This is a genomic window from Coriobacteriia bacterium, from assembly GCA_018368455.1.
Taxonomy (GTDB): Bacteria; Actinomycetota; Coriobacteriia; order Coriobacteriales; family UMGS124; genus JAGZEG01.
Genome location: JAGZEG010000001.1, coordinates 173,015 through 230,685, shown reverse-complemented (window position 1 = coordinate 230,685; position 57,671 = coordinate 173,015). Strand labels below are relative to the sequence as shown.

43 protein-coding genes and 1 tRNA gene (1 of these 44 cut by a window edge) are annotated in these 57,671 nt (G+C 65.8%); 35 read left to right on the top strand and 9 right to left on the bottom strand.

Translation table 11 applies throughout. The annotated features are described in order from the left end of the window. On the top strand, window positions 1-1,054 hold the 3' end of the coding sequence (locus tag KHZ24_00995) for a ComEC/Rec2 family competence protein (GenBank protein ID MBS5449782.1). Its footprint begins 1,667 nt before the window's first position; only the last 1,054 of its 2,721 coding nucleotides appear in the window; the start codon falls outside the window, past its left edge; it ends in the stop codon at window positions 1,052-1,054. Window positions 1,055-1,721: 667 nt separating this feature from the next. Here KHZ24_00995 and KHZ24_00990 read toward each other — a convergent pair. After that, window positions 1,722-2,690, bottom strand: coding sequence for a metallophosphoesterase (locus KHZ24_00990; protein ID MBS5449781.1), 969 nt, complete (start codon window positions 2,688-2,690; stop codon window positions 1,722-1,724). A gap of 107 nt (window positions 2,691-2,797) precedes the next feature. Further along, the gene (gene rpsT / locus KHZ24_00985) at window positions 2,798-3,064 is read right to left on the bottom strand and encodes a 30S ribosomal protein S20 (GenBank protein MBS5449780.1); all 267 of its coding nucleotides are present in this window, start codon (window positions 3,062-3,064) and stop codon (window positions 2,798-2,800) included. A 516-nt stretch (window positions 3,065-3,580) separates the two neighbouring features. On the opposite strand from rpsT, the gene KHZ24_00980 reads away from it, so the two are divergent. Then, the gene (locus KHZ24_00980) at window positions 3,581-4,297 is read left to right on the top strand and encodes a rubrerythrin family protein (protein MBS5449779.1); all 717 of its coding nucleotides are present in this window, start codon (window positions 3,581-3,583) and stop codon (window positions 4,295-4,297) included. A 237-nt stretch (window positions 4,298-4,534) separates the two neighbouring features. Here the strand turns inward: KHZ24_00980 and KHZ24_00975 are convergent, their stop codons facing one another. After that, complete coding sequence (locus KHZ24_00975; protein ID MBS5449778.1) at window positions 4,535-6,148, bottom strand: FAD-binding protein; 1,614 nt, start codon at window positions 6,146-6,148, stop codon at window positions 4,535-4,537. A gap of 138 nt (window positions 6,149-6,286) precedes the next feature. Between KHZ24_00975 and KHZ24_00970 the strand changes: the two genes are divergently transcribed. From KHZ24_00970 to KHZ24_00955, 4 genes are all read left to right on the top strand, one after another. Continuing rightward, window positions 6,287-7,243: a LysR family transcriptional regulator gene (locus tag KHZ24_00970; protein ID MBS5449777.1), complete on the top strand. Its 957-nt coding sequence runs from the start codon at window positions 6,287-6,289 to the stop codon at window positions 7,241-7,243. A gap of 191 nt (window positions 7,244-7,434) precedes the next feature. Further along, window positions 7,435-9,243, top strand: a complete 1,809-nt coding sequence (gene lepA / locus KHZ24_00965; GenBank protein MBS5449776.1) for a translation elongation factor 4 — start codon at window positions 7,435-7,437, stop codon at window positions 9,241-9,243. Between the two features lie 54 nt (window positions 9,244-9,297). Next, window positions 9,298-10,248 (top strand): tRNA-dihydrouridine synthase, encoded by a 951-nt coding sequence (locus KHZ24_00960; protein ID MBS5449775.1) that lies wholly within the window; start codon window positions 9,298-9,300, stop codon window positions 10,246-10,248. A 133-nt stretch (window positions 10,249-10,381) separates the two neighbouring features. Continuing rightward, window positions 10,382-11,851 (top strand): coproporphyrinogen III oxidase family protein, encoded by a 1,470-nt coding sequence (locus tag KHZ24_00955; GenBank protein ID MBS5449774.1) that lies wholly within the window; start codon window positions 10,382-10,384, stop codon window positions 11,849-11,851. A gap of 377 nt (window positions 11,852-12,228) precedes the next feature. On the opposite strand, the gene KHZ24_00950 is transcribed toward KHZ24_00955, so the two are convergent. Further along, the gene (locus tag KHZ24_00950; GenBank protein MBS5449773.1) at window positions 12,229-13,911 is read right to left on the bottom strand and encodes an FAD-binding protein; all 1,683 of its coding nucleotides are present in this window, start codon (window positions 13,909-13,911) and stop codon (window positions 12,229-12,231) included. A gap of 767 nt (window positions 13,912-14,678) precedes the next feature. Between KHZ24_00950 and KHZ24_00945 the strand changes: the two genes are divergently transcribed. The 3 genes from KHZ24_00945 (at window position 14,679) to KHZ24_00935 (ending at window position 18,561) form a co-directional block, all read left to right on the top strand. After that, on the top strand, window positions 14,679-15,779 hold the full coding sequence (locus KHZ24_00945) for a DnaJ domain-containing protein (GenBank protein ID MBS5449772.1): 1,101 nt from the start codon (window positions 14,679-14,681) through the stop codon (window positions 15,777-15,779). Between the two features lie 209 nt (window positions 15,780-15,988). After that, entirely contained in the window at window positions 15,989-17,128 is a 1,140-nt protein-coding gene (gene dnaJ / locus KHZ24_00940; GenBank protein ID MBS5449771.1) for a molecular chaperone DnaJ, read from the top strand. Between the two features lie 17 nt (window positions 17,129-17,145). Continuing rightward, window positions 17,146-18,561: a MiaB/RimO family radical SAM methylthiotransferase gene (locus KHZ24_00935; protein ID MBS5449770.1), complete on the top strand. Its 1,416-nt coding sequence runs from the start codon at window positions 17,146-17,148 to the stop codon at window positions 18,559-18,561. 48 nt (window positions 18,562-18,609) lie between these two features. On the opposite strand, the gene KHZ24_00930 is transcribed toward KHZ24_00935, so the two are convergent. Further along, the gene (locus KHZ24_00930; protein MBS5449769.1) at window positions 18,610-18,975 is read right to left on the bottom strand and encodes an ACT domain-containing protein; all 366 of its coding nucleotides are present in this window, start codon (window positions 18,973-18,975) and stop codon (window positions 18,610-18,612) included. 332 nt (window positions 18,976-19,307) lie between these two features. On the opposite strand from KHZ24_00930, the gene rpsO reads away from it, so the two are divergent. After that, window positions 19,308-19,583: a 30S ribosomal protein S15 gene (gene rpsO / locus KHZ24_00925; protein ID MBS5449768.1), complete on the top strand. Its 276-nt coding sequence runs from the start codon at window positions 19,308-19,310 to the stop codon at window positions 19,581-19,583. Window positions 19,584-19,733: 150 nt separating this feature from the next. Next, on the top strand, window positions 19,734-22,007 hold the full coding sequence (locus KHZ24_00920) for a polyribonucleotide nucleotidyltransferase (protein ID MBS5449767.1): 2,274 nt from the start codon (window positions 19,734-19,736) through the stop codon (window positions 22,005-22,007). Between the two features lie 445 nt (window positions 22,008-22,452). Here the strand turns inward: KHZ24_00920 and KHZ24_00915 are convergent, their stop codons facing one another. Next, on the bottom strand, window positions 22,453-23,208 hold the full coding sequence (locus tag KHZ24_00915; GenBank protein MBS5449766.1) for a hypothetical protein: 756 nt from the start codon (window positions 23,206-23,208) through the stop codon (window positions 22,453-22,455). 561 nt (window positions 23,209-23,769) lie between these two features. Between KHZ24_00915 and KHZ24_00910 the strand changes: the two genes are divergently transcribed. The 11 genes from KHZ24_00910 to nagA all read left to right on the top strand — a co-directional run bounded on the left by KHZ24_00910 (window position 23,770) and on the right by nagA (window position 38,254). Continuing rightward, window positions 23,770-24,498: a helix-turn-helix transcriptional regulator gene (locus tag KHZ24_00910; protein ID MBS5449765.1), complete on the top strand. Its 729-nt coding sequence runs from the start codon at window positions 23,770-23,772 to the stop codon at window positions 24,496-24,498. Window positions 24,499-24,882: 384 nt separating this feature from the next. Beyond that, entirely contained in the window at window positions 24,883-26,871 is a 1,989-nt protein-coding gene (locus KHZ24_00905) for an FAD-binding protein (GenBank protein ID MBS5449764.1), read from the top strand. 290 nt (window positions 26,872-27,161) lie between these two features. Continuing rightward, window positions 27,162-28,724 carry an ABC transporter substrate-binding protein gene (locus KHZ24_00900; GenBank protein MBS5449763.1) on the top strand — a complete coding sequence of 521 codons (1,563 nt, stop codon included), beginning with the start codon at window positions 27,162-27,164 and terminating at the stop codon, window positions 28,722-28,724. A gap of 107 nt (window positions 28,725-28,831) precedes the next feature. Beyond that, window positions 28,832-29,803 carry an SGNH/GDSL hydrolase family protein gene (locus tag KHZ24_00895; GenBank protein ID MBS5449762.1) on the top strand — a complete coding sequence of 324 codons (972 nt, stop codon included), beginning with the start codon at window positions 28,832-28,834 and terminating at the stop codon, window positions 29,801-29,803. Between the two features lie 226 nt (window positions 29,804-30,029). Beyond that, window positions 30,030-30,986, top strand: coding sequence for an ABC transporter permease (locus KHZ24_00890; GenBank protein ID MBS5449761.1), 957 nt, complete (start codon window positions 30,030-30,032; stop codon window positions 30,984-30,986). 4 nt (window positions 30,987-30,990) lie between these two features. After that, window positions 30,991-33,021: a dipeptide/oligopeptide/nickel ABC transporter permease/ATP-binding protein gene (locus KHZ24_00885; GenBank protein ID MBS5449760.1), complete on the top strand. Its 2,031-nt coding sequence runs from the start codon at window positions 30,991-30,993 to the stop codon at window positions 33,019-33,021. A gap of 24 nt (window positions 33,022-33,045) precedes the next feature. Continuing rightward, on the top strand, window positions 33,046-33,861 hold the full coding sequence (locus tag KHZ24_00880; GenBank protein ID MBS5449759.1) for an ABC transporter ATP-binding protein: 816 nt from the start codon (window positions 33,046-33,048) through the stop codon (window positions 33,859-33,861). A 43-nt stretch (window positions 33,862-33,904) separates the two neighbouring features. After that, window positions 33,905-34,849, top strand: coding sequence for a dihydrodipicolinate synthase family protein (locus KHZ24_00875; GenBank protein MBS5449758.1), 945 nt, complete (start codon window positions 33,905-33,907; stop codon window positions 34,847-34,849). 133 nt (window positions 34,850-34,982) lie between these two features. After that, window positions 34,983-36,035, top strand: a complete 1,053-nt coding sequence (locus KHZ24_00870; GenBank protein ID MBS5449757.1) for an ROK family protein — start codon at window positions 34,983-34,985, stop codon at window positions 36,033-36,035. A gap of 81 nt (window positions 36,036-36,116) precedes the next feature. Then, entirely contained in the window at window positions 36,117-36,797 is a 681-nt protein-coding gene (locus tag KHZ24_00865; protein MBS5449756.1) for an N-acetylmannosamine-6-phosphate 2-epimerase, read from the top strand. Between the two features lie 407 nt (window positions 36,798-37,204). Then, window positions 37,205-38,254 (top strand): N-acetylglucosamine-6-phosphate deacetylase, encoded by a 1,050-nt coding sequence (gene nagA, locus KHZ24_00860; protein ID MBS5449755.1) that lies wholly within the window; start codon window positions 37,205-37,207, stop codon window positions 38,252-38,254. A 411-nt stretch (window positions 38,255-38,665) separates the two neighbouring features. Here the strand turns inward: nagA and nagB are convergent, their stop codons facing one another. Beyond that, window positions 38,666-39,391, bottom strand: coding sequence for a glucosamine-6-phosphate deaminase (gene nagB / locus KHZ24_00855; GenBank protein ID MBS5449754.1), 726 nt, complete (start codon window positions 39,389-39,391; stop codon window positions 38,666-38,668). 427 nt (window positions 39,392-39,818) lie between these two features. After that, a complete protein-coding gene (locus KHZ24_00850; GenBank protein ID MBS5449753.1) occupies window positions 39,819-40,334 on the bottom strand; it encodes a CPBP family intramembrane metalloprotease in 516 nt (171 codons plus the stop codon). Window positions 40,335-40,914: 580 nt separating this feature from the next. On the opposite strand from KHZ24_00850, the gene KHZ24_00845 reads away from it, so the two are divergent. Then, entirely contained in the window at window positions 40,915-41,712 is a 798-nt protein-coding gene (locus KHZ24_00845) for a 4-hydroxy-tetrahydrodipicolinate reductase (GenBank protein ID MBS5449752.1), read from the top strand. 209 nt (window positions 41,713-41,921) lie between these two features. Here the strand turns inward: KHZ24_00845 and KHZ24_00840 are convergent, their stop codons facing one another. Next, window positions 41,922-42,362, bottom strand: coding sequence for a YbaN family protein (locus KHZ24_00840; GenBank protein ID MBS5449751.1), 441 nt, complete (start codon window positions 42,360-42,362; stop codon window positions 41,922-41,924). Between the two features lie 244 nt (window positions 42,363-42,606). On the opposite strand from KHZ24_00840, the gene dapA reads away from it, so the two are divergent. From dapA to KHZ24_00780, 12 genes are all read left to right on the top strand, one after another. Next, a complete protein-coding gene (gene dapA / locus KHZ24_00835; GenBank protein MBS5449750.1) occupies window positions 42,607-43,503 on the top strand; it encodes a 4-hydroxy-tetrahydrodipicolinate synthase in 897 nt (298 codons plus the stop codon). Window positions 43,504-43,615: 112 nt separating this feature from the next. Then, window positions 43,616-45,283 carry a ribonuclease J gene (locus tag KHZ24_00830; protein ID MBS5449749.1) on the top strand — a complete coding sequence of 556 codons (1,668 nt, stop codon included), beginning with the start codon at window positions 43,616-43,618 and terminating at the stop codon, window positions 45,281-45,283. A gap of 203 nt (window positions 45,284-45,486) precedes the next feature. After that, a complete protein-coding gene (locus KHZ24_00825; protein ID MBS5449748.1) occupies window positions 45,487-48,477 on the top strand; it encodes a DNA translocase FtsK 4TM domain-containing protein in 2,991 nt (996 codons plus the stop codon). Continuing rightward, on the top strand, window positions 48,477-50,060 hold the full coding sequence (locus KHZ24_00820) for a DUF4115 domain-containing protein (protein ID MBS5449747.1): 1,584 nt from the start codon (window positions 48,477-48,479) through the stop codon (window positions 50,058-50,060). Before KHZ24_00825 ends, KHZ24_00820 begins: the two co-directional genes overlap by 1 nt. A 48-nt stretch (window positions 50,061-50,108) precedes the next feature. Further along, window positions 50,109-50,606: a YajQ family cyclic di-GMP-binding protein gene (locus tag KHZ24_00815; GenBank protein MBS5449746.1), complete on the top strand. Its 498-nt coding sequence runs from the start codon at window positions 50,109-50,111 to the stop codon at window positions 50,604-50,606. A 37-nt stretch (window positions 50,607-50,643) separates the two neighbouring features. After that, window positions 50,644-52,065 carry a 30S ribosomal protein S12 methylthiotransferase RimO gene (gene rimO / locus KHZ24_00810; protein MBS5449745.1) on the top strand — a complete coding sequence of 474 codons (1,422 nt, stop codon included), beginning with the start codon at window positions 50,644-50,646 and terminating at the stop codon, window positions 52,063-52,065. A gap of 5 nt (window positions 52,066-52,070) precedes the next feature. After that, on the top strand, window positions 52,071-53,270 hold the full coding sequence (gene pgsA / locus KHZ24_00805) for a CDP-diacylglycerol--glycerol-3-phosphate 3-phosphatidyltransferase (protein MBS5449744.1): 1,200 nt from the start codon (window positions 52,071-52,073) through the stop codon (window positions 53,268-53,270). Window positions 53,271-53,518: 248 nt separating this feature from the next. Beyond that, window positions 53,519-54,625, top strand: coding sequence for a recombinase RecA (recA, locus tag KHZ24_00800; protein ID MBS5449743.1), 1,107 nt, complete (start codon window positions 53,519-53,521; stop codon window positions 54,623-54,625). 80 nt (window positions 54,626-54,705) lie between these two features. Beyond that, window positions 54,706-55,656 carry a RecX family transcriptional regulator gene (locus KHZ24_00795; protein ID MBS5449742.1) on the top strand — a complete coding sequence of 317 codons (951 nt, stop codon included), beginning with the start codon at window positions 54,706-54,708 and terminating at the stop codon, window positions 55,654-55,656. 96 nt (window positions 55,657-55,752) lie between these two features. After that, window positions 55,753-55,829 (top strand) — tRNA-Pro (locus KHZ24_00790). A gap of 89 nt (window positions 55,830-55,918) precedes the next feature. Next, a complete protein-coding gene (locus tag KHZ24_00785; GenBank protein MBS5449741.1) occupies window positions 55,919-56,836 on the top strand; it encodes a patatin family protein in 918 nt (305 codons plus the stop codon). Window positions 56,837-56,987: 151 nt separating this feature from the next. Beyond that, window positions 56,988-57,671 (top strand): CDP-alcohol phosphatidyltransferase family protein, encoded by a 684-nt coding sequence (locus KHZ24_00780; protein MBS5449740.1) that lies wholly within the window; start codon window positions 56,988-56,990, stop codon window positions 57,669-57,671.

The window sequence follows — 57,671 nt, the reverse complement described above, 5'->3', positions numbered from 1 at the left end:
CGCGGTCCTGCTCACGCACACCGACACCGACCACACCGGCGGCCTTGCCAACCTGCGCGGCCTCGTCGGCGTTGGACGGGTCATCGTCGCCCGGGGCGTCGGCGACCATATCCGCGCGTCTGACCCCACGCTTCAGCACGCAATAAACGATGCTTCGGGAGGGCGGGTGCAGGAGGTGCAAGCGGGCGATACCCTGCGCTTCGGGGACTTTATGCTCGACATCGCCTCGCCACAGGACGCCGTTTCTGGCGACGAGAACCCCGACTCCATTGTCGCAGTCGCCCGTTACAGCCCCGCGGGCCCTCTTTCTGAGGGTCGCTCGCTAAACGTCCTGCTCACGGGCGATGCTGAACAGGACCTGACGGGTCCCCTCGCGCGCAAGGGGTTGTTCGGTGACGTAGACGTGCTCAAAGTCGGCCATCACGGCTCCGCAGTCTCCACTTCGCCAGAGTTGCTGGCTGGATGCCTACCCGAGCTCGCCGTCGTCAGCGCTGGCGAGCACAACCGCTACGGACACCCGACACAGGCATGCAAGGACGTGCTTTCGGACGCCGACATACCCCTGCTTTGCACGATCGAGGCGGGTGATATCGAGCTTCGTCCCGGCACAGGCGGCGTTGCCGTGCGCTGCCAGCATAGGGACGCCCTGCAAGCTGTGCTTCTTCGGGCATCGTCCACGCGCACAGCCACGATGGCGAGACGTACGCTATGCTGGAGCCCGACGCGCGCCAGGCGAAAGACGCGACGAGCGGCAACCGGATGGAGGGTCACGTGGCGTCAGCGACGTTCAAAGCGAAAGGTGCGGCCTTGCTGCCCGCCTACCTCATGGTGGGGGAGGACGAGCTCAAGCAGCGCACCGCTCTCGAGCGTCTTGAGAAGCGCCTTGCTGCGAGCGGAGAGGCGGAGTTCAACCAAGACGTGCTCGATGGCGCATCGCTCAGCGACGCCGCCCTGCTGCGCTCTTCGCTCGATACGCTGCCGTTCGCGAGCGACTTCCGTCTCGTCATCATCAAGGGCGTCGACAAGGCGCCCAAGGCAACGCGTGACATGCTAGCCGACTACCTGGCGTCTCCCAACCCCACGACCGTCCTCGCCATGACGTGTGCCAAGATGCCCAAGAGCACACGGCTGTACAAAGCCGTCGCCAAGCTCGACGAGAAGGCGGTCATGGACTGCGCGCCCAAGAAGCGCTGGGAGCTTCCTCCGCAGGTCGTGGGTATGGCGCGCACGCATGGCAAGCAGATGGATCCAGAGGCCGCCGAGTTGCTTGTCCGCCTCGTCGGCGAGTCGACGACCATGCTCGACACTGAGGTGCGCAAGCTCGCGTCCACGATCGGCGACCGGACGAACATCACGGCCGCCGATGTCGAGGCCAACGTCACGCGCATCGCAGAAGTGAAGCCGTGGGACTTTCTCGACGCCGTGTGCCAGCGCGACCCCACCCTTGCGATGCGCATGCTCGACGAGATGCCCTCTCAGAGCCCCATCGGACTGTTCACACTTGCCGTCAGTCGCTTGCGCGAGCTCATCGCGGCAAAGGCGCTTGCAGAGCGTGGAACGCCCGGTATGCTCGCTCAGGCGCTCGGCATGCAGTCCTGGCAGGTGAAAAACCACGCCACATGGGCGCGCAACTACACGATGGCCGAGCTCTTGGCTGCGTTGCGCGGTGCTGCGGCCTGCGACGAGGCCCTCAAATCAACGCCGGACAAGACGCGTGCCATTCAGCGCTGGGTGCTGTCGTTCTGCACTCCCGCTCCGCAGCGCAGCCGCACGACAACGAGCTCGGGCGGACAGAGCACGCGCAGACGATAGCCCGTCGTACCCACGCCAGAGCTCACGACGAGCTGCGTCGCGCCCACGCGATAGAGGCCGCGACTATAACGTGGGAACAAGCCCTGGTTTGGCGCGATGAGAGCGCCGATGCCTGGCACGCGCACCTGGCCGCCGTGTGCATGGCCAGCGAGCGCGACGTTAACGCCCGCCCGCTCATAGTCTTCGACGCGCTCGGGGCGATGCGTCAACAGCACGGTTGCCCCACGTGAACCGGAAAGATCCCGCGCACGCTGGGCAACGTCACCAAGAAGCGACTCCCAGGCGCCGGGGTTCGTCACCGTGAGGGGCCACGGATCGCGCACGCCGCACAGCACGAGACCTGCCGGTGCAGCACCCTCCCGAGGCGAGAGCTCAACCGTCTTCCCCTCAAGCACGTGGATACCCGCCGTCTCAAAAGCGTCCCGGTTGCGCGTGAAGAGGTCATCAAAGCGCGGTAAGACCCCCTCATCTACGCGACCCTCCCCACCTTGTGCCGTGGGCACATAGAGAGACGCGGCCCGCTCCGGCGTCACGCGTCGATAAGGCAGGGGCAGTCCGTCGCTTCCCAGCGGCGTGCGCTCGTGATTGCCCGTGACGTAGTACACCGGAGCAATAGCGGAGAGTCCACGAATGAGCGCGCAGGCAGACGTGACGTCGGGGGAGTGACGATCAAGGAGATCCCCCGTAATCGCGATGACGTGAGGACGGGCGAGGCGCGCAGCGTCGAGAAGCGCATTGAGACCGCCGACAATCTCCTGCAGCGCGTTGTGGACGTCAGAAACCTGGAGTATGCGATAACCGTCATATGCGGTGTCAAGCTGGGGGAGAGCCACGTCGTAGTGGCGCGTTACCAGATGATAGTTGCCCGTCAGCCCCATTGCTACGCCTCTCAGCCGTCTCGCCGTCGCTCACACGTGCAAAAGAAAACGGGCGCCCGATCCGAAGATCGAACGCCCGCTGCGCACATACAAAAGAAAGGGAAGCCTTACGCGGCAACCTTGTTGGCGAGCTTGCGCACACCCGACTTGCGATTGGCAGCCTGGTTCTTGTGGATAACGCCCTTGGCCACAGCCTTGTCGAGAAGCTTGTAGGCATGCTGGACGGCAGCGTCGGCGGCAGCGACGTCGCCAGCCTGCACGGCAGCCTCGACCTTCTTGACAGCCGTCTTGAGCTCAGAACGGACGGCCTTGTTGCGCATACGAGCCTTCTCGTTCGTCTTGATGCGCTTCATCTGAGACTTGATGTTCGCCACTGAAGTTGTTCCCTTCGTATCTCTCAAAACATCGCAGGCCAATGCCCGCGCACATAAGCCTTAGCATTGTAGCACGTCACAACCTGCTGGGAAGACCCACAGAATCCGCCAATAACTCTGCGCAATTATCCCGCATATCCACCCCTCAAAGGGGGCTCAAAGGGCACTTAGGGTCCAGCGCTACGCAGTTTTGGCCAATGTCTAACACTCAACTCAAACAATAGAGATATACATTGAACGGTAGACTTAAGACTAAGGATTTGTAGATAGCAGCGAGATGTTTTGCCTGTTCAATGGCGCTAAGTCAGCGAAATGCATCCTGTAGATGACTTCATCCATAAAGGCTTCCCAGGTTTGTGCTCGCGACGTGACGAGAATAGTTTACCTACGCTACCTAATTGAGATTGATTCCTAATAGTGCTATCTTACGCCTAGCATGCGAGAGCAAGGGATAGTCCAGCGCATGCGGGGAGCGGGACCGCAGGGGCGGCCCCGAGGAGACGAAAGGGAACAAGCATGGATCAGCTCAATCGCAGGAGCTTTGTGAAGGCCGCAGTTGCTGCCGCCGCCGGCCTGGCCGTGCCCGCCGCAGCCTTCGCCAGTGAGGGCAAGGACGCCAAGGCCGCGTCCGCCCCGGCCGCTCTGCCCACGTATGACACCGCCACCAACTTCAACGTCGTCGCCGAGTCCACGACGAAGGTCGGCACGACGCTCGAGAACCTCAAGACGGCCATCACCGGCGAGACGGGCGCGACGACGAAGTACGCCGCTTTCGCCAAGGTTGCCGAGGAGGCCGGCTACAGCCAGATCGCCCGCCTGTTCACCTGCACCTCTGACGCCGAGAAGATCCACATCGAGCTCGAGTATGGCCTGATCACGGCCGAGGAGCCCGACTTCGAGCGTCCGACGGCTGACGCCCCCGCCGAGGCCCCGACGGACCTTAACCTGATCTCCGGCGCCAACGGCGAGATCTACGAGACCTCCGACATGTATCCCGCGTTCATCGCGAAGGCTGTCGAGGAGGGCAAGGACGACGCCGTGAACGTGTTCACGCGCGCCAAGCTCGCCGAGGGTTATCACGCCGCCCTGTACCTCCAGGCCTACAACTACATCGACAACCCCGATGAGGACAAGTTCTACCTGTGCCCCATCTGCGGCTACATCCATAAGGGCGACGACTTCGAGACCTGCCCCATCTGCGGCGCCCCGAAGAGCGCCTTCCAGGCCTACTAAGCTACAGGCACTTACCAGGGCATGCCGCCCCGTTACTGTCTTGAACTGCGCCCAAAACTTGAGCGTTGAAATGAGGGCGTCCCAAGCGGTCTCCTTGAGGGCCTGAACCCGGAAGCCAACCGGGGTCAGGCCCTTTAGTTTTGGTGCGTGGGACGAGATGCGATTATCACGTGCAGGACGGGCGGAAGCGACGGCCCTTCTTCATGCGCACGGGACGAGACCCCCGAGACGCCCTTCCTACGCGCCGAGCACGTCCACCGCGGCCGTCTCGCCTGCCAGCAGACCCGAGGCATAACTGAAGCCTTGGGCGGTACCGGCCTGGTAGTACGGCACGCTCCAGAGGTCCGCGTCCATGCCGGCCACGTACAGGCCGCTTACGGGCTCGCCCTCGGCGTTCAGGGCGCGGCAGTGGGCGTCCGTGCGGATGCCGCCGATGGTGCACCAGGAGCCCGGGTTGTACTGGATGGCGTAGAACGGGCCCTCCTCGACGGTGCGCACGTACTCGGGCTCCAGGAACAGGAAGCCGTCGCCCTCGTCCGGGATGGCGTTGTAGCTCTCCACCGTCTGCGCCAGGTTGGTCAGGCCGAAGTGCTCGGCGAGCTCCTCGACGGAATCGGCCTTGAACGCCCAGCCCTCGTCCTGTGCCGTGGCGAGGTCGTCGGCCAGAGCGTCGCACGTGAAGCCCTGGAAGCCCATGGTCAGGATGGGCGCCAGGCCCTTGACGCCGACCTCGTCGAACAGCTGCAGCAGGGGCTCGGACGAGACCTTGTCGATCGTGGCCTGGTCCATGATGACGTAGTAGACGCCCTCGCGCACGAGCGGCTCGCCCGTGAACATCATGTTCGTGACGAGGCGGCTCTCGCGCACGAAGCGCTCGCCGGCGCGGTTCACGAGCAGGCCGCCGAGCAGGAACAGGTACATGGCCTGGTTCGTGCCCGTGCCCGGGATCCAGGAGAACTGGGGCGTGGCGTTGAAGCTGCAGCCGCCCATCTCGTTCACCGACACGGTGAAGTTCTTGCCGATCTGGGCGCCCGCGTCCATGCACATCTGGATGCCCGAACCGTTCACCGTGGGGAAGCCCATGCTCACGAACGTGGAGCCGCCGTAGTACTTGTGCTTCATCTCGTCGTTGGCGATGAAGCCGCCGCCGCAGCTGATGACGGCGCCGGCGTCGACGCGCACGGTCTTGCCGCCCGCGTCCACATACGTGACGCCGCAGACGCGGCCGTCCTCGACGACGGCGGACTTCACCGTGCAGCCCCACTTCGCCGTGATGCCCGGGTGGGCGGCGAGGAGCGCCTCGAACTGGGCGGCGCGCTCGTCAGGCTGCGTCATGAACGTGTAGCCCGTGGACGTGGCGACGGGGGAGTCGGCCGTGGCGCCCTCGAACTGGTGCGTGAACACGACGCCGCCATCCTCCATGAGGTCGACGGCGCGACCGCTCACCTCAATCATGTTGCGGACGAGCGGGCTATTCTCCGAGTAGTGCGTGCCCTCCATCATGTAGTCGTAGGCGTCCTGCTTCGTGAGGTGCCACGGCTCGGCGAGCTGCGCGGATCCCTCGACGAAGAAGGAGCCCGTCGTCTTCGTGTTCGTGGTGGACGTGAAGCCGGCTGCCGCGTCGAGCGCGATGACGCTCGCGCCGGCGTCGGCGGCGCCGATCGCGGCCAGCATGCCCGAGGCGCCGAGGCCGACGACCACGACGTCGCAGGTCTCCACGGCATCGGCGGCGGCGGGGGCGGCCGGCTCGGCGGCGTGCGCGACGCCCGACCCGAGAACTGCGGCGGCGCATGCGACGCCCGCCGCGCCAACCGCTTGCCTGCGCGTGACGTTCGCTTCGATGATTCCCATGACATCCTCCTCAATACAAGGCCAGTGGCGGGCACACCCATGTGGGCGAGCCCCGGACATGATTTTGGAGGGCGCCCGGCCGCAAGTGAAACAAACGTCTCTAGGGCGAGGACAGCTATAATTTGTGCCATGGCGCCGATGGCTGGGGGAATCATGGAGTTGCGGCAGCTGCGATACTTTTGCAAGACGTGCGAGACGGGAAACGTCACGGCCGCCGCCAGCGCGCTGTACGTGACGGAGCAGACCATCTCGAGCGCCGTGCGCAAGCTCGAGGAGGAGCTCGGCTGCAGGCTCCTCGAACGCGGCAGCAGGGGAGTGGCCCCCACGCCGCAGGGCCGGCTGCTCGCCGACCGGGGAACGCTCATCCTGCGCGAGGTCGACGCGCTGCCCGGGCAGATACGGCGCATGGGGGCAGGCGTGGCCAGCGTCACGCTCGCCGCGACGACGGACAGCCTCACGGACGTGGACTTCTCCGACTTCGAGCGCGCATGCCCCGACGTGCGCGCCGGGATGGTCGAGGGGTCGCGGGCGCGCTGCCTGTCGCTCGTCGCAGACGGGCAGGCAGACGTGGCGTTCGTGCCCGGCCCCCCGCAGATGCCCGGCCTCGACGGCCAGCTCGTGCGGCGCGGCGAGACCGTCGCGGTGCTCGCAGGGGACAGTCCCCTGGCGTCCCTCGGCGAGCTCTCGTTCGACGACCTGCGCAACGTCACGCTGCTCACGCCGCCCGACCGGGAGTACACGGTGGAGCTTATACGCCAGCGATGCGTGCCCTACGGCTTCTCGCCCACGTTTCGCACCGTTCCGATGCGATTCTACTTTCAGGCGGCGCAGGGTGGCGAGGGGGTGGCGTTCGTGCCGCGCGGCCATCCTATGATTGCCGTCACCCCGGGCCTAGCCGTTGTCCCGCTCGTGGAGCGAGACTCCCTCGACGTCCCTCTCTATCTCGTGACGCGCGAGGGGGTGCCTCGCGACAGCACCGCGGCAAGCTTCGCATCGTGGCTCGGGCAACGCCTGAGAGAGCCATCGCGCCCGGTAGCACGGGCCTCCCGAGGCACGAACGACGGCGCGGCCCAGAACGGCTGTCAACCACAATAGGCATGAGCCCCGGCAGTCGGAAGGTCGCAGGCCACTATGCCTACAAGATGGTCCGCACAGGCCAGAAGGAGGCGGACACCCACACGCCCGCGATGCCATAAGGCCCGGCCGCCCGTGCCGCCTTGTTGTTCTTGCGGCCCGCCATCGCGCTCCGTGCGCGGCGGCGGGCCGTCTGCTATCATCTTGTCACTATGCCTACAGACACGCCTTCACACATCAGGAACTTCTCCATCATCGCCCACATCGACCACGGCAAGTCGACGATCGCGGATCGCATCCTCGAGCAGACACACACCGTGGCCGAGCGCGACATGGAGGCCCAGCTGCTCGACTCCATGGACATCGAGCGCGAACGAGGCATCACGATCAAGAGCCAGGCCGTTCGCGTCATGTACGAGGCAGACGACGGCCAGACCTACCAGTTCAACCTCATCGACACGCCCGGACACGTCGACTTTGCCTACGAGGTCTCGCGCTCCCTTGCCGCGTGCGAGGGCGCCGTTCTTGTCGTGGACTCCACACAGGGCGTCGAGGCACAGACCGTCTCCAACGCCCTGCTCGCCATGAACGCCGGCCTGGAGATCGTGCCGGCCATCAACAAGGTCGACCTGCCTTCCTCAGATGTCGAGCGCACGAAGGCCGAGATCGAGGAAGGCCTCGCCATCCCGTGCGACGACGCCTGCGCTGTCTCGGGCAAGACGGGCCTGGGCATCCACGACCTGCTCGAGACCGTCGTGCGCGACATCCCCGAGCCGGTTGGTGACCCCGATGCCCCGCTCAAGGCGCTCATCTTCGACTCGCACTTCGACGCGTACCGCGGCGTCGTCGCGCTCATCCGCGTCGTTGACGGCTCTATCCGCGCGCGCCAGAAGGTGCGTCTCATGAGCACGGGCCTGGAACTCGAGGTCGAGGAGGTCGGCTGCCGCCGTCCGGCCAACACACCTTTGCCCGATCTGGGCGTCGGGGAGGTCGGCTACCTCATCACCGGCCTCAAGGACCCGCTGCTCGTGCGCGTCGGCGACACGGTCACGGACGCTCGCAAGCCCGCCGCCGAGCCGCTGCCGGGCTATCGCGAGGTCAAGCCGATGGTGTACACGGGCATCTTCCCGATCGACACCGAGGACTTCGAGAACCTGCGCGACGCTCTCGACAAGCTGTCGCTCAACGACCCCGCTATCGTCTACACGCCCGAGACGAGCGTCGCGCTCGGCTTTGGCTTCCGTGTCGGCTTCCTCGGCCTGCTGCACCTCGAGGTCGTCAAGGAGCGCCTTGAGCGCGAATTCAACCTTGACCTCATCGCGACAGCCCCGTCGGTCGAGTACCACGCTTACCTGCGCAATCACGAGATGATCGAGGTCGACTCTCCCCAGGAGATGTCCGATCCCTCCGGCCTCGACCGCATCGAGGAGCCCTATCTCACCGTGAAGGTGCTCGTACCACCGGACTACGTGGGCGCCGTCATGGACCTGACGATCGACCACCGCGGCACGTTCAACAACATGGTGTACCTCTCGCCGACAACGGTCGAGATGCACTGGGAGATGCCGCTGTCCGAGCTCATCATGGACTACTTCGACCAGCTCAAGAGCCGCACGCGTGGGTACGCCTCGCTTGACTACGAGTACTGCGGCTACCGGGCAAGCGAGCTCGTCCGTCTCGACATCCTGCTGGCCGGCGAGAAGGTGGACGCCCTGTCGTTCATCGTGCATCGCGACAAGGCTCAGGCCCGCGGCCGCGTGCTGTGCGAAAAGCTCAAGGAGATCATCCCGCGCCAGCAGTTCGAGGTCGCCATCCAGGCGGCTATCGGTGGACGCGTCATTGCACGCGAGACCGTGCGCGCCGTTCGCAAGGACGTGCTGGCCAAGTGCTACGGCGGCGACATCTCGCGTAAGCGCAAACTGCTCGAGAAGCAGAAGGAAGGCAAGAAGCGCATGAAGGCCATCGGCGCCGTCGATGTGCCGCAGGAGGCGTTCATGGCCATCCTCAAGGTGGACGAATAAGTGGCGAACGACCAGGTCAAAGCGCTTCGCGAGCGCCTGGCGGCCCACCCGTTCATGCTTGCGCCCATGGCCGGCGTGACGGACGCGACGTACCGCTCAATAGCCCGCGACCACGGATGTCCTCTCGCGTACACCGAGATGGTCTCCGTCGCGGGCCTCGCCTTCGATTCCGAGCGTACCTGGGAGCTCGTGGAGCCCGCGCCCGACGAGGACCAGGTTGCCGTGCAGCTGTTTGGCAACAAGCCCGAGCAGTTCGAGGCGGGCGCGGCACAGGTGTGCGAGCGCCTCGGCCATCGTCTCGCACTTGTCGACATCAACATGGCGTGTCCCGTGCCCAAGGTGTTCAAGAAAGGCGAGGGTTGCGCCCTCATGGGCACGCCCGACGTCGCCGCTGCGTGCCTTGAGGCCACGGTGCGCGGCGTTGCGGGGCGCGTGCCCGTCACGGTGAAGATCCGCGCCGGTATCCGCTCCGACGAGGTTCTTGCGCCCGAGTTCGCCCAACGCATGGAGGCGAGCGGGGCTTGCGGCGTCGCCGTGCACGGGCGCAGCGCCGGACAGCTCTATCGTGGACATGCTGACTGGCGCGTCATCGACGATGTTGCTCGCAGCGTCGACGTGCCCGTTATCGGCTCGGGCGACGTATTCGAGCCGGTCGACGCTGTGGCGCTGCTCCAGACGACGGCGTGCTCCGGCGTGTTTGTGGCACGTGGCAGCTACGGTAACCCTTGGTTCTTCGCACGTGCGGAAGCCCTGCTACGCACGGGATCCCTTCCTCCTGAGCCGACGATAACCCAGCGCCTCGACGCCCTGCGCACGCACGTGCGGCGCTTTGCCGAGCGGGGCAGTCACATGGCTCGGCTGCGCCCAATGGTCGGCTGGTACGTGAAGGGCCTGCCAGCCGCGAGCACGTGGCGCGCCCGCTCCATGGAATGCTGTGACGAGCACGACTACGAGGTGCTGATAGACGAGATGGAGGCGGCCTGCCGCGCGCACGGGATGCTGTAATGCTGTTTCCGCTTGGTCGGGATGGCGCGGCAGGTAATCCGGCGCTCAGACAGTCCTCGTATCGCCCGGCATAAAGCGCCGGGCACTGCGGAACTCGCGGCGGACCACCTGCCGCGCCGTCCCTTGTGCGCAGGTGCTCCACAGCCGTGGTTGCGGCAGAGGAGCCGCAGATAGAGAAGAGAGACCGACGGGGGCGATCCGGGTGGCAAGCACATGTGATACAGGTGTTTCAGCCCTCTACCTGCACGTGCCCTTTTGTGTCGCGCGGTGTCGGTATTGCGACTTTTCCACTTCAGCTGTGCCGCATGAGGATCCGCTCATTGGGGCGTATGTGGGTGCGCTGCGCTCGCTGGTTCGCAGGGCGGGGAAGAGTGGGCTTCTCGCAAGCATCAAAACTGCCTATGTGGGGGGAGGGACACCCACTATGGCAGGAGCCGACCTTGCGGAGCTCGTTCGCGAGGCTTCTGCTGCCTGTCGACAAGCCGGAAGCCCCCTAGGAGAGTTCTCCTCCGAGGCAAACCCCGAGTCGCTTGATGTTGATCTCGTCCGCTCCCTGGCTGAGTCAGGACTCACCCGCATATCCCTCGGCGTGCAATCACTCAATGACGCCGAACTCGCGCGTCTCGGCCGCGTTCACGACCGCACCCGCGCGTTGCAGGCGACATCTGCCGTGCGCGACGCAGGGCTCGACCTCTCGTGCGATCTCATGTGCGCCACACCCCTGCAGACGGCCGAAAGCCTCGAAGCCTCCCTGCACGGCGTACTCGACGCCGGCGCCTCTCATGTGAGCTGTTACCCCCTCATGGTCGAGGAGGGCACTCCGCTGTGGCGCGCATGCGAGTCAGGGGAGGAGGTGTGGCCCGAGGACGACGCGGAGGCAGACCTTATGCTCGTGGCCGAACGCGTCCTGTCGAGAGCGGGCCTGACGCGCTACGAAGTCGCAAGTTACGCGCGGCCTGGCCATGTCTGCCAGCACAACATCGCCTACTGGACAGGCCGAAGCTACCTAGGGTTGGGAACATCGGCCGCCAGCATGCTGACGCCGCAGGAGTTCGCCGCGCTGGCAGAAGCCCTGCCACTGCTGTGCGCCCCCGAGGATCCAGCGGCCGCCGACCCCGAGCTGTGGGGAGACGCCGAGTCGACAGTAGCGGCACGCGATGTCCGAGCAAGTTCCGGTGCCTCGGACAAGCCATGCGATCTGGGCGACCGGCTCTTCGCTATACCGGGAGTCATCCTTGCCAAGCGCGCTTTAGCTGCGAGTGAGGATCACATCGCCCGGGTCCGCATCCGCTTGACCGACAACGCCAGAAGGCTCACGGATGCTGTGCGCGAGAACGCCCCGCTCCACATAGCCGTCGAAACGCTCTCAAAGCGCGAGGCCCTAGCAGAGGACCTTATGCTCGGCATGCGCATGAGCGCGGGGGTGGGGACTGATCTACTCGCACGCGCCCGCGGCGTCATGGGTACCGCCCTCGACGCCGCTCTCGCAGACGTCGAAGCACGCGACCTTGCAATTCGTACACCCGAAGGCCGCCTCGCTCCCACCGAGCAAGGCTGGCTCCTCGGCAACGAGCTCTACGAGGCGTTCTGGGATCTCGCATAGCTTCGCAAAGCCTGCTCGCGCCTACTTCCCTCGGCCAGATTTGACGACTCTGCAAGCTTTTGCAAACCGGCCTCCCAAAATCGGGCGCGTTTTACGGCTATGCTAGCTTTGCGCCAAGGAATCGGGCTTCGAATGAGAGCAAGCAAACCATTCCCGCAGGTCAAGCCCCACCACCCGAGCAGCGCCCCGCGCAGAGGTCTCTGCAAACCTTGCAGACCCGCAATCTGCGCCCAAATTCAGAGCCTCAAAATACAAAACCCAGCACATCCGAATATTCTGACCAGCAGAAGCGAAGCCAAGCGACCCCTCAAGACAAACGCGACCCCGGAGCATCCCACGCCTCCGGGGTCGTGCATACTCGTTATGTCTAGCAAACACTACTTCTGTGCCACTGCGTTCTTTCCTGCGACGTACCCGTAGTACATGCAGAGACCGTGACTCACGCCCTTGAAGCCAATAGGATATTGCACGGCAAAGCGGTTACCCTGGATGTTACCGCACGCATACAGGCCAGGAATGACCGTACGATCGGAGCTGTACACGTGGCACTCCTCGTCGCTCTCCAGGCCGCCTATGCACACGAGCATCGGGGAAAGGCCCATCGGCTGAATGTAGTAGGGCGGCGTGTCCAGAGCAAACAGACGTGACGCCTTCTTGCCAAAGTCTTCGTCCTTGCCCTTCGCTGCAAGCTCGTTGTAGCGCTCAACCGAAGCGAGCGCCGCTTCGGCATCAATGTCAACAAGGCCAAACAGCTCCTCAAGTGTGTCGGCCTTATAAACCTGGCCCGCCTCGACGGCCGCATCGATCGTCTCCTGCGTGGCGTCGTACTTCAGGCCGTGGGCAGCAGGGAAGCTCTTGATTTGTTCCTGCCAGTTGGCATCCCAGATCATATAGGCAGTGTGGTCCTGCTGATTCTCCATCTGATTCTCAGTCTGCTGCCCGGGGCAGTCCTCGTTCATGAAGCGCTGGCCAGCCTTGTTGAGGCGCAGGTAGGGATCGATGCCAAGCGGGCCCTGAGCACCGTCAGGCGTGTTGCCCATATGGTGGATCATCGGCGCGTGATGCTGCTGGATTGCCGCACCTGCCCACGCACCGAGCTTTAGGCCGTCACCCGTGTTCGTCGGATTGCCCTCGACGTCCTGGTTCATCCAGAGTTCCGTGATGCCATTGGCAATGACCTCGGGGCAGTAGTATTGGATGATGTCAGGATTGCTGCCGTAGTCTCCCGTAGCCAGAATGACGCCCTTGGACGCCGTTGCCTTGACGTACTTTCCCGTCTCGGCATTGCGCGCATAGCAGCCCGTGCAGCGGCCGTCCTCCATGATAAGTTTCTCGACGAAGTGACCGTAGAACGTCTGGGCACCTGCCTCGATGGCTTTGTTCATGTTTGCCTGAATGACCGGCACGTGGCTCGGCTCAATGATGAGCGAACTCGGGAAACAGGGATGCTGCTCGGTCGTCCAATCGTAGTCGTTGATCATTGGCACAAAGAATGGGCGCACGACAGCCTCGGCGTCAGCCGGTGCCTCTTGGTCAGACGTGTCGAGGATGACGATGTCTTCCTTCGCCCCGATATACCAGTCAAACACCTCGGCGCCATGTTCGAAGTACTTTCGCCAGATCGTGCGCTTCGGGAAGTAGGAGCACTCGTCCATCTCGTGCTCGACGAGCATATCGATGTCGAACTCCTCGCGTCCCCATCGCCCGGCGAGGGTACCACCAACAATGGCGTACTCGCCGCTTCGAGCCTGAACGCCATCGCCCTTCTCGAACGCCGCTACCGTCGCGCCCTCTTCTGCGGCCGAACGCACAGCAAGCGTGCCTGCCAGTCCGCATCCGATGACAACCACATCAACACTAACTTCCTGCTCGACATCGGCATCGGAGATCTCAGGCTCGGCACCGAGCCAGGGCAGCTCGCCCGTCGGCGCCTGGCCGTTGGGATCGGAAGCTGCCCCTGCCGCCAAAGCATCGTGCGCCGCCATAGAGGCAAGCACAACACCAGTAGAACCAGCAACACCGGCAACGAACGAACGACGCGTGAGATTGGTTTGCTCCATCAGATACGTCCCCCTTTACCTTGTGTTTCGTGGTCGAGTGCAATGCCACGCTTCGCCTCGCGATCCCTATATCGCACTGCGAACCGGACAACGCACATCATGCATCAATGTGAAAACTATGTGAAGCACCTTTTTCGATACAGTCGCTGAGCGCTTCGTAATGTGCCGGTGAATGTCGACAGCTGATCACACGCCACCAATCGCTTTGCTCGCCTCGCAAGAAAGCATCGACGCGCAACTACGGCGACCACCACGTCCCCCGCTAAGCTCTTCACCTGCACGACGTGCCGCTTCCCTGCTTCCGTGCACCCCAGCAGCCTGGCAAGATCCACGCTTCAGCAATGTTATGCAAAACCAGCCCATCATTTTGGGCGCGCATTTCTTTTGTGCCAGGTTTGCGCGAACCGAAAGGAGCAGCTGTCCACGGGGCGCACGCGAAACACGCAGGCTAGAACGGCATACCTCCAAAAGCCACCAGAAGCCGCGCAGATTTCTAGCAGGCAAACCCAGCACAGCCGCGTTTCACGCCCAAATTCGCGCCCCCGTTTTGCAAAACCCTGCAGAACCGCAATCCGAGCCCGCCTGCATGGCACCTCCGGAAGCGCGCGTTAAACCCTGGCCCGCTTTCCTGAAAACACCTCGGCATTCTGGGCGTTTCGTGTTGCCGCCCTGCGCTGGGTAGAATATCCCCAGCACGTTTTCGCGGGTGCTCACCCGGCCCTCAACCGGCTTGCCCCGCTTCGTACCGAGGGATAGGCCGGCCACACGTGGCAGACACCAAAGACTTCTACGACATCCTCGGCGTCCCCAAAGACGCCTCCACAGACGACATCAAGAAGGCCTTCCGCAAGAAGGCCGCGACGATGCACCCCGACGTCAACAAGGCTCCCGACGCCGAGGAGCGCTTCAAGGAGCTCTCTGAGGCGTACGAGACGCTGTCCGACCCGGGTAAGCGCCAGCGCTACGACGTCATTCGCGCCGGGGGCTTCACGACGCAGAATCCCTACGCGGGCGGCGCTGGAGGCTCCACGGGCGGCTCCCCCTTCGGTGGCATGCCGTTCGACCCGTTTGGTCCGTTCTGGGGCCCGTTTGCCGGCGCTGCAGGCCAGGCCTCCGCAAGCCGGCGCCGCTCAAACACGGCGCCCTTCTCCACCGAACCCGGCGGATCCCGTCGCATCTCATTGACGCTCGAGGCGGACGAGGCACGACACGGCACCACGAAGACGATCTCGTTCGAGCGCTTCGAGGCGTGCACGAGCTGCGGGGGCCGGGGCACCCAGTCCTCCGACGGCATCGTCACGTGCCCGACGTGCCACGGCAAGGGATCCGTCAACGCGCGCCTCACGACGTTCATGGGTGACGTGCAGCAGACGATGCGCTGCCCCGAGTGCAACGGCAGCGGCAAGGTCATCAAGGACCTGTGCCCCGAGTGCTCCGGCTCGGGCACTCGTCTGCGCCGCGCTACAGTCGCCATCCACATCCCCGCCGGCTCGCACGACGGCGCCGTGCTGCGCGTCAAGGGCGCCGGCGACGCCGGTCGCTGCGGCGGCGCGCAGGGGGATCTCGAGGCGGAGCTCACCGTTCCCTCCGAGCACCTCACAAGCTCCCAGGAGTTTGGATTCACGGTGCTCGGCGTCGTTCTCGCCCTCGTTCTGTGCTCGCTGTTCGCCGGGACCATCCTGCGCCTGCTCTCGTTCTTCGCCCTGCCGCTGTTCTTCATCTTCTTCATGTTCCCGATGGGTGGGCGCAAGAAGGGCGGCAGCTTCTGGAACCGCGCGGCACGACGCATCGGCTTCGGCCTCGTCATCGGCCTGTTCATGTTCATTTTGCTCATGCCGCTCATGTCGTGCTCGCGCCTCTTCATCTAGCGCGCAGGCACGCAGGCCCCGGGACAGCCGTGCGGTCGTCCCGGGGCCTGTTCATATAGTGAAGGCCCGTTTCATCCGATGTCCCCGCGATAGTATTCAAAGGCTGAAAACGTCTAAGGAAACGGCGCGCCTCGACTCAGGTCCGCAGGTGCGCCCTCCCGCACGTTGCCTCGCCAGGGGCCGCGGGAGCACGCAAGAGAAGGTTGGCCATGCCCGGTTCCGCATCCCCTAAGGACTACTACGCCATTCTCGGCCTCGACCGCAACGCAAGCGAGTCCGACATCCAGAAGGCGTTCCGCCAGAAGGCGCGCACGCTACACCCCGACATCAACAAGGCCCCCGACGCCGAGGAGCGCTTCAAGGAGGTCAACGAGGCGTACGCCGTGCTGTCCGATCCGCAAAAGCGCGAGTACTACGATCGCTACGGGAGCGTCGACGGCTATGGCCAGGGCGGCCCGGACATCGGCGACATTTTCGGCGGCTTTGACATGAGCGATCTGTTCAGCTCGTTCTTCTCCGGCTCAGCCGGCGGGGCGGGCGGGCGCGCCGTGCGCATGGACGGCCGAGACATGGGTGCGACCGTGCGCATCACGCTGCAGGAGGCCGCGACGGGCTGCACGAAGGAGATCGCCTACAACCGCATGGCCCCGTGCAAGACGTGCGAGGGGTCGGGCTGCGCCGAGGGCAGCAAGAACGTGACGTGCCCCACGTGCCACGGCACCGGCCAGGTCGTCACGACGCAGCGCACGTTCCTCGGCCAGATGCAGACGCGCTCCGTGTGCCCGGACTGCAACGGCACAGGCCAGAAAATCGACAAGCCCTGCCCCGACTGTGACGGCGAGGGTCGCGCACCTGACCGCGAGCGCGTGAGCGTCGAGGTTCCCGCCGGCATTCGCGACGGCCAGCAGGTGCGCATCTCCGGCGCAGGCGAGGCTGGCGTGCGCGGCGCCCACACGGGCGACCTCATCGTCACCGTGGCGGTCTCAGGCGACAAGAACTTCCAGCGCGACGGGGATGACTTGCACATGCGCGTCGAGGCGTCCATCACGCAAGCGACGCTGGGAACGACGCTCGAGGTCGAGGGCATCCTGCCCGACGAGACGGTCACGGTCGACATCCCAGCCGGCTGCCAGTTTGACGACGTCGTGCGCGTCAAGGGCATGGGCATGCCGCGCGTCGGCCGCTCGGGCCGCGGCGACTTGCTGGCCCACGTCGACGTCGTCGTGCCGAAGAAGCTGACGGAGTACCAGCGTAAGCTCATGAAGGAGCTGGCCGAGCAGCTCGACGGCAAAGACGGCTGCAAGCCAAGCCGCAAGCCGTGGCAGCGCCTGCGCGACGCACTGTCGTAGCGAGAGCGCGGTCTGCCGTGAGCACCCGCCGCGTGAAGGCGTGCGTCGTCAACCTTGGCTGCAAGGTCAACCGCATCGAAAGCGACTGGATGGAACGCTCCCTCTCTGAGCTCGGCTGCGAACCGGCAGGGGAGGGAAGCGCCGACATTGTCGTGATCAACACGTGCGCCGTCACGGGCGAGGCCGAGGCCAAGACGCGCAAGGCCATCCGACACGCGGTGAGCCTGCCCCAGCGCCCGCTCGTGTGCGTGACGGGATGCGTCGCCAACCTGTTCCCCGAAGAGGCGCGCGCCCTGGGCGAGCGCGTGCACGTCGTCGCTGACAAGGCAAACGTGGCTCGCGAGGCGCTGCGGCTGTTTGACGAGCAGGCGCGTGTCGGTGCAGAAAGCGCGGAACACGGCTGCCTCGCGCCTGATAGCACAGCGGCCGCCAATCCCACAGAGAGCGTCTCGGTCGCCGCGGCGCCAACCACCCCCGCCGTCTCCCACGGCCACGAGGCATCGACTTACGAGACGCGCCTACGCCGCGGCGTCAAGGTGCAGGACGGCTGTGACAACCGCTGCACGTATTGCATCGTGTGGCGCGCCCGCGGCCCGGTGCGCTCGTCGCCGCTTCCCGAAGTCGAGCGCCAGGTGGGCACCGTGCTAGCCGAAGGCGCCGGCGAGGTCGTGCTCTCGGGCATCAACCTGGGCCGCTATCGGGACACCGCCCCCGACGGGGCGCCCATCGCCCTCGACGGCCTGTTGCGCAGGGTGTCCGACCTGGCGAGGGAGCGCGCCATCGTGCGCGCCTCGAGCATCGAGCCGCCCGACGTGACGCCCGAGCTCGCGCACGCCATGGCGGAGCTGCGCGGCGTCGTCTGTCCCCACCTGCACCTGCCGCTGCAGTCCGGCTGCGACGCGACGCTCGCGCGCATGGGACGCGCCTACGACACGAAGACCTTCGCCGACGTTGTCGAGATGGTACGCAGCGAGCTGCCCGAGCTCTCGCTGTCGACGGACGTCATCGTCGGGTTCCCCGGCGAGACGGACGAGGAGTTCGAGCAGACGCTCGCGTTCTGCCGCGAGATGCGCTTTTCGAAGATGCACGTCTTTCGCTTCTCAGCACGGCCCGACACGCCGGCCGCGTCCATGCCCAACCAGGTGGATCCCCGCGTGGCGCAGGTCCGCTCCGAACGCCTGCGCACCTTGGCCGATGAGCTGCGCGCCACAGACGCCGCAGCACGCGTGGGTACGGTCGAGCCCGTTCTCGTCGAACGCATCGCCGCAGACGGCTCTGCCCGTGGTACGACGGCCAGTTACCATCGCGCCGTCGTCGAGGCCCCACAGGGCATGGTCGAACCCGTCACGCCCGGCCTTGTCCGCGCCTGCATCGAGTCGTACGACCCTCGTACGCGACTGCTCCACGCGCGCGTTGTGCCTACCGGCGCTTAGCAGACGCCCTGCACAAGCGGCCCCGATGCGCACCCGCCGCGTACGACTCTAGCTCACCGCATAGCCAGCCTGGTCAAGCAGCGCGAGCGCGCGCTCGAAACTCTCCTGCTTCACAAGCACGTAGTCTGTGTTGAACGTCGAGACGGCTGACAGGCTTATGCCGTTGTCCGCCAGCAGCGTCGCGATCGGTGCCAGGATACCAACGAGTGAGAAGTCGAGCACGCCCTTGACGCGAAACGCGCGCCATCCGTCCTCGCGCGCGATCGCGTTGGCCGGCACCAACTCGGTACGGCAGACGAGAGAGCGCTCCTCATCGGTATGTCCCGTGAAGCAGAACTCATCCTCTACGTCCACGAGCGAGTAGTCCGCAACCTTGCACACCGACAGCGCGCAGTCTAGCTTCTCGATCTCAATCGTCTCGCCCACGATGGCCCTCCTGCCGTTGGCGCCCGGCCCAGACCTCCGGAGCGCGCCAGCCAGCCGAAGGTGCGGCCTGTATACTGCGATGGCCTTACCCACTAGACATACTTCCGATAATGGACGCTTAGTGCAGGCCAGCGCATGCGCGGCGTCTCGCAGAAAGGCACAACGCCGCGTGCTATCATTTTCTTGTTTGTGACCTCGGCCTTGGTGGCGATCCAACCACAGGTTCCCACCCAGATCGAGGCGACTGCCGCCTGAGCCAATCGGAACAGGCGAGGCGCGGGCCCATCGCTGGCTCGCACGTTACGTGGAGGAGTTGCTACATGGTCACCAAGGAACAGCGCGCGGCTATCGTCAAGGAGTTCGGCAAGGACGAGCACGACACGGGCAGCGCCCGCGTTCAGGTCGCCCTTCTCACGGCTCGCATTAAGGAGCTGACCGAGCACATGAAGTCCCACCACAAGGACTTCCACAGCCGCCGTGGCCTGCTGATGCTCGTCGGCCAGCGTCGTCGTCTGCTCGTGTACATCCGCGACAACGACATCAACGAGTACCGCGAGCTCATCGCGAAGCTCGGTATCCGCGACAACATCAAGTAGCAAGCCTAAGGGGGCGGGCGACCGCCCCCTTTTGCTATCGGGCCTGCGAGCATCCGCATCGGAGGCCTGCGCGGGCACACGAACGTGCCATCGCGCGAAGTCGGCCCGCTCGCAATGGGGCGAGCGGAGATGAAAGAGAGCACAGCACACATGAAGGTTACGCACGAGTTCGACCTCTACGGCAAGCACTACACCCTCGAGACCGGCGAGCTGGCCAAGCAGGCCACGGGCGCCTGCCTCGTCAAGCAGGGCGACACGACCATCCTCGTCACGGCCGTCGTGTCCAAGGAGCGCAAGAACTACGACTTCTTCCCGCTGACGGTCGACTTCATCGAGAAGATGTACTCGGTGGGTCGCCTGCCCGGCGGCTACCTCAAGCGCGAGACGCGCCCGACAGACAAGGCCACGCTCACGGCCCGCATGATCGACCGCCCGCTGCGCCCGAGCTTCCCGTCCGGTTTCCGCAATGAGGTTCAGGTCGTCGCCACGTCGTTCGTGTGCGACCAGGAGAACCCGTTCGACGTCATCTGCACGATGGGCGCCTCTGCGGCCCTCACCGTCGGCGGCGTGCCGTTCGAGGGCCCGCTGGCCTGCGTCCGCATCGGCCGTGACCGCGACACCGGCGAGTTCCTCGTCAACCCCACGTACGAGGAGCGCGACAACTCTGACCTCGACCTCGAGCTCGCCGGCACCGGCGACTTCATCTCCATGCTCGAGGCTGGCGCCGAGGAGATCTCCGAAGAGGACATGCTGGCCGCCATGCAGTTCGGCCAGGAGGCCATCGGCGCGTTCTGCGAGCAGCAGAAGGTGTTCTTCCAGAAGGTCGAGGAAGCAAACGGCCCCATCCAGCTCAAGGAGTACCCGCTCGACGAGCCGAACGCCTACGTCCACGACAAAGTGTTCGCTCACTACGACGAGATGAGCGCCGCGCTCAAGGACGCCGACAAGCTGTCGCGCATGGGCAAGGTCGCCGAGCTCAAGGCCGCCATCATCGCCGAGTTTACCGACGAGGAGCAGGCCCAGTACGAGCGCGAGCTGCCCGTCGAGCTCAAGAGCCTCGAGAAGCACGCCATGCGCTGCATGGTCGTCGAGACGGGTGAGCGCGTTGACGGCCGCCGCGCCGACGAGATCCGCCCCATCATGGTCAAGCCTGGCTACCTGCCGCTCGTCCACGGCTCCGGCCTGTTCCAGCGCGGCCAGACCCAGGTGCTCTCCGTGCTGACGCTCGGTATGCTCAACGACTGGCAGCGCCTCGACACCATCGAGCCCGTCGACGGCAAGCGTTACATTCATCAGTACAACTTCCCGCCGTACTGCACCGGCGAGACGGGCCGCATGGGCAGCCCCAAGCGCCGCGAGATCGGCCACGGCGCCCTGGCCGAGCGCGCCCTGCTGCCGGTCATCCCCTCCGAGGAGGAGTTCCCCTACACGATCCGCGTCGTGTCCGAGGTGCTCGAGTCCAACGGCTCCTCGTCCATGGCGTCGACGTGCGGCAGCTGTCTCGCGCTCATGGACGGCGGCGTGCCGATCAAGCGCCCCGTGTCCGGCATCGCCATGGGCCTCATCCAGGAAGAGGGCAAGACGGTCGTTCTCTCCGACATTCAGGGCCTCGAGGACTTCCTCGGTGACATGGACTTCAAGGTGACGGGCACGCCTGAGGGCATCACCGCCATGCAGATGGACAACAAGGCCACGGGCCTGACGTTCGACATCCTGCGCACCGCGCTGCAGCAGGCCAAGGAGGGCCGCGCGTTCATCCTCGGCAAGATGCTCGAGCAGATCGCTGAGCCTCGTCCTGACGTCCGCGACAACGCGCCGCACATCATCACGATCAAGATCCCGACGGACAAGATCCGCGATGTCATCGGCTCCGGCGGCAAGACGATCCGCGGCATCCAGGAGGACACGGGCGCCCAGATCGACATCCAGGAAGACGGCACCGTCTTCATCGGCGCGTCCGACAACGGCGCCGAGGAGGCGCGCGCCCGCATCGAGGCGCTCGTCAAGGAGCCCGAGGTGGGCGAGGAGTACTTCGGCCGCGTCGTGGGCATCCAGCCGTTTGGCGCCTTCGTTGAGCTGCTGCCCGGCAAGGACGGCCTGCTCCACATCAGCCGCGTCGCGAAGGGCCGCGTAGAGAAGGTCGAGGACGTGCTCAACGTCGGTGACGAGGTGCACGTCAAGGTGCTCGAGGTCGACGAGAAGGGCAAGGTCTCGCTCGATCGCATCGACAAGCCCGAGGCTCCCGCTGGCTCCGGCAACGGCGAGCGTCACGAGCGTCACGGCGGGCACGATCGTGAGGGCGGCGAGCGTCCCGAGCGCCGCACGCCCCGTCGCCCCGGCGACCGCGGCGCCAACGGTGGCCGTTCCGAGGGCGGCAACGGCGGCGGCATGGGCCGTCAGCCGCGCCGTCACCACGAGGCGTAAGGCGAATTCAGCCGGCATAGGCCGTCTCACCTAGCATTGCAAGCAACCGGGCGGGTCGTCTCCACAGCGAGGCGGCCCGCCTTTTGCGTATATGCTCGCCTCCGAGGAGCGCCGCGCCTCCAACTCGCACGAAAGCCTGCCAGGGTGGACATAAAGGCGGGCCGTGTATGGCGCCTCTTTACGCGCAGGGACAGGCGTCTTTGCTGACACCTTCTCAACCTGCGGTTTCGCTTGCTCACGCCTTAAGCAACCGTCCCACCGTCCCGGCACGCCATACATACCTCGCAAAAGTGACCGAAAACGCGCGATTCCGTGACAGGCGAGGGGGGTGCGCCTCCCGGCGCGCAAAGGCGAGAGGCTGTGATCCCGACGCATCCTCATGCGACGGGATCACAGCCCTCCGAGGCGTCTACCAACTTGCAAAGCCTTTCACGGCGCAGAAGCGCTACTCCTCGCTTGGCGCCAGGTTCTCGGTCACGAAAAGCTCGATACCCTTCTTCGCAAGATCTTCGTCCCAGTTTTCGTCAATGGCAGCCGGCATCCAATAGGCGTACGCCCCCGCATACAAGTCGAGGAGCGCGTCAATATCGCTGCCAAACCTAAACTCGAGGTGATAGGTCCCCTGCGTGGTATCGGAGCGCGACACAAAGTACCGATACTCGCCGGCGTCCTCGTCGCCCGTTTGAAACACGCAGAAATCGAGCGACGGTGCGTAACAGAGGAACTCGTAGCCGTGCTCGAACACGGCATTGCCGTTTGAATCGACGCCGCGAATCGCCCCGTCCTCAAACGTCAGTTTCTCTATCCCCTCGGGGAAATAGCAATCAAACACAGCAGACTCCGGGTCAGCCTCATACGCCTCAACGGCATCGGGCCCATATATCTCGCCCGCACACGCGCCCATCAGCATCTCGGCCGTCTCTTTGGCATCCGCCTCGCCCACAATAGAAGCCGCGACTTCCTCCCAATACTCCGGGAATTGGTTAAGCACGGGGAACAGCTCAACATACGTGCCATTGAGCGCCTCCATAAGCTGCCCGGCAGCCTCAGGAGTGCCGGGTGCGGCCACGACGGCCCCCTCGGACGTAGCGGCATCGTCCTGCGAGGACTTCTCGCTAGCGTGGGCAAGCAGCGGCGTCATGCCAAGCGAGGCAGCGCCAAGCATCGCAAGAGAGAGCAGCGACCTGCGCGTAAGTTCCATTGGATCCTCCAAACAATCGAGTGAGGTCGTTCTGATCAGCAGCGGCATATCTGCCACAGCGCGAGTGTCTTAGCATTGGTGGCCTGACGGGCCTAGCAGAACGCGCTCGCACCATCTGGACATTTAGCCGTCACACCCGTGCTTCTTGCAAATAAACCGTGGCTAACATAAGCTTTTTCAACGCCGTTGGTTTGATGTCGCTCGTCAGCGAACGCACGGCGAAAAAAGGCGAACGAATACCGCAGCCGCAAAGAGGCACAGCACATGGCACACGCGTACGCACATATAGACACGAGCCTGCTGACGTTGTTCGAGCCGCAGGTAGAGCAGCTCGGCATGGAGCCCCGACCCGTACGTTCCGGCGTCATCGCCACGGACAGCCCCCTCTGCAGCGGAGGCGTTTGGGCCGCTCCAGCAGGGCCCGACTGCCTACTGATATATAACAACGTTCGTCTCAACAACCCGCTAAGCATGGTGGAATATCCGCGTTCATGCCTTTGCATATGCAGTGGCACGGCAAGCTCCATCGCGCAGACGCCTCCAAGAGCCCACTCCCGTCACATGCTTCCCACAGGCAACCTTGCCGCCTTTGTTCGCGGCAGCGCGCTAGAGCGCTACGACCTGCAGGCTCACCAGAGCTATAGCATGTGCACGCTCAGCTTTCTCCCGAACTTTTTCGAAAACGGCCTCATCACCGACAGCCTCGACAGCGCTCTACAGTGCGCTCAGAAAAGAAGATCGCGACACGCCAACGAGGGCTTCACGTTACTTGCCGAGCGGCTGAGCGCACTCGACCCTGAAAGTTTGCCGCAAGATCTGGATGCAGCGTTTCACCACCTCAACGCCGCGCGTGCAGACGACGCAGGCACTCTGCTACGGGTTCGCGCCGCAGCTCTCGAAGTGGCTGCGATCTTGATCGACCACGTAGCGCAGGCCTCGAGCGCCGGCCTACGGCGCGGAAGTCGCGAACAAAGGCTGCTAGTGGAACGCGCCTGCTCGGCAATTGAAAAGTCCCTGAGCAAGTCCATCTCTCTCGACGAGCTCGCACGGATGCTCTACGTAGGTCGAACGCATCTATGCGAGGCCTTCCACGCAGAGACGGGGGAGAGCATCGGGCGTTACACGCGACGCCTGCGTCTAGAAAGGGCGTGCGAGATCCTGGCAACATCGGATTGCCCAATCGCACAGGTAGCCCAAAACGTCGGTTACCGCAATCAGGGGAGCTTCACCGAAGCCTTCCGCGCAAAAACAGGCATGACGCCCTCGGCCTGGCGAAGCGCCCAGCGCTGAGTCGCGAGTCGAAAGCAGAGACATCCCAACATCTCACCGCTGTCTGAGCGGCTCGCACATCCCCTCATGTGGGTACGCCTGTAGGGATCCGGATAAGGTCTTCTCATCATCACCGCAGCTCAGAGCTACCATTTATGTCATCACCGGTTTTCGGTGAGCCAGCATGTTAGCAAAAACCGAGAAAACCTGCGGATTTACTATTGCCGCGCCATTCCCCATGTGTCTATGCTCAGGATGAAAGCGGTATGCCCTGCTATCCGGACGGTGCCGGGGGAGGGTCGAGGCTGCGACAGCGCCCGACCCAACGCACGCGTCAGCGCAGGTGCCGCTTTTGAGATACGCCGTCGGCCAAGGGGGCCGACGCGCAGGTGAAAGGGGAATGACATGTCGTACGATCACGCGCTCTCCCGCCGCGGCTTCATCATCGGCGCCGCCGGGCTTGCTGCCATGGCCAGCGTCTGCACGACGCCCTGGCTCGCGCTTGCCGATGAGAAGCCGTCCACCGAGACGCCTTACGATGCCACCGAGCAGGCTGACCTCATCGTCGTCGGCGCCGGCGGCGCCGGCCTTTCCGCTGCCGTCAACGCCGTCGACGCGGGTGCAACGCGCGTCATCGTCCTCGAGATGACGGGCAAGACCGGCGGCTCGCTCAACCTCACGAGCGGCTCCATGTCGTGCGCCGAGAGCGTCATCCAAAAGGAGGATGGCATCGAGGACACCGTTGATGCCTACGTCGCCGACATCATCAAGACGGGCACGGCCTACGGCGGCACGCTCGACGAGGACATGGTGCGCCTCTACGCCGAGCAGGACATCCCTATGTTCCAGTGGCTGTGGGATCACGGCCTGAAGGACTACGAGTTCAGTGCCGACAAGGAGGGCAAGCGCGCCGTCTTCGCCCCGGAGCACGAGCTGTACGGCATCCCGCGCACGTATAAGACGCGCGGCACGAAGAACCCCGACGTCTACAAGTCGGCCGCCCACGAGGTCATCGACACCTACGTGCAGGGCTGTGACGCCATCGAGGTCGTCTACAACGCGACAGCCGTCGAGCTCGTCCCCAACGCAGACGGTCAGGTGTGTTCCGTCGTCGCCACGGGCAAGGACGGTGCCGGCACGCTGTACACGGGCACGCACGGCGTCGTCATGTGCACGGGCGGCTACGGCGGCAACCGCAAGATGATGGCGAAGTACAACGAGTACGGCGGCGAGTACCTCATCGGCTGCGGCGCCTGGAGCGACGGACGCGGCCTGCAGATGATGCAGAAGGTCGGCGGCACGCTCGTCAACATGGACGCCATCCCCTCGTTCCCCATGGGCCTCGAGGAGCAGGACAACCCCGGCCACGGCCAGATCGCGTCCACGTACATGTGGAAGGCCGGCGCCATCTGCGTCAACAAGAACGGCGAGCGTTTCATGAACGAGAACGACGAGAGCCCGACCGTGCGCGAGGAGGCCCTCATCCAGCAGCCTGACGCCCTGCAGTACGACATCTTCACCGACAAGATCATCGCCGATCTGCAGGCCGCCAAGGGTTCGATGTTCTACGACATGTTCTACGCGCCCGAGGACTCCATGGGCCACTGGCTCATCCACACGGCGCCGACGATCGCCGACCTGGCCGCCGACCTCGGTATCCCGGCCGACGCGCTCGAAAAGACCGTCGAGGACTACAACGCCGCCGTCGAGGCGGGCGGCACCGACGAGTTCGGCCGCACGTACGACGACTCCACGAGCAGCTACAAGACGTGCAACAACAAGATCGAGGGCGACAAGTTCTACGCCATCCCGATCAAGGCGCTCGTCGTCATGACGCTCGGTGGCATCAAGTGCGACACGAATATGAGCGTGCTCGACGCCGATGGCAACCAGATCCCCGGCCTGTACGCCGCCGGCGAGGTCGTCGGCGACATCTGGGGCAAGTTCGTCAGCGGCGGCACCGGTGTCATGGGCTGCCTGACATTTGGCCGTATCGCCGGCGCCAACAGCGCCTCTGAGACGCCTGCGACGGGCTATGAGGTCAAGCCTGCCGCCGACATCCTCGAAGACGAGCTGTTCGTCGTCGAGAAGGTCCAGGGCGCGACGTTCGACACGAGCCAGGAACTCACGGACGGCGAGTACTCGGCCACGGTCGACGGTCAGCAGGGCCCGATGGAGGTCAAGGTCACCGTCTCCGGCGGCAAGCTCACCGGCTTTGAAGTCGTCAGCAACAACGAGACGTCGAGCATCGGCGGCGCGGCCCTTCCCGAGCTCACCGACCAGGTCATCGCAGCGGCCGGCCCCGAGATCGACGGCGTCAGTGGCGCGACGCTCACGACGAACCGCGTCCGTCAGGCCGTCGTTGACTGCCTGACCCAGGCAGCCGGAAAGTAACGCCAACTCGCACGCAAGCATTTGCCCGGCAGAGCGGTGTCGGGCAAATGGGGGCCGGTCACACGTCACGCAGGCGTGGGCCGGCCCCTTCACGTTCGTGTGCCTTTCCTGTCGCGCTGCCCGCTCACCACCCGCACGCCAACCGCTCACGGACTGAGCGGCCTCTCAGGCCTGGAAAGGTTTGGCCGAGCGGCAGGTGACGGGATAGGATTCGCAATACGATGCGAGAGCACCGGAGATTTACGCGTGCGCCGCTTTTCTATCTGAGGTTGAATGACTGAGGAGGATGTATGAGCGATCTTTCGCTGTCCCGCCGCTCGTTCGTTGCCGCTACCGCCGCCACGGCCGGCCTTGCCCTGCTCGCCAAGGGTGGCTTCGAGGCCACACCCGCACGTGCCCGTCAGGGTGCCGGCACCCTGACGGGCACGTGCGCCTACCAGAGCACGAACTATTCGCCCATCGGCTGCAGCTCGGCCCTGATGCTCGGTGCCACCTGGCACGTGTTCGAGGGTCTGTACGAGATCGACGTCCACGACTACACGACGTATACCGCCCTGGCCGCCGGCGACCCCGAGAAGGTCTCCGACACCGAGTACCACGTTGCCCTGCGTGACGGCGCCAAGTTCTCGGACGGCACGGATGTCACCGCTGACGACGTCGTCAACGCCTTCGAGGTCAACATGGCCAACGAGACGTACGGCGCCTTCCTGTCGTTCATCGACAGCGTCAAGGCCGAGGACGAGAAGACGGTCTGCTTCACGCTGAAGTACGCGTTCGAGAGCCTGCTCAAGGCGCGTCTCGCCGTCGTGAAGGTCTTCCCGAAGTCCATCACGCCCGAGAACCTCGCCGTGACCCCCATCGGCTCCGGCCCCTGGATGTACACCGACATTCAGGGCGAGGACGGCGGCCACATCGACTTCGAGCCTAACCCCAACTACAACGGCCCCAAGCCCGCCAAGGCCGCCAGCATGCACTGGGACGTGCAGCTTGACGGCACGGCCCGCTCCACGGCCCTCATGGAGGGCACGGCTCAGGTCATGGAGGCCGTGCCGGACGCCAACGCCGAGGCCCTGACCGGCTTTGGCGCCACGGTCGATTACGCCCCCGGCTTCAACCTGCCGTTCCTCATGTTCAACACGAAGAAGGCTCCGTTTGACGACGTCCGCGTCCGTCAGGCGTTCTTCTATGCCATCGACATCGAGAAGCTCATCTCCAACGTCATGAACGGCCACGCACACGCCGTGAAGAGCTTCCTGCCCGAGAGCTTCGCCAACTACCACGAGGCCTCGACGGTGTACACCTACGACCCCGAGAAGGCCAAGAGCCTGCTCAAGGAGGCCGGCCAGGAGTCCATCAACGTCACGCTGCTGTGCAACAACAACTGGGTTTCCGACCTGTCCGCCCAGATCAAGAACGACCTGGACGCCGTGGGCATCAACACGACGCTGCAGACCGAGGCCATCCAGTGGGCCTCTCTCGCCGAGTCCGACGACATCCTGCCCTACGACGTCATGCTGACGCCCGGCGACCCGAGCTGCTTCGGCAACGACCCCGACCTGCTCATGACCTGGTGGTACGGCGACAACGTGTGGACGCAGGGCCGCTCCTGCTGGAAGGGCACCGAGGAGTGGACGCAGCTGCAGGATCTGCTGCAGCAGGCGCGCGTCGCCACGGGTGACGACCAGCAGAACCTGTGGAACCAGTGCTTCGACCTGCTGTCCGAGCAGGTGCCGCTCTACCCGCTGTTCCACCGCGACCTGGCCACGGGCTATCGCCCCGAGCTCATCGACGGCTTCAAGCCGATCGCCACGACGGGCCTCGTGTTCCTGGACTGCAGCGTCAAGCAGGCCTAGTAGCCCCTCGAGGTCCCGAGCGGCCTCATAGATCCTGACTGGGAGACCCGTCGCACGTCGGCGGGTCTCCCTTTGTGTGAGACGTCCACGACACCACAGGAGAGCCCATGCCGCGCACCATCTCGATATTCGGCGATTCCATCAGCACGTTCGAGGGATGCAACCCCGAGGGCTTCGCCGTGTTCTTCACGCCGGAGCGCGCCGCGGCAAGCGGGCTGGCGGGCCCCTCCGACACGTGGTGGGCGCTGCTTGCCGACGCATTAGGCGAGACGGTGATCGCAAACGGCGCCTATTCGGGCAGCATGGTGGAGGGGGCGGGCTTCCCGGCCGGTTGGAGTCCCGAGCGCATAGCAGCCGTGACGGGGGAGGGTGGCTCAGCGCCCGACGACATCGTCGTCTTCCTCGGCATAAACGACTACGGCTGGGCTGGAGCGCGCAACCAGGCCGCCGGCCGCAGCGCCGCCATGCCTCCCGAAACCGACCTCGCGAGCATCCCTCCCGCCGTAGCCGGCATGGCGTCCGCCGACGCGATCGACGGCTTCGCCCAGGCATACGACCTCATGCTCGAGAGCCTGCACGCTGCGTACCCGAACGCGACGATCTGGTGCTGCACGCTCGTGCCCGGTCGCCTGGCAGGGGAGGATCACCCAACGTTCGCATGGAGCCTGCGCGGCGTGGGACTTACCGCCTACAACGAGGTCATCGGTCAGGCGGCGGCGCGCCATGGCGCCCATCTCGCTGATGCCTGCGCCCTGGGCCTGGATTACGAGGCCATAGACGGAACGCACCCCACGGCGCGTGGCATGCGCCAGCTTGCCGGCATGTTCCTCGCCGGCATGGCAGCAGCGGGATCAGCCCAGGCCGCCCGTGCGCTGAACCTCGACGAGGTATCCGGCGAGTCGCAGGCACGGCAGGCCCTTGTCGCCGACGAACGCTGGGGCTTCTCCGACGCGGGAGGCGCCGAGGCGTGGGCGTCGCGCGACTGGTGCCCGGGACGTGCGTGTGTGGGGTGTCCCTGGGCAAAGGGGACCGGAAACGCCTGGTACTGCGTCTGTACACGGCCCCGTTCGGGTTTCTAGCACGCCCCATCGTCAAACCCACCGCTAGGGCTTGTGTGCAGAGGCGCTGGAATTGCGCTATTTTGCGCGTGAGTGCGTGCAATGGTGCACAAGTAAAGGCTTTGCAATGGTATGGGACGTCCTTGTTAGGTAGAATGCGTGGAGGAATGTCAGCTGACCTGCGCACCCACGTGCCAAGAGGGGCATGTGGGTGCGCATGCCACGATTTGGGAGAAGGGAGGATGTCATGAGCAACCTCTTGCGTCTGATAGGTCGACGGCTTATCGCGCTGCCCATCATGATCTTGGGCGTGACCTTGCTCGTGTTCTTCCTCATGGCGCTGTCACCCGTAGACCAGGCGTACTCCGCCCTGGGCGAAAGCGCCTCGCAGGCCGCGGTCGAGGAGTACCGCGAGTCCCACGGGTTGAACGATCCGCTCATCGTGCAGTACATCAACTACATGGGCGGCCTGTTCCACGGCGACCTGGGCGCGTATGGCGCGAGCCAGAAGTCCGTAGGCGAGGCCATCGCGGCGGCGCTGCCCATCACGCTGCAGTTGACGTTCCTCGGCCTCATCATCGCCGTCGTGTTCGCCGTCATACTCGGCGTCATCTCGGCCCTGTATCGCGACCGCTGGCCTGACCAGGTCATCCGCGTGTTCAGCATCGCGGCCATCGCCATGCCCTCGTTCTGGCTGGCGGTCCTGCTCATCCTGCTGTTCACGGCCAACCTGCACGTGCTGCCCGCCTCCGGTGCCCTTCCCGCCCTCATGGACGACCCAGTCGGCTGGATCCGCCGCATGGCCATGCCGGCCATCGCCCTCGCCGTGCCCGTGACCGGCCAGCTCACGCGCGTCATCCGCACGTCCATGGTCGAGGAGCTCGACAAGGACTACGTGCGCACGGCCCGCGGCTTCGGCATCCCCATGGGCGTCGTCGTCGCCCGCAACGTGCTGCGCAACGCGCTCATCACGCCTGTTACCGTCCTCGGCCTGCGCATCGGCTACCTCATCGGCGGTGCCGTCGTCATCGAGGTCATCTTCGCACTGCCGGGCATGGGCATGCAGATCGTCAACGGCATCCAGGCCGGCTACACGCTGCTCGTCCAGGGCGTCGTGCTCGTCGTCGCCATCACGTTCATCATCATCAACATCATCGTGGATATGCTCTATATCCTGATCGATCCGCGAATCAGGACGGTGTAGCGACATGGTTAAACTACGTGAAGGCCTCACCGCAAAGATGGAGGCAAACGCCGGCGGCAAGGTGCGCTTCCGTCGCTGGAAGAGCATGAGCGTCGGCGCCCGCATCTCGCTGATCGTTCTCGTGCTCGTCGTGCTCGTCGCCGTGTTCGCAAACGTTCTCGCGCCCTACGACCCGCTCGAGATCCACCAGTCCTACCAGCCGCCGTCGAGCGAGTTCTTGTTCGGCACGGATGACAAGGGCCGCGACGTCCTGTCGCGCATGATGTACGGCGCGCGCTACTCGCTCGTCATCGGCCTGGGCGCCACGGGCTTCGCGCTCGTGCTCGGCGCCATCATCGGCTCGCTGGCGGCCGTGAGCCGCAAGGGCGTGTCCGAGGTCATCATGCGCCTGCTTGACATCCTCATGTCGTTCCCGGGCATCGCCCTGGCCGCGACGTTCGTCGTCGTGTTCGGCAACTCACTGCCCTCGCTCATCTTCGCCATCGGCATCCTGTACGTGCCGCAGATCGCGCGCATCGTGCGCGCCAACGTCGTGAGCGAGTACGGCCAGGACTACGTGCGCGCCGTCATCGTCTCCGGTGCCCGCGCCCCGTGGATCCTGTGGAAGCACGTCATGCGCAACTGCATCGCGCCGGTGCTCGTGTTCACGATCGTGCTCGTGGCTGACGCCATCGTGTTCGAGGCCTCGCTCTCGTTCATCTCGGCCGGCATCCCCGAGCCGACGCCCACGTGGGGCAACATCCTCGCATCGGCGCGCCAGGGCGTGCTGTTCGGCCGCTGGTGGCAGGCGCTGTTCCCCGGCCTTGCCATCATCATCACCGTTCTGAGCCTCAACGTGCTGTCCGAGGGCATCACCGACGCCATGGCAGCCGCGCCCAAGGCCCCCGTCAAGCCGAGCGACTCCGATCTCTCCGGTGACCGTGAGGCCGACCGCCTCGTCGCCGACCCGACGCTGGCCTACAAGGCCCAGAACGAGGCGCTGGCCCAGAGGCTCGCACAGCTCAAGACCGTCGAGCTCAAGCGGCACGATCGCTTCCCGGCGCACACGGACGTGCCTCCCATCCTCGAGGTAAAGGACCTGTGCATCAAGTTCCCGCGCCACGGTGACGTCAACGTCGTCGACCACCTGAGCTTCGTCGTGCGCCCGCGGCAGACCATGGGCCTCGTCGGTGAGTCCGGCTGCGGCAAGTCCATCACGTCGCTTGCCATCATGGGCCTGCTCGACCCCAAGGCGCAGATCTCCGGCGAGATCCTCTACGACGGCAAGAACCTGCTCGAGATGAGCGAGAAGGAGCTCAACGCCCTGCGCGGTCGCGAGATCGCCATGGTGTACCAGGACGCCCTGTCGTCGCTCAACCCGTCCATGCTCATCAAGGCGCAGATGAAGCAGCTCACGAAGCGCGGCGGCACGCGCAGCGCCGAGGAGCTGCTCGAGCTCGTGGGCCTCGACCCCAAGCGCACGCTCGACTCCTACCCGCACGAGCTGTCCGGTGGCCAGCGCCAGCGCGTGCTCATCGCCATGGCCCTGACGCGCGACCCGAAGGTCATCATCGCCGACGAGCCGACGACGGCCCTGGACGTCACCGTGCAGAAGCAGGTCATCGACCTTCTGAACAAGCTGCAGAAGGAGCTCGGCTTCGCCATGGTGTTCGTGAGCCACGACCTCGCCCTCGTCGCGGAGGTCGCCAACTCCATCACCGTCATGTACGCCGGCCAGGTCGTCGAGCAGGGCCCCGTCCGGGAGCTGCTCACGAACCCGATCCACGAGTACACGCGCGGCCTGCTCGGCTCGGTGCTCTCCATCGAGGCCGGCGGCGCCCGCCTGCACCAGATTCCCGGCTCTGTACCCTCGCCGGCGGACTTCCCTGCGGGCGACCGCTTCACGCCGCGCTCGAGCCACCCCGACAAGGTGTCGCCCATCAGGCCGAAGCTCAAGCGCGTCAAGGGGACGGACCACTACTACGCCGAGCTGCCCGACAGTGAGCTGAAGCGCCTCGGCATCCCGCCGTACATCACCACCGGGGAGGAGGCGTAAATGAGCACCGCAAGCGAGACGCACATGGGCGACAAGGATACGCCCATCATCTTCCTCGACGACGTCCGCGTGACGTTCAAGACGCGCACCGGCTCTCTGCTGCACCCCAACAAGGTGCAGGCCGTCCAGGGCCTCACGCTCAAGCTCATGCCCGGCGAGACCATCGGCATCGTCGGCGAGTCCGGCTGCGGCAAGTCCACGACGGCCAACGTCATGTGCGGCCTGCAGAAGCCCACGAGCGGCAAGGTGTACTTTGAGGGCAAGGACGTCACGAACCGCACGGCAGAGCAGCGCCGTATCATCGGCCGCGTCATCTCCGTCGTGTTCCAGGACCCGGCCACGGCCCTCAACGCCCGCATGACGATCCACGACCAGCTGCTCGACCCCATGCTCGTCCACAAGGTGGGCGACAAGGAGTCGCGTGAGAAGCGCATCTACGAGCTCATCCAGATGGTCGGCCTGCCGACGTCGGTCATGGGCGCGCTGCCCGGCCAGCTCTCGGGCGGCCAGCGCCAGCGCGTCGCCATCGCCCGTGCCCTGGCGCTCAAGCCCGCGGCCATCATCGCCGACGAGCCGACGAGCGCCCTCGACGTGTCGGTGCGCGCGCAGATCCTTAACCTGCTCATGGACCTCAAACGTGAGCTTGGTCTGTCGATGGTGTTCATCAGCCACGACATCCAGACGGTGCGCTATATTTCCGACCGCATCATCGTCATGAACAAGGGCAAGGCTGTCGAGCAGGGCACGTCCGAGCAGGTCTTCAACAACCCGAAGGACGACTACACCAAGCTGCTGCTGGGTGCTGCCCCCTCGCTGCTCTACCCCGACCTGGGCCGCTAGCCTGCGGTCTGGGGCAACCTCAAAGGGAAGGTTTGCGCAAGGCATGGACATCAAGGACATCAAAGGCGTCATCCCGCCGGTCGTCATCCCGCTGACGCAGGAGCGCACGCTCGACCTCACGGCGTTCGCCCGCTCCATCGACCGCATGATCGACGCGGGCGTCAACGGCCTGTTCTTCCTCGGCTCGAGCGGCGAGGTCGCCTTCCTGACCGACGCCCAGCGTCAGCACGTGCTCTCCGAGGCCGTCTCCATCGTGCGCGGCCGCGTGCCCGTCCTGGCCGGCATCATCGACATGGAGACGCTGCGTGTCATCGACCAGGCCAAGCGCGCCGAGGCCCTGGGCGTTGATGGCCTCGTCGCCACGGCGCCGTTCTACGCGCTCGGTGGCCCCAAGGAGACGGAGCGTCACTTCCGCGCCATCCGCGAGAACACGTCTCTTCCGCTGTTTGCCTACGATCTTCCCGTGTGCGTCCACACGAAGCTCGACCCGACGATGCTCGTGCGCCTCGGCAAGGACGGCGTCCTGCAGGGCGTCAAGGACTCCTCGGGCGACGACGTGTCGTTCCGCTGGCTCATCCTCGAGAACGAGGACGCCGGCCACCCGCTGCAGCTGCTGACGGGCCACGAGGTCTGCGTCGACGGCGCCTACCTCGCCGGCGCCGACGGCTCGGTGCCCGGCCTGGGCAACGTCGACCCGTACAGCTACGTCGCTCAGTGGAACGCGTTCCAGGCTGGTGACTGGGCCGAGGTCAAGCGCATCCAGGACCACCTGGCACGTCTGATGTCCGTCACGCGCGTCGTCAAGGCCACCGTTGGCTTCGGCGCCGGCGTTGGCGCGTTCAAGACGGCCATGTGGCAGATGGGCCTGTTCAACACGAACCAGATGCGCGAGCCCGTCCAGCCGCTCAAGGGCGACGACGTCGCCGCCATCGTCGAGGTGCTCAAGAAAGAGGGCCTCATGGACAAGGACGCGCCCATCCGCGAGTAGGACCGTTCTCCTGTCCAAGGGCCGCCACAGCATCGCCTCTGGTCGGCTCTCGACATTCACGAGCACGTGACGTGGGCCCGCCTTCCGACACGACAGCCGGGAGGCGGGCCCCGAACTATGCGAGGGGAGAAGCATGCAGACAGACGTCTCAACCCGTCCTGCGGCACAGCAGGAAGGGAAGGCCGCGAACGCCGTTTTCGAGTCCCCCTTTGCCGTCGTGGCGCTCGATGTGGGCGGAACGAAGATCGGCGGCGCCATCGTGCGCTACGAAAACCGCCAAGCCACGCCCACGGTTCTGCTGAACCGCGCCATTCCCACGGAAGCGAAGCGCGGGGGCGCCGCAGTGACGCAGACGATCTGCGACGTCGCGCGCGGTCTGCTCGCCGATGTCGCAAGCTGCCCCGAGCTCGACGGCTGTCCCGTCATCGGCGTGGGCGTCGGCACGGCGGGGCGCGTGGACGCTCAGACGGGCACCATCGCCTACGCCAACGACATCATGCCTGGCTGGATGGGCCAGCCACTCGGCGACCGTCTCAAGGACGCCTGCAAGCTGCCTGTCGCCGTTATGAACGACGTGCAGGCGCACGGCCTGGGAGAGGCACGCCATGGCGCCGCAGCCGGCTCGCACACGTGCATCATGGTCGCCGTGGGCACGGGGCTGGGCGGCACGCTCGTGTTCGAGGGCCGCATCATGGGCGGCGCGCACGGCTTCGCGGGCGAGCTCGGCTGCTCGCTGCACCCCATGGCCGGCAACGTCTCGTGCGAGGGCGGCATCACGGGACGCCTCGAGTCCATCGCCTCGGGCAGCGGCATAGAGCGTTGCTACCGAGCAGGCGGCGGCGAGGCTCTGAGCGGCCCGGAGATCTCCGCACGCGCCGCGGAAGGGGAGCGCCTGGCGCGGCGCGTCATCGAACAGGCTGGCTTCAGCCTGGGCGAGAGCATCATCTCGTGGGCCAACATCTTCGACCCCGACCTCGTCGTCATCTCCGGCTCCGTGTGCAAGTCGGGCCCGCTGTGGCGCGAGGCTCTGCGCAAGGGCATGGAGGCGCAGATGACGAGCGCCGTGAGCGGCCTGCGCGTCGTTGACGCCAGTCTTGGGGCAAACGCCCCGCTGCTCGGCGCGGCGGAGAACCTGCTCGACAGGCTTGAGGAGCGCCACACACGCCGCGCAGGCCTTCGCAAATAGGACCCGACGCCGTTCTTCCGTCGATCGCACCGCTTTCCGTCGACCCCGCTCTTGCGCGGTCGACCATGTGAGAGGAGTCCCATGAACCAGCTCATCGCATCGCTCAAGGGCAAGCTCATCGTGAGCTGCCAGGCCTACATGGGCGAGCCCCTGCGCCACCCCGAGACGATGGCCCAGATGGCGCGCGCCTGCGAGCTTGGCGGCGCCGCGGCCATCCGCTGCCAGGGCCTGGCCGACATCGCCGCCATCAAGGGCCGCGTCGAGGTGCCCGTCATCGGCCTGTGGAAGGAGGGTCACGAAGGCGTCTACATCACGCCGTCCCTGCGCCACGCCCTTGCTTGCGTGAACGCCGGCTGCGACATCGTGGCCCTCGACGCGACGGACCGCCCGCGTCCCAGCGGAGAGACGTTCGAGCAGATCGTCGCCGGGCTGCGCGAGCGCACCGACGCACTCATCATGGCGGACTGCGCGACGATCGAGGACATCCGTCGCGGCGTCGCGGCGGGCTGCGACCTCGTGTCGACGACGCTGTCGCACGGCGTGGCCGCCATCGACTGCGCGATGGCCGACGGCCCCGACCTGCCCCTGCTGCGCCAGGCATGCGAGGAGTTCCCCGGCTTCCCCGTCGTGTGCGAGGGCCGCGTCCACAGCCCCGCAGACGCCAAGGACGCCCTGGACGCCGGAGCTTGGTCGGTCGTCGTCGGCACGGCCATCACCCATCCCACGAGCATCACGAGCTGGTTCGCCGCCGCCATGGCGTAGCAGGCGCCTTACCGCACACAGGCTTGTCCGGAGCTCGCTCCTCGCAAGACGAGGGCGAGCTTTTTCTTTGGGCGCTGTTTTGTCGCGCCGCCTGTTCAACTCACATCCGGATAGACTGGCCGCGTGACTATATACCGCAAGCAAGACGACGCCGCATCCCCTCCGCACGCTGCGGCGTCGCAAACCCAAAGGAGCGTTTTATGGCCAATGACATGCAGGCACCACAGTCGATGGCAAGTGGTGCAGATCCGGCCCAGGTAACGAGTATCACGGGCGGTCTTATGTTCGACGGGGGAGCATTTCGCCCCGCATCCGTCGCCATACAGGGCAGGAGGTTCGGCACTGTCACGCGTGCGCAGGGGCGTTGTGACACGGAGACAGGCGAGGCCGAGCGCGTCGCGACCCTCATGCAGGCTGACTCGCATGCGGAGCCTGGGATCGACCTTGACGCCACCGACTGCTACGTCATCCCCGGCCTGCTCGACGTGCACTTTCACGGCTGCCAGGGCCACGACCTGTGCGACGCAGACGCCGACGGCCTGCGTGCCATTGCCGCCTACGAGGCGTCGCGCGGCGTCACGACCATCTGCCCTGCCACGATGACGCTGCCCAAGGAGCACCTGCTTCCCGCCTTGGCCAACGCAGCCGCATTCGCTCCTTCGGCAAGCGAGGCGCAGCTCGTCGGAATCAACATGGAGGGGCCCTACATATCGCCGGGCAAGGTCGGCGCACAGAACCCCGCATACGTCCGCCCTGCGAGCCTCGAGGAGTTCCACGAGCTGCAGGACAGCGCGAACGGGCTCATCAAGCTCGTTGACGTCGCGCCGGAGGAGCCCGGCAACCTCTCGTTTATCGCGAAGGCGAGCGAAGAGGTGCGCGTCTCGCTTGCCCACACGTGCGCCGACTACGTCTGTGCCGCCGCCGCGTTTGATGCGGGCGCGCGCCACATGACGCACCTATTCAACGCGATGCCCTCGCTGCACCACCGCAAGCCCGGCCCCATCGCCGCCGGTGCGGAGCGTGACGATGTCACGGCGGAGCTCATCTGCGACGGCGTCCACGTCCATCCCGCCATGGTGCGCCTCGCGTTCGAGATGTTCGGCGACGACCGCATCGTGATGATCAGCGACTCCCTGCGCTGCTGCGGCCTGAGCGACGGCACCTATGAGCTCGGCGGTCAGATGTTCACCGTCAACGGCCCGCGCGCGACGCTGCCCGACGGAACGCTCGCCGGCTCAGTCAGCGACCTCATGACGTGCCTGCGCACGGCCGTGCTCGACATGGGAATCCCGCTAGCCAGCGCCGTGAAAGCCGCCTGCGTCAACCCGGTGCGCGCTTTGGGGCTCTCCGCCGAGCGCGGGTCCATCGCACCCGGCCGCATCGCCGACGCCGTCCTGCTCGACCAGCACACGCTCGAGGTGCGCCACGTGGTGATGCGCGGTCGCCTTTTGAGGTAGGGGCCGGGATAGTCCTCCTGGGGGCTCGCCCCTATTGTCCTGTGCTCAAACAGCTTCGCCGCTTAGAACGCGGCTGCAGAACTGCGCCAGGACAATAGGGGCGAGCCCTTGCGTGCGCGTCGGGCCCCTCAGCAGGCGGCGCGCAAGGCTAGGAAGAGAACAAAAAGAAAGGACAAGACCTCGCGCTCGGAAGGTCCTGCCCTTCTTCTAGCCAAAGATGCGAGGCCGGCCGCGCTCCCAGTTCGCTCGCTCCGGCGCCGAGCTTGGGGCGCATACAAAAGGGCCGGGCATCATTGCTCTGGCGCAGTTCTGCAGCCGCGCCCTTGGCGGCGAAGCTGTTTGAGCACAGAGTAATGATGCCCGGCCCGACAACGCGACGCCCCCAGGCAAGGCGCCGCGAAAGAAACGTCCCTAGAGCTCCGCGGCGGCCTCGGGATCGACGATCACCGTGACGTCGGGATGGAACTGAAGGATGGAGGCGGGGACCTGCGGCGTCACGGGGCCGTAGAGCGCCTGCTTCACGATGGATGCCTTCGCCGGGCCGTTGGCGACGAGCAGCAGCTTGCGGGCGCGCATGATCGTGCCGATGCCCATGGTGCGAGCGTGCGTCGGGACCTCGTCGATGGAGTCGAACAGGCGGCTGTTTGCCTCGCGCGTGCTCTGCGTCAGCGTTACGGTGTGCGTCACGCGCGCAAACTCGTCGCACGGCTCGTTGAAGCCGATGTGGCCGTTGTTGCCGATGCCGAGCAGCTGGATATCCACGCCGCCCGCCTGCTCGATGGCCTTTTCGTATGCGGCAGACGCCTCAGCCTCGTCGGCGCAGGCGACGTCAGGCGTGTGCGTCTTTGCGATGTCGATGTCGATGTGGTCGAACAGATGATGCCGCATGAACCAACGATAGCTCTGCGGGTGCGTCCCCTCAAGGCCGACATACTCGTCGAGGTTGAACGTCGTCACGTCCTTGAAGCTGAGCTTACCAGCCTTATAGTCGTTCACGAGCTCGGTGTACAGGCCGATGGGCGTCGTGCCCGTGGCGAGGCCGAGCACGCAGTTCGGCTTGGCAATGACGCACGAGGCGAGCACGTCGGCCGCAAGGCGACTCATCTCTTCGTAGGACTTCGCGACGATCAGTTCCATGGGACGTCTACCTTTCGAAAAGAGGTAAGGGACAGGCGCCTTGCCAGGCATACGCGCCGAGCGAGGCGTCGCAGACGTCTTCATTGTAGCGAACGTGCAGGCCACGCGCGCAAACCGTCCCATCGGCGCACCGAAACAGCAGGCCAGACGAGAACACGTCCAAAGAAGTCATTCGATTCAGCAGGGCTACCGCATCCAGAACATATCGCACGGCGCGCCATCCCCGGCTGCTCTCCGTACGAGCAGAGGCCCTGGGCGGCCAAATAGCCGAGTCGTGCATGGCCCCTCTGAAAAGTCTTACGATACGCCACAAGAAGGGAAGCCTTCTACCTGCGTTTTTACCTGCAAGCTAGCCGCAACACAGAAAGCACCCCATACACAGCTCGGCTTTTTGCCCACAAAAGGCCACCGTCCGAACAGACGCGCCTCAGCACTGCCTCGCCGACGGACCACGGACGGTTCGCCATACGAGAACGGCTGCGCACGCCAGCGCCTCCACCGCGAGCAGCGCCCCAAACGCCGCGTTGGGAACGAGCGGAGCCACGAGCATCGCGTTGTACCACGCATGCGCGAGAACACATGCGAGGGAGCCACCCGTCAGGGCACGCAGGGCGCCCAGCGAGTAGCTCAACGCGACGGCGATGCCCACGAACGGCAGGAACGGAATACCATGCTGGTAGGCATCGGGCATCGCGAAGAGGGGTAAGTGCCAGCAGGCCCAGATGACGCCGACGAAAAGGGGAGCAATCACCTCCGCAACAACGCGACGCCCCGAGCCGTCGTGCGTCCCCCCCAAAAGCAACCGCACGAGCGCCGGCTGCAGCACGCCGCGCCAGCCTATCTCCTCAAAGCCGCCACCCAGAAGAAGCGCTGGCAGCGACGTCGCAAAACTCGTCAGCGCGGCAGTCGGCGTCTCAGGAAAGCCGAGCGCCGAGTGAAACATCACCCAGCGCCACACGACGAGAGCCGCAAACAGCAGCCAGCCACCCAGAGAGGCGCGCGCCCCGAACGCGAACGCCCAGAAGCCGGCTCGTTTGTCAGGTAGATCCGTCTCAGCCCGTCCGGCACCGACGCCCGCCAGCCCGCACGAGCGGACAAGCGGGAGCAGCGCATACGCCGCGAGGGCTGGACAGAGCGTTCCCAGCAGACGCAGGGCGCCCGAACAGGCATGCAACAGCCCCGAGAGGCCACCTGCCTCAAGGCCTCCCAGCGCAGGCACGACAGCATACAAAAGCAGGGCAGAGAGCCCCCAACAGGCCCACGTCCCCGCATACGTCAGTACGACGTATGCAACCACGAGCTTCGACAGGGTCGTTTGCCCATCGAAAACGCCTCGCGCCATCCGCCCCCTCGTTTCTCTCCGCCGGACGCGCCACCGCTTCTAGGGGTCACCCGACGGCATATCCCCGGCCATCGGCCCGTTATTTCCTCACTATCACTGCGTCCCCGATTGTAGCGAAGCGTCGTGCGCTAAGCTGTCGCACGATCTATGCCAAACGATCTCAGCCGAAAAGGAGCATGCCATGATCAGGGTCATCGTGTCGGGCGCCAAGGGCCGCATGGGTACGTGCATCGTCGACGCCGTCGCCGGCTCGCAGGACATGCAGGTCGTCGGATGCTTCGCGCCCCAGCACGCCGGGCAGGTCGTCAGCTGCGCGGACGGCGACTTCACGTGCTCGGACAACCTTGCCGAGCTCATCAGCCAGACGAGCCCCGACGTGCTCGTCGACTTCACGCAGCCCGACGCCTTGCTCGCCAACGCAGAATGCGCGTTGAGCCGCGGCGTCCATGTCGTCACCGGTACGACGGGCGTCGGCGTCGAGGACATGCGAGCCACATGGCAGCGCTGCTCCGCACAGGGAGCCAAGCTGTTCTTTGCGCCGAACTTCACGACAGGCGCCGTGCTCATGATGCAGTTCGCGAAGGTGGCCGGAAAGTTCTTCCCCGACGTCGAGATCATTGAGATGCATCATGACGGCAAGAAGGATGCCCCCTCGGGCACGGCCGTTCAGACGGCACGCATGATCGCAGAGGGGCGCGAGGGAGCCGTCAACGTCGGACCCGGCTCCGAAACTGAGATCGCCGGCTGTGAGGGCGCCCGCGGCTGCGACGTCGACGGCGTGCGCATCCATGCGGTGCGCGGTGACGGCTACATGGCGTCGCAAGAGGTCATCATGTCCGCAGCAGGACAGACACTCACGCTGCGCCACGACTCGACACTGCGCACGGCCTACATGCCCGGCATCCTGCTCGCCGTCCGCTCCATCGCCGAGCTGCCCGACGGGTTCACGGTGGGGCTGGAAGGCCTGATGGGATTGTAGGTCGCGTCCCCTCCTTTTCGCGCGAGCAGGCGTCATGCGGGGGCTCCGGGCTCCTCCTCTGTGCTCAAACAGCTTCGCCGCGAAGGACGCGGCTGCAGAACTGCGCCAGAGGAGGAGCCCGGAGCCCATGCGGGCGTCTCTCGTCGCGCGGGGAGAGATCGCGGCTACAAGGTAGCGTGATAAAGAGCGTGCTGGTAAGGTAGGCGCTTCTACTCGGCTGAGTCGTCGGCCGGGGTGCGGCGCGGGGTTACGACGGTGCCGGAGAAGGGCTTGCGGGCTATGCCGTCGGGGCCGAGTGTCGGGAGGTGCACCACGACGAGCCAGAGCAGGAACAGCGCGACGGCGCCCAGGATGGCCCAAACGAGGGGCTTGCGCACGAAAAAGGCGGAGGCGCCCAGCACGACGTACGACACGATGAGCATGCGCGCCTTCACGCGAGGCGTCATGCCTCCCGCGTTCTTGAACGGCACGACGTACTTTTTATAGGCGCGCGTGTTCTCGATCCACGCCTGACAGCGCGGGGACGCCTTGGCGAACAGGAACGTCGCCAGCAACAGCAACGGCGTCGTGGGCAGGACGGGGATGACGATCCCCACAAATCCGAGCACGCAGGCAATCCAGGCGACGGCAAGCAGGCAGATGCGCTTCAAGCGGGCCTCGTTTCTCGCGCAGACATGGACATAAACAGTTTACGGTAAGTCCCACGCCCGTCGCAACGTGGACTTCGGAGGCGCGCATCTGCGTCAACGTCGCACGCCCGTTCTTATTGTGCGGGCGCGAACGGCCCAGCACGACCGCCGTGGGTCATGGGGTACCATTTGGACGATTGCATCGACTCGCCAGCACGCTTCTCGCGTGCCTCGGCTTGACCCACATGCTCGAGGAGGTTTCGCCATGCAGGAATCGCCGATGTTCGGCCGACTCATCACCGCCATCGTCACCCCGTTCGACGATGCGGGCAACGTTGACTTCGCAACATTTGCCGAGCTCGTAGAGTTCCAGTTTTCCAACGGCGCAGACTCCCTCGTCGTGTGCGGGACGACGGGCGAGTCGCCCTGCATCTCGACGCCCGACAAGCTCGCCCTGTTCGCCGAGGCGAAGCGCGTCGCGGCCGGCCGCGGTTCCATCATCGCCAACGTCGGCGGAAACTGCACGGCCGCCTCGATCGAGCTGGCGCGCGAGGCCGTTGCCTTGGGCGTCGACGGCCTGCTCGTTGTCGTGCCCTACTACAACAAGCCGTCTCAAGAGGGCATGTTCCAGCACTTCAAGGCCATTGCAGACGCAGCGGCGCCCGTGCCGGTCATCGTGTATAACATCCCCGGGCGCGTCGTCGTGGACATGGAACCGTCCACGCTCGTCCGCCTGGCGAACGCCTGCCCCAACATTCGCGCAATGAAGCAGGCGGCCGTCAATCCCGCGCACGACCGCATCATGCTCGCCGGCGTCCCGGAGAGCTTCGCGCTCTACTCGGGCAATGACGACCGTACGCTCGAAATGATGGAGTACGGCGCCGTCGGCGTCATCTCCACAACGTCCAACGTCGCCCCTGCCGAGATGGCCAAGCTGGTCAACGCGGCGGCTTCCGGCGACATGGACACTGCCCATCGTATGCACGAGCGGCTTGAGCCGCTCATGAAGGGGCTGTTCGAGGCCCCGAATCCCACCCTGGTCAAGGAGGCTCTGCGCCTTGTCGGTCGGCCTGTCGGCGGCCTGCGTCTGCCTTTGGTAAACGCAACGCCCGAGCAGTCCGAGCGTCTGGCACAGATCCTGTCCGAGGTGGGCGTCCGGTAACGGCGAGCACGCCCGCTCCGCCGCTGCAGAGCCGCGAGTCCCGCATGGGGCGAGAGTCGGGCCGGCGGTACGGGCGGATCGCCACAACGACATAGAAAGGTTTTGCCCACGCATGGCAAAGAAATCTACGACGCCCCTGCGCGTCATTCCGCTTGGCGGTCTTGACGGCATCGGCAAGAACATGACCGTCATCGAGTACGGTGACGACATGATCCTCGATGATGCCGGCCTCATGTTCCCTGACGACAATCATCCCGGCATCGACCTGCTGCTGCCCGACTACACGTATGTCCTCGAAAACGAGGACAAGCTGCGCGGCATCATCATCACGCACGGCCACGAGGACCACACGGGAGCCCTGCCCTATCTGTTAGCCGACCTCAACCCGCGCGTGCCCATATTCTCGAGCAAGCTCACGCTCGGCCTCGTCTCGGGCAAGCTGCAGGAGCACAACATCAAGAACCCGAATTTCCGCGAGGTTCGCGCCGGAGACCACCTGCAGCTCGGACAGATCGGCATCGACTTTTTCGCCGTGAACCACTCCATCCCCGACGCCATGGGCATCTATGTGACCACGCCCGCCGGCACGGTGCTGCACACGGGCGACTTCAAGATCGACGAGACGCCCATCGACGGCCGTCGTACGGACTTCGCAGCGCTCACTCGCTTCGCGGAAAAAGGCGTCGACCTGCTCATGATCGACTCGACCAACGCCGTCAAACCTGGCTTCACGCCGTCCGAGGCCGAGGTCGGCAAGACGCTGCGCGACGTCATCAGCCGTGCGAAGGGCCGCGTGTTCGTCGCCTCGTTCTCGAGCCACGTCCATCGCCTGCAGCAGGTGTGCGACGCCGCGCGCGCCGCTCATCGCAAGGTCGTCGTCACGGGCCGCTCCATGGTCACGAACACGTCCATCTCGCGCGAGCTTGGCTACCTCGACATCCCCGAGGAAGAGCTCGTCGACGCGTTCGACATCGACAAGCTGCCCGACAACAAGGTCGTCGTGCTGTGCACGGGATCGCAGGGCGAGCCTCTGTCCGCCCTGTCGCGCATGATCACCGGCGAACACCGCACTCTTGAGATCCAGGAAGGCGACACCGTCATCATCTCGGCGACGCCCGTGCCCGGCAACGAGAAGGCCGTCACGAACATCGTGAATGAGCTCGCCAAGGTCGGCGCCGACGTCTACGACAAGAACCGCTGCCTCGTCCACGTCTCGGGCCATGCCTCGCAAGAGGAACTCAAGCTCATGATGGCGCTCACGCGCCCGAAGAACGTCATGCCCGTACACGGCGAGGCGATGCACCTGCGCGCCAACGCCCGCATCGCCGAGGCCATGGGCGTGCCATCGTCCAACGTGTTCATCATGGACAACGGCGACTCGCTCGAGATGCGCCACGGCAAGATCACACGCGGCCGCACTGTCGAGTCGGGCGTCATCTACGTCGACGGCTCGCACATCGGCGACACGAACCAGCTCGTGCTGCGTGATCGCAAGAAGCTCTCCGAGGAGGGCATCGTCTCGGCGGTCGCCTCCATCAAGCTCAAGACCGGCGAGCTCACGGCTCTGCAGCTCGTGGCCCGCGGCGTCTCGCTCGACGTCACGGACGACATCATCGCCGAGGCCACCGGCCGCCTGCGCAAGTCGCTCGCCAAGCGCAAGGCCTCCGGCCCGCGCGACCCCGAGGAGACACGCAAGCTCGTGCGCGACTCGCTGCAGAGCTATCTGTGGGACACGCTCAGCTGCCGGCCTATGGTCGTCCCGTTCATCGTGGAGGTCTAGGCTAGGTGGCGCAGAGGAAGACGACAGCGCAGGGCCGCGCGACGACGTCACGCACGTCGGCCGCCTCCGCCAAGAAACGTACCGGCACGGGAACCGCGCGGGGCTCGCACGCTGCAAGCCCCGCGCGTCGCACGGCATCTGCTCGGGCGAACGCACCGAAGACGCCTTCCCGCCCCGCCACCCGTCGCGTCGCAAGCGCGCCCGTGGCCCCGGTCGCGCCGCGCCCCGGCCTGCTCGACATGCAGACGCACCACGACATCGCCGGCGTCATCGTCGGCATCGTCGGCGTTGCGCTGCTCATCGCCGTGCTCACGCCCACGACGGGCCTGTTGACCGCCGCCGTTTCCAACGCGCTGCACGCCCTGCTCGGCGTCGGTGCCGTCATCGTACCCATCGCGCTCGTGCTGTGGGGCATCGCCTTCTTCGTGCAGACCGACCGCATCATGCCCGGCCGCGCCGCCGTCGGTCTGGGCCTCGTCGCCCTGGCCATCATCTCGCTGCTCGGCATCACGACGCCGGGCGCCGTCGAGAACCCCTCCGTCCTGTTCAACGCCTACGTACTGGCGGATCGAGGCGGATACGTCGGCAACGGCCTCGCTTGGGCCCTGCTCGAGATGACGGGCAAGCCCATCGGCATCGTCGTGCTCGTCGGCCTCATTCTGGCGGGCATCATCGTCATCGGCTTCTCCGTGACGCAAGCCATCGACGACCTCGTGCTCCACGTGCGCGAGCGCCGCGCCTGGTCACGCCTGCAGGCTCAAGAGCGCGCTGCCCAGCGCGTGCGCGACCAGCAGCAGGCGTGGTTCGGCCGCGCCGGCGCCCAGGTACCGGCAGACTACGCCCCCACGGCCCTATTTGACCCGAACCGCCCCCTGTCGAGCGGCGTCGAGCAGGAAGCCGACGCAGCGACGTCCGTCATACGCCCCGCCGCCACGTCCCGCAGCAGGGCCGCCCGCTCGTTCGGCTGCGGCGACGCCCCGCTAGGGGAGAGCGCCCCCATGGCGGACGCAAACAGCGCAACACCCGCAGAGACCTCGCTCGCCTCGCCGGCAACCGACGTCCGCACGACGATGCTCGCCGGGGGCGCGCCTCAAAGCAGCGCCTTCTCCGACCAGGTTGACGCCGCAGCTCCCGAGAGCGCCAACACGACGTTCCTCCAGAGCGACGACGTCCGCGAGACCTACGACTACCTCAACAACGCGAGCGCGCCCGAGTCCCCCGACCCCGTACCAGCCCTCGACGCAACGTGGTGGGACGACGACCCCGAGGACGACGTCGACGGCCTGCTCGCCGGCGAGGATCGCGAGCGCGAGCTTGCCGACGGGCCCGTTCCCGTTCCCGGCGTCATAGCCGGAGCCCCGCGCACGCTCGCGGACTTCGGCCTCGACGAGAGCGACTTCGAAAAGAGCGAGCCCGCGCAAGACGCAAGCCCCGCCGAGCCCGCCGCGCCTGCAGCTCCCGACGTTCGCCCCGGCCGTGCAGCCCGCGCCGCCTCGCGCGTCACTGCGCTCACGACGGAGACACTCGCGAAGAACGCCGCGATAGAGCAGGCACGCGCACCCCAGCGCAGCACGTCAGACGCGCCCGAAGAGGGCCTTCCCTGGGAGGATGCCCCCGTCCCCGACGCCAAGGCGGGCGGGGTGCGCGTTGCCCCCAACCCCGACGCTGCCCGTCCCGCGCGTCCGTTCGAGCTGCCCGACCCCGCTGTGCTCAAGCGCAACCCCCACGGTCTGCGTCGCACGAAGGAGCAGGAGGCCGACATCGCGCGCACGGGCACCGTCCTGCAGCAGACGCTCAACGAGTTCCGCGTCAAGGCCGACGTCGTCGACTGGATCTACGGCCCCACGTGCACGACGTACGAGGTCAGCCCCGGCGAGGGTGTGCGCGTCAACAAGTTCACGAGCCTCGAGGACGACATCGCCCGCGCTCTGGCCACCGAGTCGGTGCGCATCTACGCCCCGGTGCCCGGTACGAGCTACGTCGGCATCGAGGTGCCCAACAGGGAGCGTCAGGCCGTGTGCTTCGGCGACGTGCTGCCCTACGTCGATGGCGGCCCGCTCGACTTCGCCGTGGGCCTGGACGCCAACGGAAAACCCGTCCACGTCGACTTGGCCAAGCTGCCCCACCTGCTCGTCGCCGGCACGACGGGCTCGGGCAAGTCCGTCATGGTCAACTCGATCGTCATGTCCATGCTCATGAGGGCCACGCCCGACGACGTGCGCCTCATCATGGTCGACCCCAAGCAGGTCGAGTTCAAGGACTACGACGGCATCCCGCACCTCATCATGCCCGTCGTCACCGACATGCGCCAGGCGGCGGCCGCACTGCAGTGGGGCGTCACGGAGATGGACAGACGCTACCGGGTGTTCTCCAACCTGGGCGTGCGCGACCTCAAGGGCTACAACGCGCTCGTGGACCGCGGGGCTCTGGCCGATCAGGAGTTCCCGCTGCGTCACCTGCCCAGCGTCGTCATGATCGTCGACGAGCTCGCCGACCTGATGATGGTCGCCAAGAAGGACGTCGAGGCCTCCATCGTGCGCATCGCGCAGCTGGGCCGCGCCGCCGGTGTCCACCTGGTGCTGGCCACCCAGTCGCCGCGCGCCGACGTCGTCACGGGCCTCATCCGCGCCAACGTCGCCTGCCGCGCCGGCCTCAAGGTCTCCAAGGGCACCGACTCGCAGATCGCTATCGACCAGAGGGGTGCCGAGAAGCTGCTCGGCCACGGCGACATGCTGTTCCTGCAGACGGCTTGGGGTGACAAGCCCCGACGCATCCAGGGCTGCTATCTCACAGACGGGGAGATCTCCGCCGTCGTTGAGCACTTGAAGGCACAGGCGGCCCCGGACTACGATACGGGGATGGCACCTTTGGGCGCCGTGAACGGCCAGATGACGATGGACCTGCCCGGCGCGGACAGCTCCGCGAGCCCCTCCGGCGAGACGGATCTCAACGACGACGACCCGCTCGCGTGGCAAGCCGCGCAGCTCGTCGTCGAGAATCAGCTCGGCTCGACCTCCATGATCCAGCGGCGCCTCAAGCTGGGCTACGCCCGCGCCGGCCGCGTCATGGACATGCTGGAGGAGATGGGCGTCGTGGGCCCGGCCCGCGGCTCGAAGCCCCGCGACGTGCTCGTCCGCGACATGGACGAGCTCGCCACAATCAGAGGCACGCACTCGTTTGAGGAGGAGTACTGATGGCGGACCAGCGCATGATAGGAGAGATCCTCTCAGAGCGCCGCTCGCAGCTCGGACTGTCGGTCAAGCGCGTCGCCGACGACACGAAGCTTCAGCCGCGTATGATCGAAGCGTTCGAACGCTCCGACTTCGACGCCATGCCTCCGAAGGGCTACGCGCAGGCGACGCTCGCCTCCTACGCGCGATACCTCGACCTCGACCCCGAGGACGTCCTGCCCGTCTACGAGGCGCAGCTGCGCCGCCATCAGCGCGAGGCGAGCCAGGCGGCGCGCGGCGAGCAGAACAGCGGCACGCGCGGCGGCAGCGGGCGCAAGCTGACGCACCGCTACAGCTATAGCTACGGGCACGACGGCGATGACGAGCAGGCTGAGGCTGACACGTCGGAGCGGCCCTCTTCACGATCGTCGTCGCACGCCTCCTCGACGTACGGCACGCGCAGCGACCTGTATTCGCCGGCGTCTTCGCGCCGCTCTTCCTCTCGCAGCAGCGCATACGCGGACGAGCGTTCCGGTCGCGCCTCAGAAACCACCCGTCACCGCAGCTCCGAAGAGCGCCAGTACGACGAGCCCACTCGCTTCCCCTCAGAAGGGGGCCATGCAAGCACGCGCTCTCGTTCCTCTGCTCAGCCCGCCCGCCAGACCGAGGTCGTCACGCTTGACGACGGCTACGAGGGGGGCTCGGGCGGCGGCCGCGGCACGGCACACCACACAGGAGCGCGCTCTATCCCGGCATCGCAGAAGACGGAGCCCCGCCCTCCCATCATGGAAAGCGTCATGGGAGTTGTGAACGGCGTCGCCGGCTACTTCCGCGAGAATCGCCAGCTCGGCCTCATCGTGGCTGGCATCGTGGCCGCGCTTCTGCTCGTACTCGTCATCTTCGCTGTCACGTCGTGCGCGACGCGCCAGGCGACAGGTAACGGGACGATACCCGTGACGCCTGTCGGCGGCTCGGCCAGCTCCGACACGACCGGCACGTCTACACCCGCCTCCGACGCCACTACGACGGGCACGACCACAGGTACAGCAGGCTCGACGACGTCGAACGTTCCGCTCGACACGGGCCTCAACCTGTCGATGCTGCCAGCCAACTCTGTCATCAACTTCTTCGTGTCGCTTGATGCCGCGACGTCGCCCTGGATCGAAGTCAACGTCGACGGCGCGAGTGTCTACGCCGCGCAGTCCGCACCCGGCACGACGAGCTCGTTTACGATCACGCGCTCGGCTACGGTCACGCTGTCCAACCCCGAGCTTGTCGCCCTGAGCGTCAACGGCGTCCCCGTGCAGGCCACGGCCTCAAACGGCACGTACACACTCACGGCCACCGTCGATCCCGCCCAGCAACCCCCGGCAGACGCGCCCGCAGCTGACGCTGGAGCGGCTGACGGTGCAGACGCCACAGCGACGGACGGGGCGACAGACGAGGGCGGCGACGTGCCCGCTGACGACGGGGCTGATCAGCCCGCCGGGACGTACGCCGGCATGGACGGCATCGAAATTCTCCATGACGAGTGGGGCGGCGCTTACTACCTCGACCAGAACGGCGACCCGAACTACTACTACGACGACGGCACGCCCGTCGCGTAACGACACCACCAACCGCCGCGCCTCCGCGCGCACTCGAAAGGAGCAGCCATGGCAAAGGACTCGAGCTTTGACGTTGTCTCGTCCGTCGACATGCAGGAAGTCGACAACGCCTATCAGCAGACGGTCAAGGAGCTCTCGCAGCGCTACGACCTCAAAGACGCCCATGCGTCCATCGAGCTGTCCAAAGCCGACAAGACCGTGACGGTCGCCGCGCCGTCCGACTTCGTGGCCAAGCAGGTCATCGACATCTTCCACACCCGCCTCGTGCGCCGCAAGGTCGACCTGTCGGCCGTGAACTGGTCCGATCCCATCGCAGCGAGCGGCGGCACCGTCCGCCTCGTCGGCTCCATCGTGGAGGGCATCGACCAGGAACTCGCCAAGAAGATCTCAAAGGATGTGCGCGACGCCAAGTTCAAGGTTAAGGTCACGGTTGAGGGCGACAAGCTCCGCGTGACGTCACCGAGCAAGGACGCCCTGCAGGAGACGATCGCCTTCCTGCGCGACAAGGACTACGGCCAGCCGCTCCAGTACGTGAACTACCGCTAGGCCGCAGCCTTTCCCCTTCGTCACGAAAGCAACCCAGATGCCCCTCAGCAACACCGCACTGCCCACATCCGCAAGCCCGCGCCGCGTCAAGTTCGTGACGCTCGGCTGCGCCAAGAACGAGGTCGACACCGATCGCATGCGCACGCTCGTCGACGAGAGCCCGTTGTTCGAGACCGTTGAGGAGGAGGACGGGGCCGACGTCATCGTCGTCAACACGTGCTCGTTTCTCATGAGCGCCGTCGAGGAGGGCGTCGAGTGCACGCTGCAGCTGCTCGGCGAACGCCTCGAGGGTGGCATCAGCGCGCCCGTCGTCATGACGGGCTGCATACCGTCGCGCTACGGCGAGGAGATCGAGCAGGAGATGCCCGAGGTGGCCGCCTTCGTGCCGGTCAAGGACGAGGACCGCATCGTCTCCGTACTCGCCGGCGTCTGCGGCGTCGAGGAAGAGGGCCCTCTCGACAACGCGCCGGAAAAGGTGCCGGGCGCTCCCGCAGGGGAGCCGCACGTCCTGCGCACCGTTCGATCGGCGACCGCCTACGTCAAGATCAGCGACGGCTGCGACCGCTATTGCTCGTTCTGCGCAATCCCGTACATCCGCGGACGCTACTACTCGCGCGAGCGCGACGTCATCCTCGACGAGGTGCGCCACCTCGCCTCGGGCGGCGTGCGCGAGGTCGTGCTCATCGGCCAGGACACGGGCATCTGGGGCCGCGACCTGCCCGGCAAGCCGACGCTCGCCAGCCTCATGCGCGACGTTGCCGCCGTTATGGCTCCCTACGACGGCTGGGTGCGCGTGCTCTATCTGCAGCCCGAGGGTCTGTCCGACGAGCTCGTCGCCACGATCCGTGACACGCCCCAAATCGTGAAGTACATCGACATCCCGCTGCAGCACAGCTCGCACGAGCTGCTGCGCCGCATGAACCGCACGGGCTCGACAGACGAGTTCCTCGCCATGGTCAAGCGGCTGCGCACCGAGATCCCCGGCATCACGCTGCGCACGACGGCCATGGCTGGCTTCCCCGGCGAGACCGACGAGGAGTTCGACGACCTGTGCGACTTCCTCGAGCAGGCCGCGTTCGACTACACGGCCGTGTTCATGTACTCGCAGGAAGAGGGCACGCGCGCCGCCCGGATGACCGATCAGGTCGACGACGACACCAAGCTCGAGAGAACACAGCGCCTGCAGGACATATCCGACACCTATGGCTTCGCCTCGGCAGCCGAGCGTATCGGCCAGACGTACCGTGTCCTCGTTGACGGCTTCGAGACAGACGAGGACGGTACGACAGAGCTCATCGGGCGTGCCGCGTTCCAGGCGCCCGACTCAGACGGCGTCATACACCTGGGGGCTCCTGACGGCGACGTCGCCCTCGGGGACTTCGTGACCGCGCGCATAGACGACGCGGCCTGCTACGAGCTGTTCGGCACGATCGTCGAACGCGAGAGAAAGCAGGGTTAGATCGCATGGCACAGACATCGGGGCGCAGCGGCGCCACATCGCAGCAGGGGTCCGGCTTCGTCTGGACGCCTGCAAACGTCGTCACGGTCGTGCGCATCGCCTGCATCCCGGTGCTCGTGCTGCTCATGCTCATGGAGTGGGGCACTCCCAACGTCAGGGGGTTCGTGTCCCTCGTCGTGTTTGCCCTCATCTCGCTGACGGACACGCTCGACGGCTACCTGGCGCGCTCGCGCAACGAGGTGACGACGTTCGGCAAGTTCATGGACCCCATCGCCGACAAGCTCCTCGTCATGGCGGCCATGTTGGCGCTCGTGCAGCTCGGCTCGCTGCCCGCGTGGGTGCCACTCGTCATTGTGAGCCGCGAGTTTCTTGTGAGCGGCCTGCGCATGGTGGCCGCCTCGGCCGGCGTCGTCATCGCGGCCTCGGGCATCGGCAAGGCAAAGACGCTCACGACGATGGTCGCCATCTGCCTGTTCATCATCAAGGACACGCCGGCCCTCTCGTCGATCCAAGGGGTCTGGGAGCCGCTCTCCTGGGCGCTCATGATCATCGCCGTCGTGCTCACGATCTGGTCCATGGTCGACTACTTCGCCAAGGCGTGGCCCCTGCTCACCGAGGACACCGGTGGAGCGTCGGCGGCACAGGCCGAGGCTCACTCCGGCGCGCCCGCCCTTGAGGCCAGCAAGTACGCCAACACGCATGTCCCCACGCCGCACGAGCTGAGCGTGCAGGCGGCCGACGTCATCAACCAGGCGCGCACGAGCAGGACGCGCCTTGGAACGGCGGAGTCGCTGACGGGCGGCCTCATCAGCGCGACGCTGACGTCCGTCCCCGGCTCGTCGGACGTCGTCGCAGGCGGCGTCGCCTCGTACATGGCAAGCGTCAAGCAGAGCGTGCTCGGCGTGCCGGGGCGCACGATAGAGGAGCGTGGCGTCGTCTCCTCTCAGACGGCCTGCGCCATGGCGCGCGGGGCTCTCTCGACGCTCGGCGTCGATGTCGCCGTTAGCGTGACGGGCGTCGCCGGCCCTGGCGGAGGCACGCCCGAGACGCCCGTCGGCACCGTGTGGTTCGGCCTTGCCGTGCGTGGCGGCGACGTGACATCAGAAAAGCGCCGCTTTGATGGCGACCGCGAGCAGGTGCGCACCCAGACCGTGGCACACGCGCTCGAGTTGCTGTCGCGCGGCATTGCGCAGCGTGCCGAGTAACCGGAGCAGCACGTCACCTCACCTGCGCTGTCAGGTCTTCGTATGCGTGCCGGCAGATCGCCGCATGCCTGCCGTCATATTTCTGTCGAAGCGCCGTGCCACACTTGGGCACGGCCGCGAGACGTAGTGCCTCACACCCTGACCCCCGCAGCATGAGCGTTGCCTCGTCTTGCGGCCCTCGTTTGACATCGAACAGCTGTTCGTCTATGGTATGCATCGACAGAACAACGCAGGGAAGGACTCACCCCATGGCAACATCTAAGGCCCCCGCCAAGGAGGTTCACGCCAAAAGCTTTGGCGAGGAGCGCACGAAGATGATCGAGCTCACGACGAGCGAGATCACGAAGCGCTTCGGCAAGGGCGCCATCATGCGCTACGGCGATGGCGCAAACGACCTCGACGTCGAGGCCATCCCTACCGGCGCGCTCGCGCTCGATGCCGCCCTGGGCATCGGAGGCGTGCCGCGTGGCCGCATCATCGAGATCTACGGCCCCGAGTCGAGCGGCAAGACGACGCTCTCGCTCGAGATCCTTGCCGAGGCTCAGGCCATGGGCGGCGTCGTGGCGTTCATCGACGCCGAGCACGCGCTCGACCCCGGCTATGCCGCCCGCCTGGGCGTCGACATCGACGAGGTGCTCATCTCCCAGCCCGACACCGGCGAGGACGCGCTTGAGATCTGCGACATGCTCGTGCGTTCGGGCGCCATCGACGTCATCGTTATCGACTCCGTCGCGGCCCTGACGCCGCGCGCTGAGATCGAGGGCGAGATCGGCGATACGACGGTTGGCATGCAGGCACGCCTCATGAGCCAGGCGCTGCGCAAGCTGGCAGGCTCGCTCTCCAAGTCGAAGACGACGTGCATCTTCATCAACCAGCTGCGCGAAAAGATCGGCGTCATGTTCGGCAACCCCGAGACGACGCCTGGCGGCCGCGCGCTCAAGTTCTTCGCTTCCGTGCGCCTCGACATCCGTCGCGTCGAGAGTATCAAGAAGAATAACGACATCATCGGCAACCGCGTGCGCGTCAAGGTCGTCAAGAACAAGGTGGCGCCGCCGTTCAAGCAGGCCGAGTTCGACATCCTCTACGGTGAGGGAATCTCCAAGGAGGGCTGCATTCTCGACATGGCCGTCGACGAGGGCATCGTCGACAAGTCGGGCGCCTGGTACACCTACCAGGGTGACCGTCTGGGCCAGGGCCGCGACGCCGCCCGCCTGTTCCTTAAGCAGACGCCTGAGCTCTCCCAGGAGATCGAGCAGAAGGTCCGCGCCGCCCTCGGCCTCATCCAGGACGATGACGCACCCGTCGGGGTGCCCACGCTCCCGACCAGCGACCCCGCGCCCAAGGCGCAGCAGTAGCGCGGGCCCGCTTCATGGCACGCAACGCCAGGGCCCGGACGTCTCCCGAAGTGGAGCGCGTCCGGGCCCTTCTCGAACACATGACGGGAGCACCCATCCCCCCAGCCTCCCCATCAAACGGCCCCTCGCCAGCCCGAAGCGCCCGGAGCCCGCAAGCTCAGCAAGCCGCCCGCGCCCAGGAGGCAGGGGAGCGGCCGGTCCCTGCCACCGCATCCGAGGCCGTCGCCGCATGGGCCACGCTGTCCGAAGCGTCGCCCGCTTCGACGTTCGACGCGCACAGCCGCACGACAACGGGACTTGTCCTGTGCGAGCCGGCGACGGCGGAAGAGGAAGCCTCGTGCCTCCCGGCATCTCCCGGGCGCTCCGAGGCCATACAGGCCGTCGCCGCCTTCCTTGAGGCGCTCGGCACGAATGCGTCAGCGAGCGATCCCGATCCGAACCAGCCCGCGCCCGCGCCATCCCGCCCCCACCTGCAGGGGAGGATCCAGACGAGCGTACCAGCGTCGGTCGCCAAGACGTTCGGCCAGCAACGCCGTGTGTTTGCCTCCCGCGACGCCTTTGACGAGGCGCTCGACACCTGCATGGCTGAGTGTGCGTGGAAGCGGCTGCTCTCCATGACGGGTGCCCGAGAGCGCTCGACGCGTCACATAGAGCATGCCCTGCGCGACGAGGGCTTCCCCACGGCAGTGGCCCGCCGTGCCGTCGATCGCGCTCGATCCTGCCAGCTCGTCGACGATGCCCGCTTTGCCGAGACGTTCATCAGGGTCAAGCTGCGCGCCGGATGGGGACGTCAGCGCATTGAGCGCGCACTTGACCAGGAGGGCATCGACCCTCACATCGTGACCGATTATCCCGAGGCGTTCTTCAGCGACGGCACGGAGGAGCAGCGTGCCTGGGAGGCCCTGCTACGCAAGCCAGTGCCCGAGCGCAACGCCGAGCAGAAGCTCGCCCGCTTCCTTGCCGGCCGCGGCTTCTCGCCATCCCTGTGCCTGCGCCTCGCAAAAAAGCGCGTCCAGCAGTCCAGCGACTAGGTCGTGCTTAAATATCGCGTGTGTTCATCCGGTGAAGATGTTTTTATCTACTCCCACAGAGCAAGCGACATGGTAATTTATCCCTCGCACTTTGAACGGGCAATAGCGCAGCTTGGTAGCGCACTTGACTGGGGGTCAAGGGGTCGTGGGTTCAAATCCCGCTTGCCCGACCATGAAGATGCAGGCAGGGTAGTCATTGGCTACCCTGCTTTTTTGTATTCGCGCTCACGTCCCGCATCCTGCGACCCTTCGGAGGTGCGCCATGGCCCAAAGCGACACAAGGACGCCTGCGGCGCTCACCAGGCGCGTCCCCGGCGTGGCCCTCATGTTCGAGGGCGGCGGCATGCGCGCCAGCTACACATGCGCGACGGCCGTCAAGCTGCTCGAGCAGGGCATCGGCTTCGACTTCGTCTGCGGTTTGTCCGCCGGTGCCAGCAATACGGTCAACTTCCTGTCGCGCGACGTCTGGCGCACGCGGGCGAGCTTCGTCGACCTCGTGGATGATCCCCACTTCGGTGGCATGCGTACGTTCCTTTCCGGAAAGGGCCTGTTCTCCGCCCACTGGATCTACGAGGAGGCCGGCCTTCCCGACGGCCCGCTTGCCTACGACTTCGCGTCGTTCCAGGCCAGCGCTTCCGAGCTCGCCATCCAGGCATTCGACCGCGACACAGGCCAGACCGTCGTGTGGCACCGCGCCGACATGCCCACGCTCGAAGACCTCATGCGCCGCGTGCGCGCATCCAGCACGCTGCCGCTCGCCATGCCGCCTGTCACGATCGGCGGCGCCACGTACTACGACGGAGGGCTCGGCCAGGGCGGGGGCATCCCGCTGCACCTTGCGCTCGACGCCGGCTACACGCGCATCTTCGCCGTGCTCACCCGCCCGCGCGGCTACCGCAAGAACCCCTCCGACCGCACGACCAACGCGACGGCCCGGCTCTACGCCCGCTATCCCCACGTCCGAGACGCCCTGCTCACGCGCGCCGAGCGGTACAACGCCGAGCTCGACGCCCTCGAGGCCATGGAGCGACGCGGCGATGCCCTCATCGTCTACGCCAACGACATGGCCGTGACGAGCTCCACGAAGGATCGCGCCGCCCTCGAGCGCTCATATGCGGCTGGCTATGCCCAGGCGACGCGCGAGCTGCCCATCTGGCTCGACTGGCTCGGCCTTTCGTAGCAGGACTCGTGCGCTTCTCGTGGGTTATGTGCGAACCAGCCTCTCACGAGCCCGCCCTGGCGCAACCGTGCCCCACTCGTCTATGATACGAACGTCAATCAGGCGCCCGGGCGCTCACCGGGCATCGGCATGCGGGGGAGAGCTACACACGGTGGCAGCCACACAGTCAAGCGTCAGCACCTCCGCCACGACGGTCGGCCCCGTGGGCCACCAGCCCGGCACGCCGGAAAACCCGCTGCACACCATACTCACTGTGCCGAACGTCATCACGCTGTGCCGCCTGTTTCTCACCATCGTGTTCCTCGTGCTCTATCCCATAAGCGAGCTGAGGACGCCCGCCATCGTCATATTCATCATCGCGGCGTCCACAGATTGGCTCGACGGCCAGGTGGCGCGCCGCACGCACCAGGTCAGCGTGTTCGGCAAGCGATTTGATCCCGTCATGGATCGCGTCCTCATCTTCTCGGGCGTGCTTGCTCTGTTCATCGCGCGCCTCATCCCCGTGTGGGTCGCCGTGTTCCTCGTCGCTCGCGACGTCTACCTCGCCGTGGGCGGCCTCATCCTCAGGCGCGCCCGCGGCATATTCATCGACGTGGCCTACGTCGGCAAGGCGGCGACGTTCGTGCTCATGTCCGGCTTCGCCGTGCTGCTGCTCGGGCTGTTCCCCGTGCCCGGACTCGGCCTCGTCGAGTCCGCCGCCCTGCCGGGATGGGGCTCCCAGGAGGCCTCTCTAGGCATTTGGGGCATCTATGTCGGCGTCGCCCTTTCGTTTATCACCGCAATCGTGTATACCGTCCGCGGCGCGCGTGCCCTCATGGCCGCAAGCCGCCCGTAG

Bases quoted from the DNA above. Each gene is read 5' to 3' on its own strand.
- KHZ24_00865 (MBS5449756.1), top strand. From the start codon at position 36,117: ATGAACCAGCTCATCGCATCGCTCAAGGGCAAGCTCATCGTGAGCTGC.
- KHZ24_00820 (MBS5449747.1), top strand. From the start codon at position 48,477: ATGGCGGACCAGCGCATGATAGGAGAGATCCTCTCAGAGCGCCGCTCG.
- KHZ24_00895 (MBS5449762.1), top strand. From the start codon at position 28,832: ATGCCGCGCACCATCTCGATATTCGGCGATTCCATCAGCACGTTCGAG.
- KHZ24_00920 (MBS5449767.1), top strand. From the start codon at position 19,734: ATGAAGGTTACGCACGAGTTCGACCTCTACGGCAAGCACTACACCCTC.
- KHZ24_00845 (MBS5449752.1), top strand. From the start codon at position 40,915: ATGATCAGGGTCATCGTGTCGGGCGCCAAGGGCCGCATGGGTACGTGC.
- dapA (MBS5449750.1), top strand. From the start codon at position 42,607: ATGCAGGAATCGCCGATGTTCGGCCGACTCATCACCGCCATCGTCACC.
- recA (MBS5449743.1), top strand. From the start codon at position 53,519: ATGGCAACATCTAAGGCCCCCGCCAAGGAGGTTCACGCCAAAAGCTTT.
- KHZ24_00830 (MBS5449749.1), top strand. From the start codon at position 43,616: ATGGCAAAGAAATCTACGACGCCCCTGCGCGTCATTCCGCTTGGCGGT.
- KHZ24_00980 (MBS5449779.1), top strand. From the start codon at position 3,581: ATGGATCAGCTCAATCGCAGGAGCTTTGTGAAGGCCGCAGTTGCTGCC.
- KHZ24_00795 (MBS5449742.1), top strand. From the start codon at position 54,706: ATGACGGGAGCACCCATCCCCCCAGCCTCCCCATCAAACGGCCCCTCG.
- KHZ24_00990 (MBS5449781.1), bottom strand. From the start codon at position 2,690: ATGGGGCTGACGGGCAACTATCATCTGGTAACGCGCCACTACGACGTG.
- KHZ24_00870 (MBS5449757.1), top strand. From the start codon at position 34,983: ATGCAGACAGACGTCTCAACCCGTCCTGCGGCACAGCAGGAAGGGAAG.
- rimO (MBS5449745.1), top strand. From the start codon at position 50,644: ATGCCCCTCAGCAACACCGCACTGCCCACATCCGCAAGCCCGCGCCGC.
- KHZ24_00885 (MBS5449760.1), top strand. From the start codon at position 30,991: ATGGTTAAACTACGTGAAGGCCTCACCGCAAAGATGGAGGCAAACGCC.
- rpsO (MBS5449768.1), top strand. From the start codon at position 19,308: ATGGTCACCAAGGAACAGCGCGCGGCTATCGTCAAGGAGTTCGGCAAG.
- KHZ24_00975 (MBS5449778.1), bottom strand. From the start codon at position 6,148: ATGGGAATCATCGAAGCGAACGTCACGCGCAGGCAAGCGGTTGGCGCG.
- KHZ24_00970 (MBS5449777.1), top strand. From the start codon at position 6,287: ATGGCTGGGGGAATCATGGAGTTGCGGCAGCTGCGATACTTTTGCAAG.
- KHZ24_00880 (MBS5449759.1), top strand. From the start codon at position 33,046: ATGGGCGACAAGGATACGCCCATCATCTTCCTCGACGACGTCCGCGTG.
- lepA (MBS5449776.1), top strand. From the start codon at position 7,435: ATGCCTACAGACACGCCTTCACACATCAGGAACTTCTCCATCATCGCC.
- KHZ24_00890 (MBS5449761.1), top strand. From the start codon at position 30,030: ATGAGCAACCTCTTGCGTCTGATAGGTCGACGGCTTATCGCGCTGCCC.
- dnaJ (MBS5449771.1), top strand. From the start codon at position 15,989: ATGCCCGGTTCCGCATCCCCTAAGGACTACTACGCCATTCTCGGCCTC.
- KHZ24_00875 (MBS5449758.1), top strand. From the start codon at position 33,905: ATGGACATCAAGGACATCAAAGGCGTCATCCCGCCGGTCGTCATCCCG.
- KHZ24_00905 (MBS5449764.1), top strand. From the start codon at position 24,883: ATGTCGTACGATCACGCGCTCTCCCGCCGCGGCTTCATCATCGGCGCC.
- KHZ24_00910 (MBS5449765.1), top strand. From the start codon at position 23,770: ATGCTTCCCACAGGCAACCTTGCCGCCTTTGTTCGCGGCAGCGCGCTA.
- KHZ24_00815 (MBS5449746.1), top strand. From the start codon at position 50,109: ATGGCAAAGGACTCGAGCTTTGACGTTGTCTCGTCCGTCGACATGCAG.
- pgsA (MBS5449744.1), top strand. From the start codon at position 52,071: ATGGCACAGACATCGGGGCGCAGCGGCGCCACATCGCAGCAGGGGTCC.
- KHZ24_00900 (MBS5449763.1), top strand. From the start codon at position 27,162: ATGAGCGATCTTTCGCTGTCCCGCCGCTCGTTCGTTGCCGCTACCGCC.
- KHZ24_00950 (MBS5449773.1), bottom strand. From the start codon at position 13,911: ATGGAGCAAACCAATCTCACGCGTCGTTCGTTCGTTGCCGGTGTTGCT.
- nagA (MBS5449755.1), top strand. From the start codon at position 37,205: ATGCAGGCTGACTCGCATGCGGAGCCTGGGATCGACCTTGACGCCACC.
- KHZ24_00960 (MBS5449775.1), top strand. From the start codon at position 9,298: ATGCTTGCGCCCATGGCCGGCGTGACGGACGCGACGTACCGCTCAATA.
- KHZ24_00915 (MBS5449766.1), bottom strand. From the start codon at position 23,208: ATGGAACTTACGCGCAGGTCGCTGCTCTCTCTTGCGATGCTTGGCGCT.
- nagB (MBS5449754.1), bottom strand. From the start codon at position 39,391: ATGGAACTGATCGTCGCGAAGTCCTACGAAGAGATGAGTCGCCTTGCG.
- KHZ24_00850 (MBS5449753.1), bottom strand. From the start codon at position 40,334: ATGTTTCACTCGGCGCTCGGCTTTCCTGAGACGCCGACTGCCGCGCTG.
- KHZ24_00785 (MBS5449741.1), top strand. From the start codon at position 55,919: ATGGCCCAAAGCGACACAAGGACGCCTGCGGCGCTCACCAGGCGCGTC.